The 53,195-nt window shown below is 60.5% G+C and carries 49 protein-coding genes, 2 tRNA genes and 2 pseudogenes; 23 read left to right on the top strand and 30 right to left on the bottom strand.

The features are described 5' to 3' along the window. Window positions 1-120: 120 nt before the first annotated feature. The 11 genes from NKJ91_RS25365 to NKJ91_RS25315 all read right to left on the bottom strand — a co-directional run bounded on the left by NKJ91_RS25365 (window position 121) and on the right by NKJ91_RS25315 (window position 11,968). Window positions 121-1,452 (bottom strand): ABC transporter substrate-binding protein, encoded by a 1,332-nt coding sequence (locus tag NKJ91_RS25365; RefSeq protein WP_352457723.1) that lies wholly within the window; start codon window positions 1,450-1,452, stop codon window positions 121-123. 49 nt (window positions 1,453-1,501) lie between these two features. Beyond that, window positions 1,502-2,539: a branched-chain amino acid ABC transporter permease gene (locus NKJ91_RS25360; protein ID WP_352457722.1), complete on the bottom strand. Its 1,038-nt coding sequence runs from the start codon at window positions 2,537-2,539 to the stop codon at window positions 1,502-1,504. Between the two features lie 3 nt (window positions 2,540-2,542). After that, on the bottom strand, window positions 2,543-3,439 hold the full coding sequence (locus tag NKJ91_RS25355; protein ID WP_023722895.1) for a branched-chain amino acid ABC transporter permease: 897 nt from the start codon (window positions 3,437-3,439) through the stop codon (window positions 2,543-2,545). Continuing rightward, window positions 3,439-4,341: an ABC transporter ATP-binding protein gene (locus tag NKJ91_RS25350; RefSeq protein ID WP_352457721.1), complete on the bottom strand. Its 903-nt coding sequence runs from the start codon at window positions 4,339-4,341 to the stop codon at window positions 3,439-3,441. Before NKJ91_RS25350 ends, NKJ91_RS25355 begins: the two co-directional genes overlap by 1 nt. Window positions 4,342-4,396: 55 nt before the next feature. Then, a complete protein-coding gene (gene sfnG, locus NKJ91_RS25345) occupies window positions 4,397-5,497 on the bottom strand; it encodes a dimethylsulfone monooxygenase SfnG (RefSeq protein WP_352457720.1) in 1,101 nt (366 codons plus the stop codon). 27 nt (window positions 5,498-5,524) lie between these two features. Continuing rightward, a complete protein-coding gene (gene msuE, locus NKJ91_RS25340; RefSeq protein WP_352457719.1) occupies window positions 5,525-6,094 on the bottom strand; it encodes an FMN reductase in 570 nt (189 codons plus the stop codon). A gap of 194 nt (window positions 6,095-6,288) precedes the next feature. Further along, a complete protein-coding gene (locus tag NKJ91_RS25335) occupies window positions 6,289-7,176 on the bottom strand; it encodes an ABC transporter permease (RefSeq protein ID WP_352457718.1) in 888 nt (295 codons plus the stop codon). Next, window positions 7,173-8,132, bottom strand: a complete 960-nt coding sequence (locus NKJ91_RS25330; protein ID WP_352457717.1) for an ABC transporter permease — start codon at window positions 8,130-8,132, stop codon at window positions 7,173-7,175. The genes NKJ91_RS25335 and NKJ91_RS25330 overlap by 4 nt, the downstream gene beginning before the upstream one ends. 7 nt (window positions 8,133-8,139) lie before the next feature. Next, window positions 8,140-9,777 (bottom strand): ABC transporter substrate-binding protein, encoded by a 1,638-nt coding sequence (locus NKJ91_RS25325; protein WP_352457716.1) that lies wholly within the window; start codon window positions 9,775-9,777, stop codon window positions 8,140-8,142. Between the two features lie 33 nt (window positions 9,778-9,810). Then, window positions 9,811-10,587 (bottom strand): DUF427 domain-containing protein, encoded by a 777-nt coding sequence (locus NKJ91_RS25320; RefSeq protein WP_352457715.1) that lies wholly within the window; start codon window positions 10,585-10,587, stop codon window positions 9,811-9,813. Between the two features lie 22 nt (window positions 10,588-10,609). Further along, window positions 10,610-11,968: an LLM class flavin-dependent oxidoreductase gene (locus NKJ91_RS25315; RefSeq protein ID WP_352457714.1), complete on the bottom strand. Its 1,359-nt coding sequence runs from the start codon at window positions 11,966-11,968 to the stop codon at window positions 10,610-10,612. Between the two features lie 208 nt (window positions 11,969-12,176). Between NKJ91_RS25315 and NKJ91_RS25310 the strand changes: the two genes are divergently transcribed. From NKJ91_RS25310 to NKJ91_RS25300, 3 genes are all read left to right on the top strand, one after another. Further along, complete coding sequence (locus tag NKJ91_RS25310; protein WP_352457713.1) at window positions 12,177-13,979, top strand: dipeptide ABC transporter ATP-binding protein; 1,803 nt, start codon at window positions 12,177-12,179, stop codon at window positions 13,977-13,979. A 295-nt stretch (window positions 13,980-14,274) separates the two neighbouring features. Beyond that, on the top strand, window positions 14,275-14,478 hold the full coding sequence (locus NKJ91_RS25305) for a hypothetical protein (RefSeq protein ID WP_352457712.1): 204 nt from the start codon (window positions 14,275-14,277) through the stop codon (window positions 14,476-14,478). 90 nt (window positions 14,479-14,568) lie between these two features. Next, entirely contained in the window at window positions 14,569-14,907 is a 339-nt protein-coding gene (locus tag NKJ91_RS25300; RefSeq protein WP_352457711.1) for a BRA0787 family protein, read from the top strand. Between the two features lie 163 nt (window positions 14,908-15,070). Here the strand turns inward: NKJ91_RS25300 and NKJ91_RS25295 are convergent. Beyond that, window positions 15,071-15,145 (bottom strand) — tRNA-Thr (locus NKJ91_RS25295). Window positions 15,146-15,305: 160 nt separating this feature from the next. Between NKJ91_RS25295 and NKJ91_RS25290 the strand changes: the two genes are divergently transcribed. From NKJ91_RS25290 to NKJ91_RS25245, 10 genes are all read left to right on the top strand, one after another. Further along, on the top strand, window positions 15,306-15,536 hold the full coding sequence (locus NKJ91_RS25290) for a hypothetical protein (protein WP_352457710.1): 231 nt from the start codon (window positions 15,306-15,308) through the stop codon (window positions 15,534-15,536). A 157-nt stretch (window positions 15,537-15,693) separates the two neighbouring features. Next, a complete protein-coding gene (gene murA / locus NKJ91_RS25285) occupies window positions 15,694-16,986 on the top strand; it encodes a UDP-N-acetylglucosamine 1-carboxyvinyltransferase (protein WP_352457709.1) in 1,293 nt (430 codons plus the stop codon). 300 nt (window positions 16,987-17,286) lie between these two features. After that, window positions 17,287-17,721 carry a DUF2948 family protein gene (locus NKJ91_RS25280; RefSeq protein ID WP_352457708.1) on the top strand — a complete coding sequence of 145 codons (435 nt, stop codon included), beginning with the start codon at window positions 17,287-17,289 and terminating at the stop codon, window positions 17,719-17,721. Window positions 17,722-17,725: 4 nt separating this feature from the next. Beyond that, window positions 17,726-19,018 (top strand): histidinol dehydrogenase, encoded by a 1,293-nt coding sequence (hisD, locus tag NKJ91_RS25275; RefSeq protein ID WP_352457707.1) that lies wholly within the window; start codon window positions 17,726-17,728, stop codon window positions 19,016-19,018. Between the two features lie 2 nt (window positions 19,019-19,020). After that, complete coding sequence (locus NKJ91_RS25270) at window positions 19,021-19,506, top strand: UPF0262 family protein (RefSeq protein WP_292663977.1); 486 nt, start codon at window positions 19,021-19,023, stop codon at window positions 19,504-19,506. Between the two features lies 1 nt (window position 19,507). Then, on the top strand, window positions 19,508-19,975 hold the full coding sequence (locus tag NKJ91_RS25265; protein ID WP_352457726.1) for an arsenate-mycothiol transferase ArsC: 468 nt from the start codon (window positions 19,508-19,510) through the stop codon (window positions 19,973-19,975). 89 nt (window positions 19,976-20,064) lie between these two features. Then, window positions 20,065-20,283, top strand: coding sequence for a translation initiation factor IF-1 (gene infA / locus NKJ91_RS25260; RefSeq protein WP_006200926.1), 219 nt, complete (start codon window positions 20,065-20,067; stop codon window positions 20,281-20,283). Window positions 20,284-20,308: 25 nt separating this feature from the next. Further along, window positions 20,309-20,938, top strand: a complete 630-nt coding sequence (locus NKJ91_RS25255) for a Maf-like protein (RefSeq protein WP_352457706.1) — start codon at window positions 20,309-20,311, stop codon at window positions 20,936-20,938. Beyond that, entirely contained in the window at window positions 20,935-21,126 is a 192-nt protein-coding gene (gene yacG, locus NKJ91_RS25250; RefSeq protein WP_023677402.1) for a DNA gyrase inhibitor YacG, read from the top strand. The genes NKJ91_RS25255 and yacG overlap by 4 nt, the downstream gene beginning before the upstream one ends. A 319-nt stretch (window positions 21,127-21,445) precedes the next feature. Further along, a tRNA-Phe gene (locus NKJ91_RS25245) sits at window positions 21,446-21,521 on the top strand. 18 nt (window positions 21,522-21,539) lie between these two features. Here the strand turns inward: NKJ91_RS25245 and NKJ91_RS25240 are convergent. Further along, window positions 21,540-21,782, bottom strand: coding sequence for a hypothetical protein (locus NKJ91_RS25240; protein WP_352457705.1), 243 nt, complete (start codon window positions 21,780-21,782; stop codon window positions 21,540-21,542). A gap of 144 nt (window positions 21,783-21,926) precedes the next feature. Between NKJ91_RS25240 and NKJ91_RS25235 the strand changes: the two genes are divergently transcribed. Continuing rightward, window positions 21,927-22,490 (top strand): very short patch repair endonuclease, encoded by a 564-nt coding sequence (locus NKJ91_RS25235; protein WP_352457704.1) that lies wholly within the window; start codon window positions 21,927-21,929, stop codon window positions 22,488-22,490. Here the strand turns inward: NKJ91_RS25235 and NKJ91_RS25230 are convergent. From NKJ91_RS25230 to NKJ91_RS25165, 14 genes are all read right to left on the bottom strand, one after another. Continuing rightward, on the bottom strand, window positions 22,379-23,164 hold the full coding sequence (locus NKJ91_RS25230; RefSeq protein ID WP_352457703.1) for a DUF6339 family protein: 786 nt from the start codon (window positions 23,162-23,164) through the stop codon (window positions 22,379-22,381). The two genes, NKJ91_RS25235 and NKJ91_RS25230, sit on opposite strands and share 112 nt — an antisense overlap. After that, window positions 23,157-23,990 (bottom strand): hypothetical protein, encoded by an 834-nt coding sequence (locus NKJ91_RS25225; protein ID WP_352457702.1) that lies wholly within the window; start codon window positions 23,988-23,990, stop codon window positions 23,157-23,159. The genes NKJ91_RS25230 and NKJ91_RS25225 overlap by 8 nt, the downstream gene beginning before the upstream one ends. Beyond that, on the bottom strand, window positions 23,980-25,962 hold the full coding sequence (locus NKJ91_RS25220) for a hypothetical protein (protein ID WP_352457701.1): 1,983 nt from the start codon (window positions 25,960-25,962) through the stop codon (window positions 23,980-23,982). The genes NKJ91_RS25225 and NKJ91_RS25220 overlap by 11 nt, the downstream gene beginning before the upstream one ends. Beyond that, a complete protein-coding gene (locus tag NKJ91_RS25215) occupies window positions 25,952-26,950 on the bottom strand; it encodes a DNA cytosine methyltransferase (protein ID WP_352457725.1) in 999 nt (332 codons plus the stop codon). The genes NKJ91_RS25220 and NKJ91_RS25215 overlap by 11 nt, the downstream gene beginning before the upstream one ends. Before the next feature lie 156 nt (window positions 26,951-27,106). After that, window positions 27,107-27,646: a hypothetical protein gene (locus NKJ91_RS25210; RefSeq protein ID WP_352457700.1), complete on the bottom strand. Its 540-nt coding sequence runs from the start codon at window positions 27,644-27,646 to the stop codon at window positions 27,107-27,109. A gap of 19 nt (window positions 27,647-27,665) precedes the next feature. Beyond that, complete coding sequence (locus tag NKJ91_RS25205; RefSeq protein WP_352457699.1) at window positions 27,666-29,723, bottom strand: AIPR family protein; 2,058 nt, start codon at window positions 29,721-29,723, stop codon at window positions 27,666-27,668. 3 nt (window positions 29,724-29,726) lie between these two features. Further along, window positions 29,727-30,710, bottom strand: coding sequence for a PD-(D/E)XK motif protein (locus NKJ91_RS25200; RefSeq protein ID WP_352457698.1), 984 nt, complete (start codon window positions 30,708-30,710; stop codon window positions 29,727-29,729). Continuing rightward, window positions 30,697-33,417: a Z1 domain-containing protein gene (locus NKJ91_RS25195; protein WP_352457697.1), complete on the bottom strand. Its 2,721-nt coding sequence runs from the start codon at window positions 33,415-33,417 to the stop codon at window positions 30,697-30,699. Before NKJ91_RS25195 ends, NKJ91_RS25200 begins: the two co-directional genes overlap by 14 nt. Continuing rightward, window positions 33,404-34,846 carry an ATP-binding protein gene (locus tag NKJ91_RS25190; RefSeq protein ID WP_352457696.1) on the bottom strand — a complete coding sequence of 481 codons (1,443 nt, stop codon included), beginning with the start codon at window positions 34,844-34,846 and terminating at the stop codon, window positions 33,404-33,406. The genes NKJ91_RS25195 and NKJ91_RS25190 overlap by 14 nt, the downstream gene beginning before the upstream one ends. Window positions 34,847-35,943: 1,097 nt before the next feature. Next, window positions 35,944-36,300, bottom strand: coding sequence for a hypothetical protein (locus tag NKJ91_RS25185; protein ID WP_352457695.1), 357 nt, complete (start codon window positions 36,298-36,300; stop codon window positions 35,944-35,946). A gap of 76 nt (window positions 36,301-36,376) precedes the next feature. Then, the gene (locus NKJ91_RS25180; protein ID WP_352457694.1) at window positions 36,377-36,979 is read right to left on the bottom strand and encodes a hypothetical protein; all 603 of its coding nucleotides are present in this window, start codon (window positions 36,977-36,979) and stop codon (window positions 36,377-36,379) included. Between the two features lie 786 nt (window positions 36,980-37,765). After that, a complete protein-coding gene (locus NKJ91_RS25175; protein ID WP_352457693.1) occupies window positions 37,766-38,656 on the bottom strand; it encodes a plasmid partitioning protein RepB C-terminal domain-containing protein in 891 nt (296 codons plus the stop codon). After that, window positions 38,653-39,546, bottom strand: coding sequence for a plasmid partitioning protein RepB C-terminal domain-containing protein (locus NKJ91_RS25170; protein WP_352457692.1), 894 nt, complete (start codon window positions 39,544-39,546; stop codon window positions 38,653-38,655). Before NKJ91_RS25170 ends, NKJ91_RS25175 begins: the two co-directional genes overlap by 4 nt. After that, on the bottom strand, window positions 39,546-41,120 hold the full coding sequence (locus NKJ91_RS25165; RefSeq protein WP_352457691.1) for a recombinase family protein: 1,575 nt from the start codon (window positions 41,118-41,120) through the stop codon (window positions 39,546-39,548). The genes NKJ91_RS25170 and NKJ91_RS25165 overlap by 1 nt, the downstream gene beginning before the upstream one ends. Before the next feature lie 63 nt (window positions 41,121-41,183). Between NKJ91_RS25165 and NKJ91_RS25160 the strand changes: the two genes are divergently transcribed. The 9 genes and pseudogenes from NKJ91_RS25160 (at window position 41,184) to NKJ91_RS25125 (ending at window position 49,491) form a co-directional block, all read left to right on the top strand. Next, window positions 41,184-41,555 carry a hypothetical protein gene (locus NKJ91_RS25160; protein WP_352457690.1) on the top strand — a complete coding sequence of 124 codons (372 nt, stop codon included), beginning with the start codon at window positions 41,184-41,186 and terminating at the stop codon, window positions 41,553-41,555. Between the two features lie 483 nt (window positions 41,556-42,038). After that, a pseudogene (locus tag NKJ91_RS33875) lies at window positions 42,039-42,219 on the top strand (response regulator); the annotation flags it as partial. 8 nt (window positions 42,220-42,227) lie between these two features. After that, entirely contained in the window at window positions 42,228-42,530 is a 303-nt protein-coding gene (locus NKJ91_RS33870) for a hypothetical protein (protein ID WP_502903633.1), read from the top strand. A gap of 148 nt (window positions 42,531-42,678) precedes the next feature. Next, a complete protein-coding gene (locus NKJ91_RS25150; RefSeq protein ID WP_352457688.1) occupies window positions 42,679-43,263 on the top strand; it encodes a hypothetical protein in 585 nt (194 codons plus the stop codon). Beyond that, entirely contained in the window at window positions 43,260-45,611 is a 2,352-nt protein-coding gene (locus NKJ91_RS25145; RefSeq protein ID WP_352457687.1) for a TnsB C-terminal domain-containing protein, read from the top strand. Before NKJ91_RS25150 ends, NKJ91_RS25145 begins: the two co-directional genes overlap by 4 nt. Then, on the top strand, window positions 45,611-46,696 hold the full coding sequence (locus tag NKJ91_RS25140; RefSeq protein ID WP_352457686.1) for an ATP-binding protein: 1,086 nt from the start codon (window positions 45,611-45,613) through the stop codon (window positions 46,694-46,696). Before NKJ91_RS25145 ends, NKJ91_RS25140 begins: the two co-directional genes overlap by 1 nt. Beyond that, window positions 46,693-47,106, top strand: a pseudogene (locus NKJ91_RS25135) (TniQ family protein); the annotation flags it as partial. The gene NKJ91_RS25140 and the pseudogene NKJ91_RS25135, both read left to right, overlap by 4 nt. A gap of 9 nt (window positions 47,107-47,115) precedes the next feature. Next, window positions 47,116-48,510, top strand: a complete 1,395-nt coding sequence (locus tag NKJ91_RS25130; protein ID WP_352457727.1) for a hypothetical protein — start codon at window positions 47,116-47,118, stop codon at window positions 48,508-48,510. An 87-nt stretch (window positions 48,511-48,597) separates the two neighbouring features. After that, entirely contained in the window at window positions 48,598-49,491 is an 894-nt protein-coding gene (locus tag NKJ91_RS25125; RefSeq protein WP_352457685.1) for a hypothetical protein, read from the top strand. A gap of 1,259 nt (window positions 49,492-50,750) precedes the next feature. On the opposite strand, the gene NKJ91_RS25120 is transcribed toward NKJ91_RS25125, so the two are convergent. From NKJ91_RS25120 to NKJ91_RS25110, 3 genes are read right to left on the bottom strand one after another with little or no spacing between them, the layout of a single operon-like run. Continuing rightward, complete coding sequence (locus NKJ91_RS25120; protein ID WP_352457684.1) at window positions 50,751-51,569, bottom strand: class I SAM-dependent DNA methyltransferase; 819 nt, start codon at window positions 51,567-51,569, stop codon at window positions 50,751-50,753. A gap of 13 nt (window positions 51,570-51,582) precedes the next feature. Continuing rightward, on the bottom strand, window positions 51,583-52,338 hold the full coding sequence (locus NKJ91_RS25115) for an AAA family ATPase (protein WP_352453411.1): 756 nt from the start codon (window positions 52,336-52,338) through the stop codon (window positions 51,583-51,585). Next, window positions 52,335-52,655: a hypothetical protein gene (locus NKJ91_RS25110; RefSeq protein ID WP_352457683.1), complete on the bottom strand. Its 321-nt coding sequence runs from the start codon at window positions 52,653-52,655 to the stop codon at window positions 52,335-52,337. The genes NKJ91_RS25115 and NKJ91_RS25110 overlap by 4 nt, the downstream gene beginning before the upstream one ends. Window positions 52,656-53,195 lie beyond the last annotated feature (540 nt).

The following is a 53,195-nucleotide window of genomic DNA, read 5'->3' as shown; positions in this document are numbered from 1 at the left end:
TTTTCTCGGGCCGCCCCGGGAGTGCCCCACTGTATGGTATTTCCGGGGCGTAAATTCGTTCAAGCCCATTTCGGACGAAATCGGCGGCGGCCCGGGGGGCGGGCCGCGAGTTGTTTGACTTCAGTTGCTGACCACTGCTTCGGCGTCTTCGGCCGTGCGGATCTTGATGCCCTTTTCCTTGGCATAGGCCTCGGACGACTTCTCGATGATCGGACGCAGCAGCTTCCAGTCGGGCGCAATCCAGTCGGAGACGACGTTCCACTTCTTGCCGTCCCACTGCTGGAAGGTCACGTAGCCGTCACCTTCGTGATTGTCCCAGGAGACGTTGATCGAGTGGAACAGGTCCTTGGCGCCCAGCGCCTCGACGCGTGCCGGATCGAGCTTGAGATGCTCGAAGCCCCAGCGGACTTCGTCGCCGGTGAGCGTGCGGTTGCCGAACTTGGCCTGCGCGATGCGGACCGCCTCGACATTGAGGATGCCGTTGACGATGCCGAGATTGTGGTAGACCGAGCCGATACGGCTCTTTTCCTCGAGATTGCCTTTGCCGGCGCAGTAGACCGTTTTGACGATCTCCTGGACCACCGGATACTGCTCGCCTGACGCCTGGGTGGTGATGGCCGTATAGCCCTTGGCGGCATCGCCCGCGGGGATCACATCCTCTTCCGAATTCGACCAGACATTGCCGACGATGTGATCGGCCGGGAAGCCGGTCTTCTGCGCGGTCTTGAGCGCAACCGGGTTCATCACGCCCCAGCCGCGCAGCACCACATAGTCGGGATGCTCGCGACGGATCGTCAGCCACTGCGCCTGCTGCTCGTTGCCTGGATGCGGAACCTCGATCTGCGACAGCTCGAAGCCGTATTTCTGCGACAGCAGCTCATAGATCGGAATCGTCTCCTTGCCATAGGGCGAGCCGTGATAGAGCACGACGATCTTCTTGCCCTTGAGCTTGTCGAGGCCACCTTCCTTGGAGGCGATATAGTTCACGATGCCCGAGGTCTCGCTGTACGGATTGAGCAGCAGCGGGAAGACGTAAGGGAACACGCGTCCGTCCGTGGTGTCGGTGCGGCCGTGGTTGATGGTGATCAGCGGCACCTTGTCATCGGTGATGCGGTCGATCATGGCATAGGCGATGCCGACCGAAAGCGGGTTCCAGGCGGCGATGCCGGGATTGCTCTTCAATCGTTCATAGACCTCGACGCCCTTCTCGACCTCATACTGCGTCTCGCCCTCGCTCCAGGTCAGCTTGACGCCGTTGACGCCGCCGTCGCGGATGTTGATCAGGTTGAGATAGTCGATGAAGCCGCCGAAGAAGCCGGTGCCGCCGGCGGCATAAGGGCCGACGCGGTAGCTCTGCAGGGGAAAATACTGCTCGTCGGCGTGGACCGCCGTCGCGCCGAGGACGAAGGCCGTGGCGATCGCCGCTTTCTTGAGGTGACTGAAGAAGGTCATGGATTGCGTCTCCTGAGGTTGTGGTCCGTGAGAGGATGTCGAGCGGCGCTCAGCTGGACCTTGAGCCGATCCGTCGTTTCAGGCGGTCGAAGAGGGCCGACAGCCCGTTCGGTTCCGCGATGAGGAAGATGATGATGAGCGCGCCAAGCACGATGCGCTGGCTCATGTCGAGAACACCCGAATCGAACAGTCCGCCAAACAGGAAGGCGCCAAGCCGCGACAGGATGAGCGGAAAGATGACGATGAACGCCGCTCCCAGAAAGGCGCCGCGTATCGAGGCCAGCCCACCGATGATGATGATGAACAGGATCTGGAACGAGCGGTCGAGATTGAAGCCGGCCGGCTCGACGGTGCGCAGATAGGTGAAGGCCCACAGCACCCCGGCGACGCCGATGATGAAGGACGAGATGGCGAACGCGAGCAGCTTGGTCTTCAGCACAGGGACGCCGATCACCCGCGCGGCGGTTTCGTTGTCGCGCACGGCGATGAAATTGCGGCCGGTCGCGCTGTTGACCAGGCGCCAGACGAGCGCCGTGAGCACGATGACCGTGGTCACCGAGAGCAGGTAGCGGCCCGTCGCCCTGTCGAGCGAGAAGCCCGCAACGGCAAGGTGCGGCGCCGATATCACCCCGGAAGGGTTGTCGTTGGAGAACCAGCCGAACTTGGTCAGCGCCCACTGCACGAAGAACTGGGCGGCGAGCGTCGAGACGGCGAGATAGAAGCCGCGCAGGCGCAGGCTCGGCAATCCGAACACGACGCCGATGCCGGCGGCCGAAATCCCGGCCAGGATCATGGTCGCAGCCAGCGGCAGTCCTTCGACCCGAAGGTTGAAATTGTAGGCGGCGAAAGCGCCGACCGCCATAAAGGCGGAGGAGCCCAGCGAAAGCTGGCCGCAATAGCCGGTCAAAAGGTTGAGGCCGACCGCCGCCAGGCTGAGCGCCAGGAACGGCAACAGGATCGCCTCGACGAAATAGCTCGACGCATAGGTGGGGATCAGGCCGTAGGCGACGGCAATCAGGGCGGCCGGCAGAGCTAACTTCTGCCAGTCGATTGGACGCCTTGCGGCATCGAGCGCTTGCACGGCCATCGGTCAGACCCTTTCGACAGTCTTCTGGCCAAACAGCCCGGAGGGGCGCACCAGCAGGACGACCAGCGCCAGCGCATAGGCGAACCAGCCTTCGATGCCGCCACCGACAAAGGGTCCGAGGTAGACCTCGGCGAGCTTCTCGCTGGCGCCGATGATGAGGCCGCCGACGATGGCGCCGAGGATGGAATCGAAGCCGCCAAGCACCAGTACCGGCAGCGCCTTCAGCACGATCAGCGACAGCGAGAACTGGACGCCGAGGCGCGCGCCCCACAAAAGTCCCGCGACCAGTGCCACGAACCCCGCGGCCGTCCACACCGTCCCCCAGATCCGGGGCAGCCGCAGCCCGACGGCGAGCGCCGCGAACTGGTCGTCTGCGACGGCGCGAAACGCCAGCCCGATCCGGGTCCAATAGAAGAATGCGCTCAAGCCGGCGACCATCGCCGCGGCAATGCCTGCAGCAAGAAGATCGAACGACGATATCAGGATACCGCCGACCTCGAACGGCGTGTCGTCGATGCCGAGATCGAGCCCGTGCACCTGCGTGCCCCACACCAACTGGGCAGCGCCTTCAATGATGTAAGACAGGCCAAGCGTGGCCATGAACAGCGTCATCGGCGAGCGATTGACCAGCGGCCTCAGCACAGTTCGCTCGATGGTGAAGCCCAGCGCAACCATGACCGCGAGGGTAATGAGCAGCGAAAGCGCAAACGGGATGCCGCGTTCGACAAGGCTGACAAAGGTGAGTGCGGCGAACAGCACCATCGACCCTTGCGCGAAGTTCAGTACGCCCGACGTCTTGTAGATCAGCACGAAACCAATGGCGACGAGCGAATACATGACGCCTGAGAGCAAGCCACCGACCAGCACCTCGATGACGAAGAGGAAATCATAGTAGCTCATCAGATGCCCTCGCCATCTTCGCCTTCGGCGGTGCCGATATAGGCCCGGATCACCGCCGGATTGGCCCTGACCTCGGCCGGTGTCCCGTCGGCGATCTTGCGGCCGTAGTCGAGCACGGCGACGCGGTCGGAGAGCCCCATGACCACGCCGATGTCGTGTTCGATGAGGATGATGGTGACGTCGTGCCGGTCGCGCGCTGCGCGCACGAAACCGGCCATCTCGGCCTTCTCGGTCGCCGTCATGCCGGCCATCGGCTCGTCAAGCAGCAGGATCTTCGGCTCGGCGACGAGGGCGCGCGCCAGTTCGACCCGCTTCTGCAGGCCGTAGGGCAGCGTTGCGACCAGGCGATCGGCGACGGCCTCGAGATGCAGGAAGGCGATTGTCTGGTCGACCTTTTCAGCGATCGCGGCATCTTCGCGCCGGGCGCGCGGTAGACCGGCGATATGTTCGACGAAGCTGGCGCGCCGGGTGTGGACGCGGCCCGACGCGATGTTGTCGCGCACTGAAAGCCCACCGAACAGTGCCAGGTTCTGGAAGGTGCGCGCGACGCCGAGCCGTGCCAGACGGCTTGCCGACACCCGGGAGAAGGACTGGCCATCGATCGCGATCTTGCCCTGATCGGCGTGATAGAGGCCGCTGATGATGTTGATCAGCGAGGATTTGCCGGCGCCATTGGGACCGATCACAGCGCGAATCTCGCGGCTTTTGACCTCGAGGTCGACATCCCGCAGTGCCGTGACGCCACCAAAGGAAATGCTGATCCCGCCCAGCGCCAGGATCGCATCAGCCTTTGGCGACAGGCGCGCCGGGCGCGTGTCCTCGACGGGACCAGCACCAGCAAGAATGCCGGAAATTTCGGGCGCGCGCTCGTATGCGGCGGCTCCCAGCGAAGCACCAATCATGAAACATTCCTGATTTTGAAGGCGTGCCGGCGGCGGCCTGAAGACCGCGCCTGTCCTATTCCGCGGCGACAAGCTCCCTGTCGCGCGCCGCTTCCAGTTCGCGCACCAGAGGGATGACGCGCTTGCCGAAGAACTCCACCTCTTCCTGGAAATGCAGGAAGCCGAGCAGGATCAGATCCGCGCCGGCATCCTTCAGCTTGAGGATGCGTTCGGCAATCTGTTCCGGCGTGCCGATGAGATTGCTGCGGAAGCCGTCATTGTATTGGACAAGATCCTCGAACGAGGATTTCGCCCAGTTACCCTCGCCTTCCGGCGACGCCTTGCCGGCATTCTTGACCTGATCGGCGAAACCCTGCACCGCCTCCGGATTGGCCTTGGCGATGATCTCGTCGAGCACGGTGCGCGCTTCTGCCTCGGTTTCGCGAGCGATGGCAAAGGCGTTGACGCCGATCTTGACCTTGTGGCCATTGGCCTTCGCCTTGGTCTTGATGTCGTCAACCTGCTTCTTGATCTCTTCCGGCGTGTTGCCGTTGGTGAAATACCAGTCGGAAACCCGCGCAGCCATGTCGCGCGCCGCGCGTGATGAGCCGCCCTGGAAGATCTCCGGCTGCGGATCGATCGGCTTCGGCTTCATCGAGTAGTTGGTAAAGCGATAGAAGTCGCCCTTCAGAGTGAAATTGTCCTCGGTCCAGATGCCGCGCAGCGCGCGGATGAATTCCTCCGAGCGGCGATAGCGCTCGTCGTGGTCGAGCCACAGCTCGCCGATGGCGGCGAACTCACCGCGGAACCAGCCGCTGACGACATTGACCGCGACACGGCCATTGGTCAGGTGGTTGATGGTGGCTATCTGCTTGGCCGCCAGCGCTGGATTCCATGGGCCGGGCAGGATCGCCGCGATGACTTTCAGCGTTGTGGTCGCCGCAAGCAGGGCATGGCTGAACGATACGGATTCGTGCTGGTTGTCGGCGCCATAGCCGGCCGTGAAGCGTATCTGGCTCAGCGCGTAGTCGAAGCCGTTGGCCTCGGCGATCTGAGCAAGCTTGCGGTTATAGTCGATGTCCCAGCCTGTCCGCTGCTCGACGTTGGAGATGACAAGGCCGCCCGAAACGTTCGGGACCCAGTAGGCGAATTTCACGTCGTCGGAATTCGAGGTCATTTCGTTCGTTTCCCCTTTTGATTGGCTTCAACCGACGCGCGTGGCGACGGCAGTGTTTGTATCACTGGAATTAAGCAACGAGACCGCTTCGGTAGCGGCCCGTGAGATGCGCTCGATAATCGCTGCGCCGACGATCTTGGCATCGACGAAATCGTCGGGCGCGCCGTAGACGCCGGTCGGGACGGTGACGGCCCCGAAAAAACCGAACAATGGCCGGAGCTGATGTTCGAGAACCAGGCCATGGTATGGACTTCCGCCGGTCGCCGCGAGAAGCACGGTCTTGCCCGTCAGTGCACGATAATCGACAAGGTCGAACAGGTGCTTGAGAGCGCCGGTGTAGGACGCCCTGTAGACCGGCGTTCCGACCACGAGCAGATCGGCCTTTTCGACACGCTGGATGATCGCTTCGCCAGACGCGCCAAGCGCGCCACGAGACAACCCGGCGAAAATCAAAGGCGCCGCCTCGGTGATTTCGATCAGGCCGGTGTCTGCCGGGACGCGCAAGGCGACTGCCTTGACCAGCGCGTTGACCACCGCAGTAGTGCGCGATGGTGTGCTTACGCCGCCGGATATTCCGAGAACCGATAGCCGTGCCAACTCGTCAATCTCCCAGACCCCGCATGCGCATCGGGTCATTTCCAAACCGGGGCAGACGATATTCGACAAAATCTATAGAGATAAGGAACTACGTTCCGATTTTTCGGCCTCGCGGAGAAAAATGCCGTTCTGCTAATGGACGTATTCCGTATAGCGAGCAGACCGAAGCTCAGGCCATCAATACGGCTTCGCATTCATCCATCACCATTTTCAAACGCGCCTAAGCCTTGGGCAATTAGGTTCGTTGCCATGACCAGTGAAACGATCGCGTCGGAATTGAAAACGACGACCCACCATTTACCGCCGGTCAGGAAACCGTAGCCGTCGGCGACAGCCAGTCCCCAATCGGCCGACGGCGGCTGGATGCCGAGGCCCAGAAAACTCAGCGTCGCAATCGAAAAGAACGCGTAGCCCAGCCGAGTGACGAACTCGATGAGGATCGTCTCCCTGATGTTGGGCAATATCTCCAGGAAAATGATGGCGAGCGCGCCTTCGCCGCCAAGCCGGGCGGCGCTGACATAGTCGCGCTTCTTCTGCTCGCGCACGGCGGCGCGGACGGTGCGCGCCACCAGCGGCGCATAGGCGATGCCGATCACCAGGACGACGGTCAGGTTCGACGGCCCGATCGCCACCAGCGTCATGGTTACGAGAACGATGAATGGAAACGCCATCAGTGTATCGAGCAGCCGCGCGCCAATGGCATCGGTGAGGCCATCGAAATAGCCGAGCACCAGGCCGATGATGCTGCCGGCGGCAACGCCGACCAGCGTCGCCAGCGGCGCAACCAGCAGGATATCGCGCGATCCGACGATAATGCGGGACAGCACGTCGCGGCCGAGCTGATCGGTCCCGAACCAATGCGAGGCATCGGGCGGCGTCAGCATCGCCAGAAAATCCTCGGCATAGGGATTATACGGAACGAAGAGATTGCCTGCTACCGCGCATACGACCCAGAACAGTAGCAGCAGCGTTCCGATCACGACCGATGGGGGCAGTCCGGAGAAGGCACTGCCGATCCTGCGCACCGCCGGAAAACCGGCCACGGCGCGCCGTGATGCGGGAAACTCCGTCAGATCCGTCATGGCGAGGTCCGACGGCGTTGCCGCGGATCGAGCAATGCCAGCACGAAGTCGCCCGCCGCCGCCGAAAGAACGAAGATTGCCGCCATCACCAGCACGCCCGCTTCAAGCATCGGGAAATCTCGCGCCTTGGCCGCGTTCAGAACCAGATTGCCAAGTCCCTGGATGCCGAACAGCGCTTCGATCACAACCAGCCCGCCAAGCATGTATCCGGTCTGCGTCGCCAGCACCGCGATGGTCGGGGTTAGCGCATTGCGCAGCACGTGCCGAAGAATGATCTCGCGCCGCTCAAGCCCTTTCAGGACGGCGGTGCGTGTGTAGTCGGCGGCCATCGCCTCGATCACGCCGGCCCGCGTCATCCGGGCGATGTAGCCGGCAAGATTGAGCACCAGCGGCAGCGCCGGCAGGATCAGATAATAGCCTTGCGTCCAGAAGCCCGCGCCATCCGGCGCAACGCCTGAGATCGGGAACCAGTTCAGCCACAGGCCGAAAACGATGAGCAGCATCAGGCCGGACACAAAATCCGGCACGATGCCTAAGGAGACGCCCGCCATCACGATCAGCCGGTCGATGAGGCGCCCGGCGTTGAGACCGGCGATGACACCGCCGCCAACCCCGAGCGGAATGAGAAAGACCAAAATAATGCCGGCAAGGGATGCGGAGCGCTTCAGGCTCTCCAGAACGAACGGGGCCACCGGCGCGCGCATCGAAAGCGAGGTGCCGAAATCGCCTGACACCGCCTTGCTGAACCAGAGCCAATACTGGACGAGAACTGGCTGGTCGGCGCCCAGCCGCTTGTTCAGCTCCGCCACCGCCTGCGCGTCGGCAAACGGCCCGAGCATCACGCGGCCGACATCGCCGGGCAAAACCTGCCCGGCGAAGAAAACCAGGACACTGACAAGCCAGAGCGTGAGGACAAGTGTGCCCACACGCGCTGACAGAATGCGGCCGGTCAGCATGTCGCGATCATGCCTGGACGAAGGAAACGCGATCGAGCAGCAGATGCGAGATTGCGGTGAAGCGCACGCCTTCGACCTTCGAGCTGACAATCCGGCTGTATTGCGAGAAGTAGCTGATGATCGCCGGCGTCTCGTCAAGCAAAAGCGTCTGGATCTTGCCGGCAGCAAGGCGCTGGGCATTGAGGTCACGCGCCTTCGAGTAGTCGAGCAGCAGCGCATCATAGCCGGGGTTGTTGAAATGCGCCGCGTTCCAGGCTCCCGTACTCTTCAGCGTGGCGTTGAGGAAGATGTCGGGCGTGCCGCGATGGCCGTAGTCGGTGATGCCGAGAACCGAATCCAGCCAGGGCGAGCTGCCGAAGGTCGCCGAGCCGTAATAGGCGTCCTGCGGCAGGACATTGAGCTTGACATCGATGCCGACCTTTTTGGCGAAGTTCTGGATGATCACCGCATAGTCGGGAATGTCATAGGCGCGTTCGGTGGTCAGCGTCACCTCGAAGCCGTTCGGCACGCCGGCCTCGCCAAGCAGCCGCTTGGCCTCCGTGATATCCTGCTTGCGCTGCGGCACCGACGGATCGGCCGAAGGGAAGATCGGCGCGAACGGGGTGTCGTTGCCGATGATGGCGCGGCCCTTCAGCAGGCCCTTGACCACCGCCTCGCGGTCGATGGTGAGTGCCAGCGCGCGGCGGATGCGCTTGTCGGTGAACGGCGCCTGGTCGGTTCTGAAGTGCACCTGGTCATGCGAGCTTGCCTGCACGCTGAGCAGCTTGAAGTTGGGGTTGCCCTCGATCGCCAGTTCCAACCGCGTCGTGCTGGGGATGACGTCGAGCTGGCCGGCCTGCAGCGCCAGCACCTGCGCCTGCTCGTCGTCGAAGAACTTGATCTCGACGCGGTCGGGCAGCGCCTTGTCGCCCCAGTAATCGTCATTGCGCACGAAGCTCGCGCCTTGCTTGGGACGGAAGGATTCGAGCTTGAACGGGCCGGTGCCGTTGAAAGTCTTCTCGAAATCGCCGGCATAGTCGGCCGGCAGGATGACGGCATTGTAGACGTCGGAGGAGACATAGAAGGGAAAGTTGCTGTTGGGACCGTCGAGATCGAAGGCGACTGTCTGCTCGTCGACCAGTTTGGCGCCACCCTTGGACAAGATGCCCTTGTAGGCTGAGAGCGCCGACGAGCCGCTGGCGGGATCGACCAGCCGCTCGAAGCTCGCCACCACGTCCTTGGCGGTGACGGCGCGGCCATCGTGGAATTTCACTCCTTGCCGCAATTTGAAGGTCCAGCGGCTGGCTGTCTCGTCGGCCTCCCAGGACAAAGCGAGCTTCGGCTGGAGACCGTCCTTCGGATCGTCGAGGATCAGATATTCGCCGACCTGGCTGATCACCCCGATGCTGGCCGGATCGGTCACCGAAACCGGATCGATCGCCTTGGTCGGCTGACCGAGCCCGACACGGACCGTACCGCCGGCGGCGGCCGCGGCGCGCGCGGCTCCGAACCCCTGCGAGGTGGCAAAGCCTGTCAGGCCGAGCAGTGCGGCGTATTTCAGGAGATCGCGGCGCTTGAGAAAGCCGCCCTGATATTCGTCGACGGCGACATTCCAGATGTCCCCCGACAGGCTGCGAAGTGCGTCGATATCCCTGCGTTTGGTCATGTTAAACCCTGCTTTGAAATGAAAATTAAAAACCTATGCGACGGGTTCGCCGTCGAGATGGATGCGGTCAACGGCCTGCGGATAGAAGGCGATGAGGCCTTTGATCTTCGGCATTTTGACGATTGGATCCCGGTAGCTCCAGGCGATGTCCGGGCGCACCGTTCCGTCGCTCAGCAGCCCCGACCAGTAGGAGGCAATGCCCTTGTAGGGACATCGCGTCGTTGTAACGGACGCCGTCAGCCGCTCCAGCCGGATGTCTTCCGCCGGTAGATAGAAACGCGTCGGCAGATGGGTCTCGAACAAAAGCACCGGGCGGTGACTGTCGGCGATCGGCTCGCCGTCGAACCAGACCTGCACATGGCTCGTGCTTTGCAGCACATCAATGCGCGCATAAGGGTCTCGCGCATGGACGAAGACCTCTTCGTCCTCCTCGAACCATTGGTCGACGGCCTTCCAGGTGAAGGCGATCCGGCCAGCCAGGGACGCCAGCGATTCGTCCGGCGGCGAGATGAACGCCCACGCCGCGTTGGCACTGCGCCTGTCGCCGCTGTCGATATCCCAATAGGCCGTCTCGCCACCGACTGGATGCGGTTCGCGATGCAGCGAGGGCTTCAGCACCGACGGGTCTACCGCTGACGGCGGGAAGAAATAGATCGGCAGGAAATGGTTGGAGCGCAGCACGAGCACGTTGCGGCTGTCGGCGATCGTGCGGCCGCCGAATTTGACGCGGACGCGCTTGGGACTGTGCAGGACATTGACGAGATGCGGGGCCGTGGCTTCGCGCGGCTGAAGTCTGGGTGCTGCTGTCATGATCGTTGCTCCGAAGCGGATGTCAGGACACGGCGCGTGCGTTGTCGCGCTGCTCGGCGAAGCGGTTTGCCGGCCGCGCCAGACCGAAGCGGTCGCGCAGCGTTCCTGGCGCGTATTCGGTCGGGAACACGCCGCGGCGCTGCAGCTCCGGCACCACCTGCTCGGCGAAATTCACCCAGTCCTCGGGCAGCAGCGGGAACATCAGGTTGAAGCCGTCGGCGGCGCCTGAAACGAACCAGTCCTGCAACTGGTCGGCGATCTGTTTGGGCGTGCCCACGACAGTCGGGACCGAACCGCTGTTGGCGAGCTTGCGGGCGATGTCGCGTAGGCTGAGATTCTGCTTCGACCATTCCTTGACCCGGTTGAGCGATGTCCGTCCGCCATTGAACGTGCTCTCGTCCGGTAGCGGCGGCAGCGGCCCGTCTGGCGGATAGACTGAGAGATCCAACCCGCTCCAGCTTGACAGAAGGTCGATGCCGACCTGATCGGGAAGCAGCGTCTGCAGGTATTCCTGCCGTTCCCGGCCCTCCGCCTCGGAGGCGGCGACGATCGGCAGGATCCCCGGCAGGATCTTAAAGCTCTCCGGCCGCCTGCCGTGGCGGGCAAGCCGCTCGTTGATATCCTGGCGATATTTGATTCCATCCTCCTTGGTGCTGTAGATGGCGAAGTGCGCATCGGCCTGGGCGGCGGCGAAGTTCTTGCCGTCCTCGGACGAGCCTGCCTGGACGATCAGCGGGTGGCCCTGCGGCGGCCGCGAGACGTTGAGGGGTCCGCGCACCTTGAAGTGCTTGCCCTTGTGATCGATGGGGTGGACCTTGTCGGGATCGGCGAAATAGCCCGTCTTCTTGTCGATCAGCAGCGCCTCGTCTTCCCAGCTGTCCCAAAGCGCCTTGACGATATCGAGGAATTCGGCCCCGCGCTCATAGCGGAACGCATGTTCGATGTTGCCGTCGCGGCCGAAATTGCGCGCCTCCTCGTCCATGGCCGATGTGACGACGTTCCACGACGCCCTGCCCTTGCTGATATGGTCGAGCGAGGCGAACATGCGCGCAACATTGTAGGGCTCGCTGTACGAGCTCGACGCCGTGGTGATCAGGCCGATGTGTTTGGTCACGCCGGCCAGTGCCGACAGCAGCGTCAATGGCTCAAGGCGGGCATTGGCGTAGTGGGCGACACCGCTCTTGACCGAATCCCAGATCGAAACGTGGTCGGCGACGAAGATGGTGTCGATCCTGGCCCGCTCGGCCGCCTGCACGAGATCACGGTAGAACTCGAAGTCCAGCACCTCCCGGCCCGGCGCCCGCGGATGGCGCCACGACATCCGATGATCGCCCTGCGGGTTGAAGAAAAATGCGCTGAGGATCATGTGGTCTCGAGCCATGCCGGTCTCCTTCCAGATCTGCTCTGGAGCCAAATCTGCTCCGGAGATTGTCGCACTGCTTCGGAAAGCGGTGACAATCGCTCTTGAGCCATGAAAGTTAGATTGCGCTCCGTCCTAATTCGAGTAACTTTATAGATATAATGCATTGCGAAAGTGGAAGCGATTGCCCTCGATCGCGACGCTGGAAGAAAGTGGTTTCAAGCTCCCAATGTCCTCCTCGGTTCTGAACGTCGACCAGCTTTCCATCGCCTATGACGGGCGCAATGGATCGCATCCCGCCGTCAGTGGCGTCTCGCTGCGCATAGGCGAAGGCGAAGCACTCGGCCTTGTCGGCGAGTCCGGATCGGGGAAAAGCTCGGTGGCGCTCGCCATCCTGCGCTATCTGCCGAAGAATGCCCGCATCGCGGCGTCAGCGCTGGAGTTCCAGGGCCGCGAAATCCGCGACCTCTCCGCCGAGCAGTTGCGCCAACTCAGGGGAAATCACATCGCCGCCGTCTACCAGCACCCGGGCGCGGCCCTCAACCCAAGCATGACGATCGGCCGCCAGATCACCGAGACGATCATGCGGCATCGCCCGGTGCGCCATGACGAGGCGCGCGAGCGGGCTTGCGAACTGCTCGGGCGCGTTCGGGTGAGCCATCCGGAGCGGGTGCTGGGGCTCTATCCACACGAACTCTCCGGCGGCATGCAGCAGCGCGCCAACATCGCCATCGCGATTGCGCTCGACCCGTCGCTGCTGGTGCTGGACGAGCCGACGACGGCGCTCGACGCCAGCGTTCAGTCCGAGATCATCGCCATCCTCTCCGGCCTGCGCAAGGACCACAAGACCAGCATTCTGCTGATCAGCCACGACATCAACATGATCCGCCGCTCCTGCGACCGGGTGGCGGTGATGCAGTCGGGAACCGTGGTCGAAAGCGGCGCCGCCGGCGATGTCTTCGACAACCCCTCTCACGCCTATACGAAGGCGCTGATCGCCTCGATCCCGGCGCTCAACTACACGAAGCGGAATGGAAGACTGGCGGAGACGGACGGCCTGCCATCGCACTCGGCCGTCCAGAATGAAGATGCCGGCGAGCGCAAAGAACGCCGAATCGCGATCGCCTGTAAAGGTATCAGCCATGCCTTCGGCAGCCAACCGGTGCTCAGCAATGTCGATCTCGATATCGGCCACGGCGAGACCTTCGGGCTGATCGGCGAGTCCGGTTCCGGCAAGTCGACCCTGGCAAGGATCGTCACCGGCCTACAGATGCCAGACGCCGGATCGGTCGAACTGTTCGGCAGGACGGTCGCACCGCGCGTCGAGAAGAGAAGTCTTGGCGAACGCCGCGATGTGCAGATGGTTTTCCAGTCGCCGGATCGCACGCTCAACCCGCGTCAGCGGATCGGCAGGATCCTCGGCCGCCCGCTACGCCGGCTCGCCGGCCTGCGCAGCAGTGAGATAAATGCCCGCATCAGCGATTTGCTGCAATCGGTTCGCCTTGCCGGCGCCACAGCCGAGCAGAAGTCGCGATCACTATCCGGCGGCCAGCGGCAACGGGCGGCCATCGCACGGGCCTTCGCCGGCGTGCCGAAGGTCGTGGTGCTCGACGAACCCACTTCGGCGCTCGACGTTTCCGTCCAGGCAACCGTTCTCAACCTGCTCAACGACCTGCAGCGCGACAAGGACACGACCTATCTGTTCATCAGCCACGATCTCAGGGTCGTGCGCTACATGGCCGACAGGATCGGCGTGCTGTACCGCGGCCGCCTGGTCGAAACCGGCTCATCCGACCAGATTTTTCACGGGCCCAATCATCCCTATACGAAACTGCTGCTGGCGGCGTCTTCAGACGATGCAGCGCCGAAGATCATCTCTCAGGCCGACATCGCGGCGGGCCCGAACCAGGGATGCGCCTTCGCCGGCCGTTGCTCGATCGCTGTTGCCGATTGCAGGAAAGCCGAACCGCCCCTCAGCCAAGCTGGCGACGAGCACCTGATCGCATGTTGGCGGCTCGACCAAGGTTCATGAAGGACGGATCATCATTCTGAAGATCCGTCGCGCTCGCGAGGAAGGCACGATGGAGCTGATCCCCGTCGCAAAGTGCCAAGAGACCGGGAGCTGCGGCCGTTCGAGGCGTGGATAGCAGGAAGCTTGGCGATCAGGCATCCACCGTAGTCACAGGCAAGCTCGCATGGCATTTCGTCTGAGGCTCGCTCCTTACAAGGCAATGTCTACAAGTTTGATAGACATTTGCTAAGAAGCCGGTCATACTGCGCTCTTCAAGTGCCTGACTTTTCGCCGTCCATGTTCGCAGGATCAGGAGATGACGATGACGCAGACATTTCTGGAAGCCGTTCCGGGCTGTATCAGGATCGTGATCGGCGCCCTTTTCCCGCCCATGGAGCTTTCACGTTATGCGCCGGACCAGGCGCAGGCGGACGACGCTTCTGACTCCGAGGCGAAATTTCGCCGCTCAGGACGGGATGAAGCTTTCTATTGGGGCATCGGCACTTGCGGCTATTGGTAGGCACCGTCGCATCCGGCCATAGACCTATCATCGAAATGCGGGGGGTTACCTGGCAGCATTGGCTGGCTGTCGCGATCCAGGAGGAGACCGATGATCACACGCCTTTTACCCGCACTGCATGAGGGCCATGCTCCGATTCATTTGCACGGAGCCTTCGACGATGCCTTGGAAGCCTACCAGACCTGGACTCCGGGAACGGACGAGCCGCACGTGGAGTTTGAGAACCATACGGTGCCGATCAGTTCGGTCTTCGGCCGCATGCGGACCTGCACCGATATTCTTCCTTGGCGCATCGAGGGCGATGTCCTAGAGGTTGTCGGCAATACACTGGTGTTCGGCGGCGAAAAGGCGATCACTTACGCCGATGCCGCTCTGGTCCTTCGCGCTTTGTGCGTGAAGCGGCTCCGGAGCGGCGACGTCGGCAACTAACAGGCGACGCTGCATAGGTTCCCGTCAAAGCCGGAGCCGGGCACAAGGGCAGCTCGGCTCCGTATCATTCAGCCAGTATGCGTCGCGATCTGCCCTGATAGCCTCTATTTGCTCAGTCGGTCATGCGCGGCGATGGCCATAGCTCTGCATGGTGCGGATAGACTGGTGCTGCGAGAGAGGATTGAACTCTCGACCTCTCCCTTACCAAGGGAGTGCTCTACCACTGAGCTACCGCAGCCGCCGATGGCGGGGCTTCTGCCATATCGAACCGGCAAGCGCAAGGCCAAGACAAAGACGGGTTGAAAGGCCGCACCGGGCGATCGTTGCGGACATGGCCGTGCCACAATGTTGGCTATCCCTTGATACGCACCGGCGGGTCGCCGGCCGGGGACAGAACGATGAACGGCAAGACAGTTTCTCCGAACAAGGATGGATCACCGAAGAAGGATGGTTCAGCGAAAAAGGCCGGAACGGGCCGCAAGGACCGGCTGGCCGAGCAGTTGCGCGCCAACCTGCAGAAGCGCAAGGCGCAATCGCGCTCACGAAGGACCGGCGACGCCGACAAGCGGCGCGCTGGCGAGGCCGACGAGCGGCCGGAGGGGCTGCAGGCGGCGATGAAAAAAGATTAACGCGAATCGGCTATGTTGGTCGCCGGTACTTTGGCCAAGTCGGCGTGGGCCAAAGTGGGGAGTAGCCTGTTTCTTGAACCTAGCCGGCCAATGGTCTAGATGGCCGCAACAGACTCAACCGATTTAAACCGGCCTTGGCGCCGAGGGGACGCTCTTCATGGATCGCATCAGAATTGTCGGCGGCAACAAGCTTGCCGGAAGCATTCCGATCTCGGGCGCGAAAAACGCTGCGCTGCCGCTGATGATCGCCGCGCTTTTGACCGATGACACGCTGACGCTGGAAAACGTGCCGCATCTGGCCGATGTCGAGCAGCTGATCCGCATCCTCGGCAATCACGGCGTCGACTATTCGGTCAATGGCCGCCGCGAAAAGCAGCAGGAAGGCTATTCGCGCACCATCACTTTCTCCGCCCGCAACATCGTCGACACGACGGCGCCTTACGAGCTGGTGTCGAAGATGCGGGCCTCGTTCTGGGTGATCGGGCCGCTGCTGGCCCGCATGGGCGAGGCCAAGGTGTCGCTGCCCGGCGGCTGCGCCATCGGCACACGGCCGGTTGACCTCTTCCTCGATGGCCTGCAGGCGCTGGGCGCCGATATCGACGTCGACACCGGCTACGTCATCGCCAAAACCAGGAACGGCCGGCTTGTCGGCAACCGTTATGCGTTCCCGAAAGTTTCGGTCGGCGCCACCCATGTGCTGATGATGGCGGCCTCGCTGGCCAAGGGCGAGACGGTGCTCGAAAACGCCGCGCGCGAGCCGGAGATCGTCAACCTCGCCGAATGCCTCAACGCCATGGGCGCGAAGATCTCCGGCGCCGGCACGGCGACCATCACAATCGACGGCGTCGAGGCGCTGTCGGGTGCCCGCGTCAGGGTGATCCCCGACCGCATCGAGACCGGCACCTATGCGATGGCAGTGGCGATGACCGGCGGCGACGTCGTGCTGGAAGGCGCCCGGCCCGACCTGTTGCAGACGGCGCTCGACATCATTTCGCAGACCGGCGCCGAGATCACGCAGACTAATTCAGGCATCCGCGTCAGGCGCAACGGCGCCGGCATTTCGCCGGTCGACGTGACAACGGCGCCCTTCCCGGCTTTCCCGACCGATCTGCAGGCGCAGTTCATGGGCCTGATGACGATGGCCAAGGGCAAGTCGCGCATCACCGAGACGATCTTCGAAAACCGCTTCATGCACGTCCAGGAACTCGCCCGGCTAGGCGCCCACATCACGCTGTCCGGCCAGACGGCGATCGTCGACGGCGTAGCGAAGCTGAAGGGCGCGCCGGTCATGGCGACCGATCTTCGCGCCTCGGTGTCGCTAGTCATCGCCGGCCTTGCGGCCGAAGGCGAAACCACGGTCAACCGCGTCTACCATCTCGACCGCGGCTTCGAGCGGCTGGAGGAAAAGCTGTCCGGCTGCGGCGCGGAGATCGAGCGCATTTCGGGGTAACGATAGCAGGCTCCGGTCGCCGCCGCCCCTCATCCTCCTGCCGGCATCTTCTCGCGGTATAGTGACGGGGAGAAGGACCGCCTCGCGAAGGATTTCGCCAATCTCCGGCGTTGCGGAGAGGGTGCCGAGGTTGCGGCCAGCCACTACACCCGTCCCTATACGGGAGAAGGTCCCGGCAGGAGGATGAGGGGCGGCGGCGACCGGAGCGATTGCCTGGCCAAGACCTCCGGCGCGGTTGCACGAGCCGGAAAGACCGCCTAACAGAAGGTCGAATAATCAACTCGCAGGTGCGAATTCCGCATGAATGGCCTCAAGCTTGTCGCGCTCGACGATCAGGATCTGAGCATCATCTCGGCGCATGTCCAGGATGCCGTCATGAAGGTCAGCGATCTCGAATACCTGCCTTCTGTAAAGCGCTTCGTGCTGACCATGAACCGCTTCGTGTGGGAGGCGAAATCCGGCTTCTTGCGCCAGCACAATGAGCGGCGGCAGGCCGTGCTGCATTTCGACCGGGTGCTCGGCGCCAAGACCAGCGGCATTGCCCGCGACAAGCCCGACGAAGTGCTGTCGCTGCTGGCGATCAGCTTTCTCGCGCTCGACAAGCCGGCCGGCATCGTCGAGCTGATCTTTTCGGGCGGCGGCGCGATCATGCTCGATGTCGAATGCATCGAGGCACGGCTTGCCGATGTCGGCGGCGCCTGGGAAGCGACGTCGCGCCCGGTCCACAGGGTCTGATGTGATGGCCATCACGCTTCGCCAGTCCGACGCCGATTTCGAGCAGCGCTTTGCCGCGTTCCTGCTGACCAAGCGGGAAGTCTCGGCCGATGTCGACGCCGTGGTGCGCGAGATCATCGCCAAGGTGCGTGCCGAGGGCGACGCGGCGCTGGTCGGGTACACGCAGAAATTCGGCGGCGGTGACCTGGCCAGGCTCGGCATCGCCGTCTCCAGGGACGACATTGCCAAGGCTTACGAGGCCGCCGATCCGCAGACGGTCGAGGCGCTGAAATTCGCGCGCGAGCGCATCCGCTCCCACCACCAGCGGCAGATGCCGCAGGACGACCGCTACACCGATGCCGCCGGCGTCGAGCTCGGCTCGCGCTGGACGGCAATCGAGGCCGTCGGGCTCTACGTGCCGGGCGGCACGGCAAGCTATCCTAGTTCGGTGCTGATGAACGCGGTGCCGGCCAAGGTCGCCGGCGTCGAGCGCATCGCCATGGTGGTGCCGGCCTCCGGCGGCGAGGTGCCGCCGCTGGTGCTGGTGGCAGCCGATCTTGCCGGTGTCTCCGAAATCTACCGCGTCGGTGGCGCCCAGGCGATCGCGGCCCTTGCCTATGGCACCGAGACAATAAAGCCCGTCGCCAAGATCGTCGGCCCCGGCAATGCCTATGTCGCTGCAGCCAAGCGCCAGGTGTTCGGCACGGTCGGCATCGACATGATCGCCGGGCCGTCGGAAGTGCTGGTCGTCGCCGACGGCAGCAACGATCCGGACTGGATCGCCGCCGACCTCCTCGCCCAGGCCGAACACGATGTGTCGGCGCAGTCGATCCTGATCACCGACGACCGTGCCTTTGGCGTAGCGGTCGAACAGGCGGTGGAGCGGCAGTTGCAGAACCTGCCGCGCGGAGAAACGGCGGCGGCGAGCTGGCGCGATTTCGGCGCCGTGATCCTGGTGCCGACGATCGAGGCAGCACTGCCGCTGGTCGACCGCATCGCGGCCGAACATGTCGAGCTTGCAATCGACGACCCAGAGGCCTTCCTGGCGCGAATGCGCAATGCCGGTGCCGTGTTTCTCGGCCGCCACACGCCGGAAGCCATCGGCGACTATGTCGCCGGCTCCAACCACGTGCTGCCGACGGCGCGCTCGGCGCGCTTTTCGTCCGGGCTTTCGGTGCTCGATTTCGTCAAGCGCACCTCGGTCCTGAAGCTCGGGCCGGAGCAATTACGGGCACTGGCGCCGGCGGCGATCACGCTCGCCAAGGCGGAAGGCCTCGATGCGCATGGACGCTCCGTCGCCATCCGGCTGAACATGTAGAAATGTCCGACTACGACCAAACCCGCGCCAGGCTGATCGATGTCGAGCTCGACGAGACGATCGGCCGCTCGACGCCCGATGTCGAGCATGAGCGGGCGGTGGCGATCTTCGACCTGATAGAGGAGAACCGCTTCCAGCCGGTCAATGACGACGGCGCCGGCCCGTACCGGCTGAAACTGTCGCTGGCCGAATCCCGGCTGGTGTTTGCGGTGGCGCGCGAGGACGGCGCAGCCGTGGTCACCCACATCCTGTCGCTGACGCCGCTTCGGCGCATCGTCAAGGATTACTACATGATCTGCGAAAGCTATTACGATGCCATCCGCACCGCGACACCCAGCCACATCGAGGCGATCGACATGGGCCGGCGCGGCCTGCACAATGAAGGCTCGCAGACGCTGATGGACAGGCTTGCCGGCAAGATCGAGATTGACTTCGACACGGCGCGCCGGCTGTTCACGCTGGTTTGCGTGCTGCACTGGCGAGGCTGAACTGGCCGCCGCGCTGCCCCGCCCGATCCTGCCCCGCTCGATCCTGTTTGTCTGCGGCATGAACGCCGTGCGCTCGCCGATGGCCGAATTGCTGGCGCGCAAGGTGCTTCCGCCCACAACCTTCGTCGCCTCGGCGGGAGTGCGCGGCGGCGAACGCGATCCGTTCGTCGATGCCGTGCTGGCCGAAGAAGGGCTGTCGCTCGGCGAACGGCACCCGAGAACGATGGACGACCTCGAGGACGATTATTTCGACCTGATCGTGACGCTGGCGCCGGAAGCCCACCACACCGCGCTCGAGCTCACCCGCTCGCTGGCCGTCGAGGTCGAGTATTGGCCGATGCCCGACCCGACCGGCGTCAGCGGCACGCGCGAGCAGATCATGGCCGCCTACCGCGACGTGCGCGAGCGGCTGAAGGCGCGGATCGGCCGCCGTTTTCTCGGCAACGGGGCTAAAAACGCCGCGGATTAAGCATGTTCACAAGCGGACGTTTATCATATAGGTTCCGCGCAACTTTCCGGCCGGGGCGCTGGAAGTACCCATCCAAGCAAAGGTATCGAATGCCGAAGGAAGAAGTCCTCGAGTTTCCGGGTGTCGTGACGGAACTGCTGCCCAACGCGATGTTCAGGGTCAAGCTCGAAAACGAACATGAAATCATCGCCCATACGGCCGGCCGCATGCGCAAGAACCGCATCCGCGTTTTGACCGGCGACAAGGTCCTGGTCGAGATGACGCCCTACGACCTGACCAAGGGCCGCATCACCTACCGCTTCAAGTAAGTTCAAGGACCCGGCCGGGATCGCGATGGGCATTTTGCAGAAGCTCGTGCTTGCCTCGGGTTCGCCACGCCGGATCGAGCTGCTGCAGCAGGCCGGCATCGAGCCGGACCGTGTGCTGCCGGCTGATGTCGACGAGACGCCGCTGCGCGCCGAACACCCGCGCTCGCTGGCCAAACGCCTGGCAACACAAAAGGCCGAGAAGGCGCTGGCTTCGCTGAAGACCGAAGCCGACTACCTGCCGAGCTTCGTGCTGGCCGCCGACACGGTGGTTGCCGTCGGGCGGCGCATCCTGCCCAAGGCCGAGACGCTCGACGACGCCGCCAACTGCCTCGGGCTTTTGTCCGGCCGTTCGCACCGGGTCTATTCCGGCATCTGCCTGATCACGCCGGGCGGCAAGCAGCGCTTGCGGCTGGTGGAGACCAGGGTGCGTTTCAAGCGGCTGCCGCGCGAGGAAATCGAGGCCTACATCGCATCCGGAGAATGGCGCGGCAAGGCCGGCGGCTATGGCGTCCAGGGGCTTGCCGGCGCCTTCGTCGTCAAGCTTGTCGGCTCCTACACCAACGTCGTCGGCCTGCCACTCTACGAGACGGTAGCGCTTTTGAGCGGCGAAGGGTTTAAGGTGCACGCCAACTGGCTGTCGGGTGCGCGGATATGAGCCCGGACGACAAGGTCACGCCGTTGCGGCCCAAGCGGCCCTGCCCCGAATGCGGCAAGCCATCGGCGCGCGAAACCTACCCGTTCTGCTCGACGCGCTGCAAGGACATCGACCTCAACCGCTGGCTGAAGGGGGTCTACGTCATCCCGGGCCGCGACGACGAGGACGAGAACGACGACCAGAAATAGCGCCGTCCACCTGCGGTTTTCCACAGGCTTGGGACGGTTTCGCAGCCGCGATCGTGACCGATGATCGGCCTTGCGGACTGCCTGTCGTTTCCCGCCTGAAATCAATGTCCAGAACTTGTTCCATCCGGGCACTGTCGGACGGAACAGGTTCTGGCGTTTTGTTTGAGCATGAACTTTTCCGAAAACCGGATTCCACTTTTCGGGATCATGCTCTAAGCGCTGGACAGGCCGAATTCCCGTGCTATAACCCACGCGCTTTCAAGGGGTGCCGACGGCGCTTTCATGAACCCGGTGTGCAGATTGCCGCCCGCCGGAGCAGGCCCAGATAGCTCAGTTGGTAGAGCAGCGGACTGAAAATCCGCGTGTCGGTGGTTCGAATCCGCCTCTGGGCACCACTAGTTCTTCATATAAAATCAATGTAGCTGGAACTTGAGTTCTGCATTTTTGCCGGGATGTTTGCATCTTTGGCATGCAAAGATTTGCATCACCGCAGGAGAGCGTCGCTCTCCCGCAAAGACAGTCAAACGACGGTTCCGAACCATTGTGTATGTAGAAGCTGAGTTTGGCAGCAAACCAGCAATGTTGATCAGCGCCGCCGGAAATTGGTCTGCAATCCGCGCTCTGCAAAGGCGCACGAAAGCCTCGATGACCGGCATTTCGCGGATCGTCTCCACGGCCTCGCACAAGAGGATCAGTTAAGGACCTCAGAGACTGAACTGCATGCTCTGAGATGGGGACCTCAGTGACAGTGCGGTCGGTCGCCCCCTTGAACAGGTGGGTAGCCGCGATAATATTGAAACATGGATTTTTTGCCTCCGTTGCAACGCTCACACATTATGAGTCGGATCCGCTCTCGTGACACTGTGCCCGAGATGGCGATCCGGCGCGCGCTGTATGCTCGAGGTCTGCGCTTTCGCCTGCACAGGCGCGACTTGCCGGGCCGGCCAGATCTTTACTTCCCAGCATCACGCACGGCCGTTTTCGTCCATGGCTGCTTCTGGCATGCGCATGCCTGCCGACTCTTCCGCCAGCCGGCGTCGCGCACCGCCTACTGGACGCCGAAGCTTGCCTCAAACCAAGAGCGCGACCGCCGTAGCCGTGCCGCGCTAGAGGCGGCCGGAATCAGAGTGATTACAGTCTGGGAGTGCGCGCTCCGCGGCCGCGGTCGCCGACCTATCGATTCGGTAGCCGACGAGCTCGCTGGACTCATTCTCGACCCTTCGCGCCAATCGACCGAAATCGGCGGCTCCGATCAAGCAGCCACATCTGCCCGAATGCCGACGCGGGCATTGGGAGGTGCTTCCGCGAGTACCTTGGCGGCCGCGGCTGCAACCACACTGCCGGCCTCTTCAGCCCCCAGGTGATCGAGAAGGCGGTAGCCACCGACCGAATTGATCTCCGCCATCAGGCGCCGGTATCTCGCGCGCTCGAGAAGCCGCCCGTCACCTTCCTGGGAGGCTGCGAGCTCGCGCAGAATGGCGCTGAACAACTGAACCGATTGCGAGACCGTCGGGCGCTCGATGATGTTCGCGCGGATATCTGTCTTCTCAAGAAGAATGCGGAGCGCCACCGTGCTATCGAGGCCAACGACCCGACTGCACAAGTGTGCCATCCACCAAAGTCGGGAGACTGCGTTGTTGCGCTCGATACCGCGCTTGTCGCGCGCAAAGAAGTGGTGGCGGATGTGGGCGGCCGCGCGCCCGTCATCCTCCGGAATCGGCCAGCGAAGTCTCGAGTAGTCGAAGAGCTGGACATGGCTGAGATAGGTCCATAGTCGCTCGTCACGTGCCTCATAGGGCGTGAGCAAGGAAAGCGCGGCATAAACTGCCCGGCAGTTTTCAAGTTCGAACTCGGGACCTGTGCCCGGCCTGATGCCTATGAGCGCGTCTTCATCAATCGTACCGGCTGCCTCGCGCCAGTTGAGGGGGTCGGCCTGCAAGAAAACGAAGTCCCCCTGTCGGTAACGGGAGAGATTGCGCTCGACATCGGCGCGTAGCGTCTCAAGCGCGGTCTGCCGCAGGAGCCTGATCTTAGTCATGCGCCGCTCCGTCGAACACAAGCCGGTCAAGTGCCGCAAGTGGCTGCCTCATAATGCGTTGCGCAACGACATATTCGTCATGAGCATCGAGATCGATGCCGATGTTGTGGCATTTGTGGCGGATAATCCACGCCCATTTGAGGTCATCGTGTTGGTCGGAGGCCTTGAGTACTGAAAGGCACTGCATTACGGCCGAGAAATAGAGCGAGTTGAGGAGGATGGCGCGGTTGCTGCTCGAATTGCGCGCCCTCTCGATCTTCGTCTTAATCGAGGTGCTGACCTGGAGCTGCACATAGTCATTCGTGAGGTCGACTCGCCACTCGTGCACTGCGAGATTCTCGTTGCGGACTAGCGTGAACACCGAGCTGATCGGCCGGTAGATCTCGCGGTCCACATAAATGGCGTGTGGCCGGTCCATGGCGAGGATCGACCCTTCGTCATAGCTGAACGGACCAGAGCCGAACTCGCTGTTTACGAGCTTCGAGCGGTAGCCGGTAATCGGTTTGACTGCAATGACATACGGGTTGACTATCACTTCGCCGCGCAGGTCACCGCCGTGGAACGTGACCACAAAGGACGGCTGAGCGCTAACTTCAGCGTGCCGGAAGTAGGTGTCGCGGCAGGCAAAAACGACGACATAGCGCGCGCGTCCCTCATCGATTAGCTGATGAATGTCGGCGACGCTCAGCGCGCATGTGACATCGACGGTAATCTCGGAGTCCTTCACTTGGAAGTCGGCCGTTACCTGGAGCTCGCCGTCGATATAGTCGTCAACGTCCGGGCGGAGGACGGGATAGGGGAATGCCCTTAGCGAATCAAATTGCATCGGCTGCCACCTTAAGGGTACCGCTGAAGGCAGCCTCAAGCTCGACCTCGAGCATGATGCGCGAGCCGGCCTTGGCCTCTATCCCGGCAATCTCGCCATCCTCCACGCGCCCGGCCGATGACGCCAGAACGCGGAGCCGGCGGTTGGTGTCGGCTCCTGAATCCTGGAGCTGAAGACGGAGCGTGCCGCTCTGGGCCGGGGTAAACGCGACGCGTCTGACGCTCGGGGACAGCAGAATTGCGCGCACGTTGGCGAGTGGCAGGCCCGTGCGTCCCGCGATGTCCGCATTCGCGCGGGCAGAACCTGACGGGTTGCCGCTGTCATCCTGACGGAGCTCGCGGTTCCACCCGCCCTCTGATCCCTCAGCCTCGCCTTCGGCATCGCCGGGGTCAGCGCCGTCGCTGTCATTCCGACTGGGCTCGCCGTTCCACCCGCCCTCTGATCCCTCAGCCTCGCCTTCGCCGGGTTTCGCGCCGCCTTCGCGCTGGCTCCAGCCTATGCGCTTGCCCCTGTTGGGCAGATGCCGAGCTCGGATGACGATCGCGCCAGCTGGATCTTCCTCACGGATACCGGGTTGTCCTTCGTTTGCCTCATCAGCGAAATAATCGGCTAGTTCATCAATGGTAGTGACGTCGCTCACCGGGTCGGTCGCGTGCCGTTGCAGCATCGAGCGCACCCATTTGGTAAGCTCAAAGAGCGCCACGCGGCCTTTGCGTGCCAGCTCGCCGGTTAGGCGGTCCGGCTCGAAATCGTCGTGGCGCGGCGGCTCCATTGCACGCAAGAGTTCGTTGCCCCTTTCGCTGCAGCATTCGACGACCGCAGCAAACTCCTTGAAGTTCGGAAATGAGCGCAGGCGCGAGAGTTCATCAGTGATGAACATGCCATTGCGCAGAACGGCAACCCCTTTGGGCAGACCTTCGCCCACCAAGATGCGGAGCTCACACGAGCCCAGATGTAGCTGCTGCGACTCCTCAAGCGTGACCTCATTGCTCTCGCCGAGCGCCCGCAGATAGTCGCGCGCGCGTCGGAACTTGTCAGGCTCGCCCTTCTGGTCCGAGATCGCCCCCTCGGTGGAGGCGTCGCTGAGCACCTGTCCAAGCGTATCGCGCGTGATCGCGATCTTGCCGTCGATGTCGACCTCGAGCTGGCCGCGGCGAATGGCGCCGAAGAAGTTCTCGGCAATACTTGCCGCCAGGATCTCGCGCCATTTATTCTGGGCGGTAAACCCCAAGATGTGGAGCGTTGTTCCCCGGCAGTCCGGGTTGAGCCCGTGTGTGTCCTGCCGGCGGAGCCAGTCCGGCACCGCCTCGAGGGCCGCCACCGGCTGGCAGCCTCGCCGCACGCCCCAAAAGCCCGCGCCGCGGCGCACTTCGCCCTGTGCGTCATGGTGCGACATCAGGATCGACTTGCCCTGAACATAGTGCTGAAGGCGGCCCGAAGGGTCTGCCCATACTGTCGTCACGAACACGGTGCGCAGGCCCGACACCGTATAGGGCGCGAACTTGCCGATGCCGAACGAGCCGGCCGCATCCGCGGATGCTTTCCGGCTCTGCCCCGTTGCTTTCATCAGTGCATAGTAGGGCCGACCATTGGTACACGGACCGGTGACGCCGGTCGTCCGGCTGTCCGACACCTGGAGTACGCGGATCTTGCGGCGCGCCAGTTGCGCCTTCGCCATCTCAAAGAATTGTGCTGCCTTGGGGCTTTCATTAGCGGCGGCCCTGCCGCACTGGGCGATTGCGTCTCGGAGTTCTGCAAGACCGGGCATCTCGGTAGTGGGCACCTCAATCAAAGAGAAGGTGACGCGCGCCGGGTGCTCTGGGCTGATACGTGCATCAAGGCTATTCTGGACAGCCTCGCGGCCCAGATGCTCCAGCGGATTTCCCGCAAAATGCTCCATGCCCGGTTCGTTGAAGCCGTCCCACTGCCCTGAGCTGTCGAGCGGAAACTCAAAGCCGACGCTATCGGACACTAGCCCCTCCTGATGCAAGCTTTTCCCTAACGCCAGCGGCCAACAGGCGCGCGACCGGCACGGCGACCGCATTGCCTGCCTGGGTGTAGCGCCTGTGCCGCGGTACATCATCTGGAAACGTGAAAGCCGATGGAAAGCCCTGGAGCCGCAGGCACTCATGCTCGGTAAGCTTGCGAAGGCCATGCCCATTCATCAGGAAGGGCACGTTGTGTCCGCCTCCTCCCATATTGGCGGTTAGCGTCGGACAGACGCCTTCCTCTTTTGCCCGCACCTCATATTTGCGGAGCTGGTAGAGGCAGTTCCGGCTATTCACGGCAGAGCTGATCATCTTGAAGTAGCGGTTGTCCTGCGGGAGGTAGTATTCTGAGCCCACCGACCCGTCGAAATCGATGTAGTCCGCCAATCGCTTGGGCGCCGTGTGCTCGGCTGTCGGGAAGTTGAAGCGGCCGCTCAAGAAGTGGTCCATCGAGAGCGCCACCATAAACAGGCGCACCCTCTGTTGTGGAAGGGCGGTGACGCGTGAGGCGTCAAGCTCCTGGGCTGACTCCGGACGGAACCAGTAGCCTGCCTTTTGGATCTCGTGCTGGAGCCGCAGGAACCAAGCGCCGCCTTCGCCATACTTCAGGAATGGCGAATTTTCGAGGACGATGACCGCGGGTTTTCGGTCGCCGAACTCGCGGATGATGCGAATGATCTCGAAGAAGAGCATGCCCCGCTCATCCTCAAAGCCTCGCCGCCCGCCGGCCTGCGAGAAGCTCTGACAGGGAAAGCCCGCGTGGAGGACATCGACGGGCTCAAGCCGGTGCTCATCGACTTTGACCGTACACACGTCTTTCTCGATAAGCCGCACACCGGGAAAGTTGTGAGCGTAGGTGGCCACCGCGTGCGAATCATTCTCAACCGCCCAGACGGTCTTGAGGCCTCCCTCTCCGAACCCCTGGCAGAAGCCGCCAATCCCGGCAAAAAGCGCGCCACACTTGTATTCCACTGCCAAGGAAACCCCTTTTCATGAAAGTCCGCACGGGACCTCTGTCGCCAACCATAGCACCCCAAGAGGGTGCTGTGCAGCAGGTTTGTCACCACCGCCAGCGGGTATTGCTCAACCGGTCTCGCAAGTCCAGTCGGGAGCATTCGCGCCCTCTGCTCAATCCGGTGCGGTTCTGGTGCCACCACCATTCAACGCGGCGTTAATGAGGCTGCGTCCGCCCGGCACCGCCTCTCGGAGATCGCCGGCGATCGCCTGGACATCGATCTCCTCGATTGCAAATTGACCGTTCGGGCGGAACGCCGCGGCGCGGATGCGCTCCTTGGGCACCGAGCTCATGGCGCCCGCAAAGCTTGATCTGAAATGTGCCGCATAGCGCGTCACCACGACGTCTTCGGCCAGCGGCGTATCGAACTCGTGCCCGCTGTCGCAGCGGTATTCCGGGAGTTTCACTGCCCGGCGCTTCAGCCCGGAATCCCGACACACGGGGCAACGGTGGAGGCGCTTTTCGCCTTTTTCGGCGTCGATAGCCTCGACGCGCGCGATGCCAAGCAGGCGCTCAGCGTCGCGAATAAGCACGACGTCGCCCACAGCCACCTGCCGCGAGTTGGGCACGTTGCTGTCGTAGCGGTAGGCCAAGGCGGGTTCGTCGTCATAGCCGAGATTGCCGGCATACTGCGGGTTCGTGACGATCAGCATCGACCACATGCGAGGACGCTCAGCCACGCGTATATCCTTTCGCCTCGAGCGCTGTGAGCGCTTCGACGAGAAGCACACTCTGCTTGTCCGATGGAATGCGTCCAGGAGTGGCTGCAATCGCCATGATGCTGTGCTGCTTCGGCGTCAGGAGCCGGCGGACGCGTGCAAAGGTCAGCGCCTGTTCCCAGCCTGTGGGGCTCACCTGTACTGCAAGCGCCTGGGCGCTGATCGCGTCATCTACCCTCTGGCCCTTCTTTGCATCGCGCTGGCTTGCCTTGGCCTCTGCGGGCTCGATGAGAAGGTCGCGCGCCTCATCAGATAGCATGATCTCGAGCGCCTCCACCTGGCCCCAGCAGGCTTGGCGCTTGGCCCACTGCGTGACGTTCGCCATACCGGCCACCGGCCGCTTGAGGACACCCTGAGCCGCCTCTGCGAGCCTCACGAACTCGGCACGCAGGGGCTCTGGCACGGCCTGCCGCTTCCAGATGTCTTCGAAATCGACCGACTTCTTCGCGTCAGCGGTCAGCTTTGCGAGCTTGGCGATCGCGTAGGCTACGATGTTTGCGCGGTAGGCGCCGTCGTACCACGGCTGACGGATCACGTCCTTCTCGAGCGTGCGGAAGATGATCGCGCGCGCCACTGCTGTCCGAAAGGAGAGCTCGTTGAAAGCGTCGCTGTCCTTCGACCAGCGCTGGCCGATGAGCTTGGCATAGGCGGCGAAGTTCTCCTGGGCGCCCCGGCTCACTATGTGCGGCATGAGCTCCCAAACCATCGCGAACTTTGCAAGATCGGTCTTGGTGAACGTCTGCGGCTTCGGGAACTCCTGCTCAAAGCGCTTCCTCTCGGAAACTTTTAGGACTGACTTTGCGTCTAGATACTGGCCGCGGGCGCGCTCATAGAACCACTTCGTCTGGCGGAACGTCCCGTCTGCTGAGGGCGACCAGAGCCTCCTTGAAAACTCCTCCATCCGCACATGGAAGGGGTGGTTGGCGAAGAAGTCGGCGGCGTTCACCCGGTTCTGGCTATTCGCGTATTCCGAAATCTTCGGGACAATCTCGATGCTCTTTGCCGGGTCGACCACCGAGAGCTTCATCTGTACGAAGATCGGCTCAAGATTTGCTTTGTCCCGCTTCAGCGCCGTGAAGATCGACGCTGTGGTCTGCCCGCCGTTCACGATCTGTAGGTTCTTGAGCCCCGTAATCCGGCTTCCGCCGCGGTCGGAGGCGACGGTGACATGCTCGGCTGTCGCTGTGATCCCATTGTTATAGGCAAAGAACATGCCGGGTGCCGTGAGGATAGTGTGTCGGATGCCCTTGTTTACATTCCCCCGCGCCTGAAGAAAGCAGCGCACATTCTGCTCAAGGAGCCGCGCGCCGTAACGCTCGTAAATCTTCGCCAAGAGCCCACCCGGCACAGCAGCGAGGTAAGCCTCGTAGTCCAAGCCGCCCACGGAGGCAGGGAGGCAAGGAATCTCCTCGCCGAAATCGGTCACGAGGTTGATCTCTATGTCCTCGCGCTGTTTGCCCGACGCGACAAGGCGGTGGAGACGAGTGATGTCCCAAACATTATAGCTTACGGGTAATCCGGCCACCTGCCCGTCCTCGAGGCTCTCGACGCGGGCGCTCAGGCTGCGGTTGCTCACCAGAAACAAGCGCGTGCGGACGATCTGCTGTCGACGCGCCCAGATGAGCTCGGCCAGACCGTAGCCTTCCGACTCCTCCTCCAGCGTCTCCTTGAAACCTTCGCTGAGCGACGACTTCAGAAAGTTTGAAAGGCGGCGGAAAAGGGTCTCAACGTCGGTGCGCGTCAGCGACTCAATGGCGTGGTCAGGACTGAAATCCGAAATGATGAGCGTCAGCACTCCCTCGCTCTCGAGGGGATCCCCGGCGTAGCCGTCCACCCGCACGCCCTTGGCGGCCCGATAGTGGGCGGAGTCGAAGGTGTCGAACTCGCCGCTGTCGGTCAGATAGTCGCAGAACAGCTCAAGGAACGCGGCTTCAAGGAACGCGCCGTCGGCATCGGCGGCTGCCCGCACCTGATTGAAAAAGTCCTCGTGAAACTCCTCGAGCGAAATCATGGGTCAGGCCTTCTCAATCGGGGCGAGAGCAGACGCCTTGTCGACCAGAAACGGTGTGCAGACGTCGAGATGGAGGTGATAGCGGACCGTGGTAACGCCGGGCGGAAGCCCCGTGGCTGAGATCCGCGGGAACTCACCTGAGGCGTCGAACCAGTCGGGAACGCCGGTGAGCCACAGCGGCTCGGCGTAACCCGCGTCTGCACTCCAGCCGGCAGCGAGCAACAGCGCTTCAAACTGCTCGAGGGTAGCTGGATCGCTGGCGAGCGTTCCCTGAATCTCGGCAACCATGCCATCAAGTGTCAACGCGCCAGCGGTGCCGGCGGGCGCCGGCGTGACCGGCACAACCGCAAGGAACAGGTGCTGAAGCCCTCTGGGATCGAGCTGATGCTCTGACGTGATCTCAACGACGGGACGGCCGCCCTGGCAGGTCTTCACCTCAATGGCGTTGTGGCCCAGCACGAAGTCCTTGGGTTCATCGAGCGGCCCGCGCCAGAAAGACAGCGCCACGGAAGGTCCGTGAAGGCCGATGAGCCCGCCGAGCACATTAAGCTCGCCGAACAGGCCTTGCTGCTCTGCTTCGCTCAGCCGCCCGATGCCACCGGTGCGGAGCAGGCTGTGCCAGGCCCAGGCGCGCCGGATGGCGGCTGACAGCGCGGACTTCTCGCTGGAGCAGGACCGCGCGGCGCCAACGATGTCCAGGCAGAGCTGGTGGAAGATTTCGGCAGCCTCGGGCTGCTTCAGCGCGAAAATTATCGATGCCTTGTCGCCTTCGTCATGGTCAGGCTCTATAATTTCTATGCCGTTGAGCTTTGGCCGCGTGTCTCGGACGGCGGCCTCTGGCGCATAGCGCAAGGCAAGGAGGCGGCGGCCATTGATATCGCGACCCCAGAAGAAGTCATAAGGGTGGCCGGCGTCGACGCGGCGCGCGCTAACGCTGCCACCGGCCGTGGCCAGGCCGATGTCCGCCCAGGGGTCAGGCGTCTTCAAGCTCAAGCTCTTCGTCCGCTTCTTCGCCGTAGTTCTCACGCCACCAGGTGGTGTTCACTACATACTCAACCGTACGGTGCCTTTTGTTGGTCTCAGGGGTCGGAGGGAAGCTGATGCCCCAGGCGATAATCGGCTTGTCTAGGAGGGGCTTTTCTCCAAGCTTCTTCGGTTGGTTCATCCGAAGCAGGTGAATCATGAGAAGCGGCCGCGGGCGGAATTGCCTGTACGCGCTGTCAGGATAGCTGATCGCCTTGCCGGCCTCTATTGCATGCAAGGCGCGATAGGCCGCCTCTGCTGCCAAACGCTGCTCATTGGACAGGCCGATGCGCTCGATTCCCTGCGAGCTCACACGCCGGCGGCTCGAGACCATGATGTCGTCTCCAGCCGTTGCATCGCCTGCACTGCGGGTCTGGCAGAATATATCAAGGCCGAGGCTACCGTCAGGCTCCTGCCCCGCATCTGCGCCGATGCCGATCAGCGCGACATCCCACGCGCCGAGCTCCTCCGACGCGCCGGCTCGGATGAAGTCAGTGACAGGGCCGGTCTCTGTCTGCATCGACGTGCGACAGTTCTTGTAACCAGAAATGTAGCCGGCTACCATTTCAGCAGGGACGCCGGTCCAGAGATATGCCGCCAGCATCTGCCGCTCTTCGCATGGTTCAAAGGCGCGCAAGTTGTGAACGAACTGCTTCGTGTGCCTGAGGTTGGCTTCCGCAGCCATGCGGGAAAGCCAGGTGGTCTCAATGAGTCTATCGGACAGCCCAATGCTGACTCGCAACTCCTTTGAGCTACCCATCTTGTTGCGCGCAGTGACAATGAGCGTGTCTGGATGGCTGCGGACCTTGAGCCCGAAGTCCTTGGGCGTGAGCTTCACCTGCTCCATCCGACTGAGCTCCTCCCTCAGCTCCTCGATCGACTCCGTGATGTGCTCGTACCACCCGATTGCATCGGGTTGCATCCAGATTCGGCACAGGTCCTCATAACCGGGTCGATATCCGAACCAGCGCCCCATCTGGAGGAGCGTGTCGTACATAACCGAGTTGCGCAGGAAGTAGCTGACGGTCAGCCCTTCGAGCGTCAGCCCGCGCGACAGGCTGAAGCCGCCGACTGCGATGACGTTGAGCCCGTGTTCCTCATGGTCTGAATAGGCGAGACTCCCAGCCGAGCGGCTGTTGATCTCCTCAACGCGAATCGGGGCGGCGGCATCGAGAAGGCGCGCCTGGACACCGTCCCATGTGAAGCCTGCTTGGACGAACTCCGTCCCCCAGAGGGCATGGAGGGCTTGCATCTCTTCGTCGCGGAGCGCCTCGCTTGGTGTCAGGCCAGCGAGGAAGCGGATGCGCGTGACTGTGCGGGTGAGGAACTCATGCACTGCATCGCGGATCTGATTCTGGACGGCGGTGAGTCGGGAGGCGTTAATGAGCATGCTGTTGTGCTCGCGCTCCTGTCCGCGGAGGAGCCGGATCGCACGTACGAGGATGAACGTGCGGACGGCCTTCTCGAGGCTTGGCGGCAGCTTTTCGAAGCGGAAGGCAGTCGTGTGCCTGATCGGGAGGTGAGGATCGTTGTCGGTGATCTCGCAGAGGATGTTCTTTTCCCGCTCCGGCCCGAAGATGCGGAGCGCTCCGAAGTAATTGGACGGAGGATCAAGCGCGACGATGAAGTCCCGCGGGAAGAGGTCGCCTTTGAGCATCTCGTCCTCGGTGTCGGGGTCGATGAAGATGTTGGCGAACGGTGTGGCCGTGTAGCCGACATAGCATTTGCGCTGGAATAGGTTGAGGAGCTCGCGGATCTGCCGGTTGATGCGGCTCGCCTCTTCGGGATTGCGGCTAACGTTGATCGAGGCGTTGTCTGCCTCGTCGTCAATCAGGAGCATTGGCGCATCGACGAGCGCCGACCCACCCTTGGAGTTATGCTCTTTGATCCAGGCAATAACGTTCTTGAGCGTGCTGGAGTTCTTCTTGATCACAAGCACGGCTGGCACGGTGAGCGACTTCAGCTGCACGCCAAAGGCTTCTGCCGCCGCCTTGTTGAAATCCCGAATGGCCGTCGTAACAGTAAGTGGTAGCCGCGTGGCATCGAAACGGCCGACGCCGATCACGCGTGACTGCTTGTTGTTCGCAAGACGGGCGCTGTCGCGGCCGACGAAGCCTTCATCGATCCGTTGCTGGGTCTGATTCCGCAGACTGTTGTGGATGCCAGCGACGACGATGATGAGCTTGTAGCCGGCATCCGCTGCCTTACAGACGAGTCCGGTATAGTTCGCGGTCTTGCCGCTCTGCACGTGACCGACAACCATACCGCGCCGGTCCCAGGCACCGGCCTCCATTGGATTGCCAAGCAGGCCCGCGACGCGGTCCGTCACCTGGTCGAGCTTGGCGATGATCTGCGGCGCAAAGCGCTTCTGCTCGAGGAGCTGCCGGTAGCGGCCCCAGTAGTAAGGATCGATCGACGGCTTGGCGGCATCGTACCACTCGGCGAACTCTTCCTGAACCACGGCGCCGAGCGCCATGGTGACGTCGAGCTGCTCCTCGATCTGACGTGCGAGTTGTTCGGCGGCTTCGTCTGAGACACTAAAAGGCGGCAGCTGGCGGCATTGAACAATCGCGTCGCGGATGCTTTGCGGCGTCGGCTGCGGCTGGGCGGCGATGAGCTGCATGGCAACCATCCGCAGTGCGTTAAGGTTGGACTCGTCAGGCAGCTTCATCGAACTCTCCAGAAAACACGCGATCGATAACGGCTTCGGCCTTCGCCCAGTGGGACCGCCAGGGCTCGGCATCTTTCAGGGCCGCCTTTAGCGCCTCGGCCGTACCGCCCTGGTTACGGATTGAGCGGGCGGTGAGGACGACGAGCGATATGAGTTCCTCCTCGGCAAGCGCCGGACGCGCGAGGTCCCAGGGCGAGCTCGCCATGTCGGAGAAAATCGCGTCCGCCGGAATGGCACGCTCGATGGCCTGGAGAACCGACACGAACTCGCGCTGGCCGGTCTCGTCGAGTTGCTCAACAAAGCTCTCGAGGAGCGGGTGCGCCCGGTTGATCTCGTAGTGGATCCGGCCTTGACTCATGCGCCGCCCCCAGAGGGTGGCGCTCGGGCCGGATGTCGCGCGCCTGCCGCGACCGCGGAAGACCTTGCCCGACTCCCCTGTGATGCCGCCGATGATTGATTTGAGACGCTCACGCACGGCAATCGGCGGCTGGGCAGAGGCCTTCTTAACGTCTACCTTCCAGTCGTGGTCCATTCCATTCGGCATGTCTATCTGGACGCGGGCAAGCTTGGTCAGCTCGCTCTGCTTCGCCAGCCGAAACCAGGTGCTGTGGATGATGAGGCGTCCGGCCCTGTAAAGGTAAAAACCCTGGCTGCGCGCGTAGCCGAGTTCACCGCCATACTTCTCCCATTCGCGCACCGGCAGTTTGCTGTTGTGCGGGAGGATGTAAGGCTGGATGCGGATGCGGCCATTCGCCAGCCGAATGGTTTCCTCTCGGAGGCGCTGGGTGGCCGGATGCTGGACGTTGAACGGATCGAATGGCTTCAAGGGCGTCCGGTTGATCTCCATCGCCACCTTAGGGAAAGCGCGGTTTCCCTCGAGGAAACGGTGGAACGTGAGTTCGAGATGGAGCCGCACCTCATCCATCCGTCGGTAGACATGGTCCTTCCGAAGGTTAGCGTCGGCCTCCTCGGCCAAGCGATCGAGCTTTTGCCAAAGCACCATCGTGCCCTCTTCCCCCAGCCGGCCGATGAAGGGGAGCTCCTCGATGGCAGACGCCGGCGGCACCTGGACCAGCCAGTCGTTCGCATCCGCTACAAAGTCGAGGTCCCAGCGGGCAGCATGGGTCACCCCATCCCGGCGGCAGATGACGGTGAGGCAGCGGCACTGCGAGAAGGACGCAGTTTTCATGCCAAGGCCGAAGCGACCGAGGTCATCAGTCGGGCGCTCATCGCGCGGGCTACGGCTCCCGGAGCGCATCGCCGCGATGAGCTCATCGGGGGTCATCGAGCCTCCGTCGTCGATGATGGCGAGCGCAGGGTCGTCGGACAAGGCATCCAAGCGGATGTCGATGTTCCGAGCGCCCGCGCTGATTGAGTTATCAATGATGTCAGCAATTGCGGTCTCGAGCGAATAGCCGATATCGCGCATGCTCTCGAATAGAGCGCCCGCATTCGGCGCTACGCGGACAGTGCTTGCCTCGCAAGCCACCGCAGGCAAGCACGCCGGCCTCTCCACCGCCGGTTCGGTGTGCTTGCTCGCTATCCCTTCACTTCCCCGCCGCGTATTCACGTCTTTGCAACCCCATCCTCACCGCCGTCAACATCCCCGTCAATTGCCGGAGCGCCCCAATCTGGGCAATCGGCACAATCTCTCCGCTCGCGCGGTGGCGGATCAAACGGTCCGGAGCCAAACGCTCCTCAAGTGGGGCCGCCGGTGACGCGTACAGAAACCGCTCCGTCCGCCGATACGCATGATTACCATGGTCGCAGGACGCTGGGCGTCGACCGCCGTCTGTTGTTGGATGTTCAGTCGTCTTGCCGTCGCAATCAAGCAACAGCCCTGCCAGTCCCTAGAATCACTACGCGTAGCGCATGTAGGAGCGAACGTTAGGTGACGCGACGTAGGCAACTTGCTCCGAGCCGACAATTGTTTGTTCTTAGTCGCCAGCATTGCGCCGCATGCTACGTTAATTTGCCAGAGATGATCCTCGTCGACTTCAAGCTAGATCAACAAGGTCGTCATTGCCCGAGCCGTCGCACCCGGTGAAGGAGCGCGCTCGATCGCAATAGACGACCCGGCAGTCTGTGTCGAGAGGGCGAAATAGTTATTCGGGATTTCTGAGCCGATTTGACGAGTTAAAGAGCATCCCGAAACAATCAGGCCCGCTGTCGCTCAGCGGGGCGTTTGGGACCTGACTGGCTTGGCTACCTTCTTGATCTTTACTTAGCTCACGGCTTTCTTGAAACACGCTGTTACAGGGAGCTCGCGACACGGCCGCAGAGGCCGGTGAGCGCGCGCTTCATGGGTTGGGCCTACGTTGTGATGGGCGGTGGAGTGGTGGCTCTGTGAAATTGCTGAGGTTATCCGCAGACCAGCCGCTAAGTTATACCGTTATGGAGTATCACATCCACTACGAAGAGCGCCCGAACGACTATTGCGTTCGTCACGAAATAGGCTGGCGCAAGATCGCTGCTGAGGTTGGTTTTTCAAAAGCGACAGTGCAGAAAGTACTATCTCATTAATGGTCATTTTACGATGACTGAAAAGCACGTCTCTATGTCAGATAGCATAGCTTCGCACTGAAGAGCGCCGGCAGGATAGTAGTTTGCCTGGTGCATCAACTTGTTTCGATACTCGCGAACACCGCGGTGGAACCGTACCCGTTCAACACCGCTCAGGTGCGACGGATTGTTCGGCGGCAAGTTATTCAATTGCCTCAACAACTCTCCGATGGAATGCGCGGGTTGGAGTCCGTTAGCGGCCAGGACGACCTTCATTGCACTTTCCAGTGCCCTGAGAGCGTGCACACTCTGCAGGAGGTGACGGCGATTGCGCGGTTCAAGCCCGACGATACGGCCCATCTCCTGAAGTTCGATGTTCACGTGGTCGTATGCATCCGGTGTAGCGCGTGCCCGCGCTCCCTGAACGAGCGCCCTCATGGTCTCGTGCCGCAATCTTCTACCCAATGTTCTCGCTCCTCTTGCGCTTGGAGCTTAGATGGCGGGCAACTTGCGTAAGGAGGTCCCCACTCTCCGGCTTCAGAATTACCCATCCCGCGAAAGCAGCCGCTCTGACAAGTTTCTCAGGATCGCCAAAGTAGCTCGGGACCACTTCGGCGAAGCCCAGTTCATACGGTTCATCAAGTGACATAGACGGAACGCTTCGGTCCAAAGTGTAGTCCTGATTGATGTTGTGGCTGATCAGATGCTGAACGGAAGCCGCGTCCAAGACCTCATGGCTGAGAAACACGTGCCTAACACCTTCGGCTACATCCTTCTGATCGATGATCCGGACTGTCCTCTTGGACGTGTCCCCACGCATCGCGCGATCGGATCGCACTTCGGCCCGAGTCTTTTCCACCGCGCGAACGGTCGACATGATGTTGCTGAAACGCGCTTTGGTCGCTTGGATCACCGAAGGCGGAAGAGCAAGCTGCCTCCCTACAAAATCGCGATCTTTCGCAATGGTGCTAAGGTCCCGATTGTGTAACCAGCCGACGGTTTCAGCGAACTGAGCCGAGAGTTTCGCATCGGCATCCTTCCAGCCCTCGTCCCAGGACAAGACGTGCCTCGTGTGCGCTGGTAGCGCTAGTCGGCCGAGGATAAATCTTGCGCGCAGTGTAGAATTGGACGTTCGCTCTCTAGCTGAGGGTATGTAGATCGCGGTCAGATTACCTTCGCCACCGATCAGCAAGTCCGGTCCCTTCATGATCAGCGGATGGTCCGGCAAAGCGACTACGACATAACTGCCAGGAAGTTCAGCTCTCATCGAGCCTGATAGGACGTGCCGCCTCTCGTAAACAGTCGTCAAAGATTATTCTCCCCAAGACGAGGAGCCACGCCTTGGCATATCCGTCATCCGTGCCCACTACCTCAACCTCCACATTGAGATGGCTCATACAGTCCCCGTCAATAGCTGCCGAAGAGTTTTGCGATACAATTCAAGGCTGGTTCTGCCAAGGGTGTTCTCGACTGTCATAGCGCGGTCGAATTGACGACCCTTTGCCGTCTGAAATGTCAGAATTTTTGAAGTACTACGAATAGAGTCAACTGCTTGAACCAATGGAATCGGTGTCCGGTATCCGTCCAAGATGCCGTGCGGCTTGGACCATCAGCAGCAAAGTATCCCGCCGCGACAGATCGGCTGGCCGTTTTAAGGTGCCCTCTGCAAACAAGATACTCTGACAGCGTTCCTCTCGCTCCGTGATCGATAATGGCGCAAGATGTAATGCTGGCGAACGCGCCAAAAATTGTTTTGGTGACCATTCGAGCCCATCGCCGTTCCCACGCCCCGATCGATCTGCCCCAGAGCGCAGGGTCTCCCGCGCCTGTCGGGTTCGGTCCCCCGTCATGCGGCCTTCTGGAGTTCGGCGATCTTCTGGAACTCCGCGAGAATGTCAGGGTGACGGTGCGCCATGTGCCGCACCACCCTCGCGTTTTCGAGCAGGCGGGCCACATAGCCGGTCGCCAAGACGACATCCAGGTGATCGCTTCCGTAGTCCTGCTCAATGGCCTTGAATTCACGGTCGAGCGTGGAGGATTCGCCCTCCATCAATGCGATCTGCTGCTGGCTTAGACCCTTCACGATTTTGACGCCGCGAACGAGCTGGCTGTCGGGAGTCGCAGCCACCAGGGATTTCGCGTAGCTAATCGAGTACTTGTTCATCGCGATCATCAGCTCGGCCGCTTCGATCTGCCTGATCGATTTCAGTCTCTTCAACTCTCCGAACGTGTTGATCGGCACATGCTTGTCCTTGAGCAATTCAACGACTTCGGGGCAGATACCCTCCAGCAAGCTGCGTTTGTGGCGGATGCTGCCTATGTTAACGTTCAAAGCCCGCGCGAGCCGCTCTTCCGACACCCCTTTCTCGATCGCCTTCAGGATCATCTTGTGTTCCTGGATGATCGCGATCCGGCTGATACGCTTGTTGTAGGTGAACGCCTCGTCTTCGGTTGCCACCAGGCACACGACTTGCGTCTCGCCACGCGCTCGCAGGATGTTGATGCGGATATGGCCATCAAGCAGGTGGAAGTGAGTTCTGTCGGTGCTATCCCTGACCACGACGGGAGGTTCGATGATGCCTACCTCGGCGATGGAAGCCGCGATCTGAGCATACTTCACCGATTTTATTACCGAAGGCGTGAGTTGCCGGAGCGGCAATATCTCGTCGATCGAAATACGGAGACTCTCTGTCTCAAACGCTATTTTGACGAGAGCTGTTTTGCTGACGGTGCTCATGGATTGGATGCCTCCAGGCGATCCAGCCGCTGCGCTAGGTTCTTGGGCAAAGTAGTCAGCCCTTCCTTGGAGAGCAGGTCCCGGAATTCATCGTCGTGCAGCAGCCTGCGCATGGCTTCAGCGATAAAGATGAGGCGGTTCCTGGCAGCCTGTGCGCGCCTGATCAGCATCCGCTTCCGATCCGTGTCTTGTTGATAAGCGCGGACAAGGGCCTCCGTCGACATTTGCTTTGGTTTCAAATGCGGCTGATTCTTCAGCCGCTTGCCCTGAACTCGTCTCTGTTCCACGAGCCGTTTCGCGGCATGGAGTTTTCTTCCACGAAGCAGGTTTTTCTCGTAAGCGTTCTGAAGTGCAGCCTGGACATCCTTGTCGTCCGCCTCCGCTATATCGAGCGCGACGCTGAAGGGAATGTGACCGGATTCCACCGCACGCAGAAGGCGTTGCTCGCCGGTTTCAAGAAGCCTGACCACCGCATGAACGTATTCCGCCGTGAGTCCCGTCTTCCTGGCGATGTCGGCAATGCTGTGCCCACGCTGTTTCATGCGACCGATGTCGTTGAGAAGATCGATCGCGTGGTGCTTTCGTCGCGCGCAGTTCTCGACCAGACTGGCCACGAGACAGTCTTCTGGATCGGCTGAAACGAGAAGAGCGGGGACCTCGTGTTGGCCAAGCGCCTTGTAAGCCTCCAGCCTGCCCTGTCCGCAAACCAGATCGTAATATGGTCCTCCCGCCTCGGCGCGACGGGCAACTGTAATCGGACGTTTCAGACCAATTTCGGAGATGTTGTCTACGATGTCGCTGAAGTTTCGCTTGTTGCGTATCCTGGGATTGACGATCGTGATCTTTTCTACGGGGATCATTTCAACCCGCTGAGCCGGCGTCGCGGTCATTATGCAGCCTCCTCTATCAGGGTTCGTGTAGCCATCGCATAAAAAGTATCCAGTGTGTCGAAGCGGTATGCATCGAGGGATAGCCCGTTGTGCTCGCAAAGACGCAGGACCGCCGCATGCATGTCCATACGGGGTAGCAGATAGTAGTCTCGCGCCTGTGCGTTTTGCGGATCCATGCGTATGGCGACAGTCAGGTCGGGTTTGAGCGCCGTGTCGAGTCGTAGCTTCCAGCGAAGCGACCCCGCCCCAGTATGGAAGCATCGGACGATAACGATACACGCCGTAAACTCGTGATTCACCGTCAGCAGGTCGGTCGCCGAATCCTGCTCGACCTCTCCCCCGGCTGTGCCGATTCCTGCGAGCACTTCCGCTATCATTCCAGGGTGCATCCTTCGCAGGGCGCGGTTTGTCTCCAGATATCGATAGTCGTGGTCTGGAACGAACCCTATGAGAGCGTAGGCACGCAAGAGGCTGCCGAAGCGTGACAGGTATGAACTGCTCGACGGGCAGTCCTCTGCCTCGTCGATGATGATACCGGAGAGATAACCGTTCTTCGCCAGAATTCCGCTCAGGAGGTCGAGCATCCTCTCGTCCGACAGACGTTCTGACCTTGCTGAGATGATCGCTTGCGCCCGGCTGAAGGAATCCTTGTCAACGATCGCTTTGAACACCTGGTCAGCTCGTATCCAGCCGTCCTCAGGATTTCGGACATGCGACTGCTTTAGCTTGAACGACGTACGCGCCCACACATTGTTGCCGATGTATTTTTCGTTGATCAGGAGTTGGTGCACCGTACCCTTCGTCCACGGCCGGCCGAGGTCCGACAAGACGCTCCGCGCGTTCAGAATTTCCGCAATTTCTCGCTCGGTGCAGCTCTCGGTTATGAACTTGCGATAGACCTCTCGTACGGTGTCAACCTCGTGTTTCGGCCCAGGGACGAGAATGACCCGATCGGTCGCAATGCTTTTTTGTTCACCTTGTTCGAGTTCTCCTTTCGGATTGTGGTTCTGATCGACGAGAACCCGACGTAACCCGTATCCGGCGGCCCCGCCCTGCCGAAATCCAAGGCGGATCAGATGAGCCTGGCCTGCGAAAACTTTCACGGAGAGTTCGCGGCTGTATTCGCCGGCCATCGCCCGCTTGACCGTTTTCACAATCGAAGAGCCGATGCTGCCGTCGTTCTCGAACTGCTCGGCGCAGTAGTGAACCCGAATCCCTGCGTGCTTGCATCTGAGCTCGATCGCGGCCGCTTCGTCGGGGTCCTGAAAGCGTCCCCATCGGCTGACATCGTAGACGAGAATTGCTGCATAGTCGGCGCGGCCGCTTTCGATGTCGCCCAGGAGGGACTGCAAGGCATCCCTTCCGACTAAACGTAGGCCGCTTTTTCCCTCGTCCGCGTAAGTCCGGACGATTTCGAAGCCGCGTGCGTCAGCATACCGTTGTATCGCCGACGCCTGGTTGTCGGTCGAGTACTTCTGGTGTTCGGTCGACATGCGAACGTATTGGGCGGCTCGAATCCTGGAACGCGTGTGCCGGGCTTCGCTCCCGCCCGTCTGGTTCCAATTGATTACCATCTCGGGCCACGTGCGGAACAAGCAGGAAGCTGCGAAACGATTTTAGCGCAAGGAGCCGGAAATATGTTTCCGAAAAGCGGCAATAGATTTCCAGAAGGACCCATTCGCGCAACCGAAGCGGCATATGCCGCAGCGATCGCCGAAGCATTGGCATCCGAGGTTGGCACGAGCCGACTGGCGACGAAAACCGTGATGTTTTGGACGGGTGCCAGTGACCGTAGCGCGAGGCATTGGCTGAACGGAGATCATGGCCCAGGTGGTTTGCACCTCATTCTGTTGGCCAGGAATTCGACGGCGGTAATGAAGACAATCATGCAGCTCGCGGACCAAGAAGGATTCGAACTGACAATTGAACTCTCGGCCGCGCGCACAGCTCTCATTCGAGCCACCGCGATCGTCGAGGCCTTGTCATCAAAGGGCGGGTATGGGCTCTAGACTGGTGATTTTCGGAGATTGTGGACGAGCCGAAAGCTGGCTCTATCTTCGCAAAATCTTGATAATATTCTGCTGATCATAAGAATTTGATACGATTTTTTCGACGTTACTTTGTGCCGATGGCAATTATCGACGTCATTTATACATGCAAAATTTTTTTTTAGCCACTTATCTCTACGAGAGGTGCGCTTAACTTAGCTAAATCGAAATATGTTCCCCAATAGTTCTTGTGGCTCCTCTTTTGTTTCTTGTATAGAAATACTTGACAATAATAGCTATATTGCATCTCCCCATTCTATCGCCTATCTGCGGCAGTGTGAGCCCAGGACAGCCGGCAAGTGGAGGTCTTTGAGTTCGTCAACTGGCGCATAAGTGCCGATATTGCGGGAGTGATAACCTTTGGAAATACATCAGATATCGACAACCCAGCTCAACAAGCTTTGGCATTTCGCCACAGACGTTGCTGGATCCGATGAGAGTATCATGAATTTGAAAACTTCTATCGCGCCGCATCTGCCCTGTCTGCGGCGCTTCGCATCAATCCTCTCGGGCTCGCAGGAAAGCGGTGACGCACAGATTTACGCACTGCTTGAGGCGATCATTGCCGACGTTAATATCATCCCGTCAGCATCGAGCGCTCGCGTTGCGCTTTATAATGTATTCATAAAATTCATGTCCTCAGCGACAGTAAAGATGCGTGATTGGGACCCGAACCCGGTTGATGAGCCCCACTTCGAGATCACGCGTACGCCGCTCGTTCACCGCCAAGCGCTCCTTCTCGTTGAATTCGAAGGCTTCAGCGTGGTGGAGGCGGCCGAGGTGCTCGCCGTCTCGGGACGGCAACTCGCTGAGTTGTTGACCCAAGCCAGAGAGGACATCTTTGGCTATGTCGCTGAAACCACGCCCATTCATCACTACGGCACTGATGACCCTCGCGCGGTCCGCGTTGCGCTCGAAACCACGGCCATGGCTTAACCGGAGCCGCAACGTGGAACCAGTTGTTCGATCATTTCGAAACAGGCAGCCGTCTTGCCGAGCCGGTGATGACGCTTGGCGTCCTCCATCGGATAGCATTGCCACGCGCAATATTTCCTTCCGAAGCAAAGGCTCTGCGCGTGGTTCGATGGTCGGACCGGATCGGCGCGTACTCAATTTCGAGAGCCATCTTGAGCGCAAGGCGGCTTCCGTCCTTGTCGCTCGCCCAGACATTGTACACCTCTGGGATCAACCGCCGGCGGTCAACTACAAAGACTACGACGGTTCGTGGCGGCGGCACACTTTCGACTTTCTTGCTACACGGCGGTGTGGAACTAAGTTTGCAATCGCGGTCAAGCCAACTGAACTCGTCAAGCTGAGGAATTTCGACGCACGGCTACGACTTATTGCTCAACAAGTTCCACGATCCTACGCGGCCGGCGTCATACTCGTGACAGAGAAGATGATCTCGGATGACGACTTCTCGAATTCGCTCTTGCTTCGCAGCGTGCTCCTGGACACCGACTTCGAGGCTTACGAGTTGCTGACATCGATCGTCGGTTCTCTGAACGGCGCCACGACAGTAGCGCATCTCGGAAAAACCTTGAGGCGCAACAACGGCGGATTCCGCGCTGTGGTGAGACTGATATCCGAAGGCGTTTTGGTCAAAGTAGGCCCGGGTCTGCTCTCGCCGAAGACCTTGGTGCGCGCGGCAGAGCGGGCTGCAGCATGACGACGCCTGATCAAATTCCTCGTTGGTCCTTCGAGGCTACCGATCGGATTACGATCGGCGGCACTGCCTACAGATCGTCCGAGATAACTACTAATGGCCATGTCCTGCAACGGGTGGACCAGCCTGATCTATACGAGGAGTTCTCGCATGCCGAAGTTTTGGCGCTCCACTCTTCTGGCAGATTGAATACCGACCGAAACCATTTTTCGAAGGGTAGAACTCATGCGCGCCTGTCGACCAAACTGGAATTCTTGTCGGGCCTGAGTCCCAAGCGTAAGGCCAAGTTCCTTTTCAAGCAGAATCTCGTAATGCGATTCCTGCGCGGATACGCGGACGGTCGTTTCCGTCGGTCGCCGCAAGGTTACGCTGACGCCATAGAAGTGATGGAAACGGAGCTCTACAACGAACACGCAGAGAGTGAAGTCACCATCCGCCGACGCGAGAGCGCGCTCCGTAAACAAGATCGCAGGGTGACAGCCGAAATTAGAAAGCATCATTCCCGGGCATCATTCCCTCGATGGGACAATCCCGATCGCTCGGTCAATCCCAGCGGGCGCTTGGATCCTACGCCAAGGTTCCCAACCCTAGGAAATGGGCTGGCTATGCCAAGCCCCCGCGCTCTTGCCGGTTGGGTCACCAAATTTGAGGCAGCTGGATGTGATCCCGCCTCGCTTTGGGATTCATACGGGAATTGCGGCAGTGGGCCGAAACTGTCGCCGCAGATTCTGCGATTGGTCGATGAAGCAGCCTTGGCGTTCCCTGATGAGCGGCGTCCCTCCATGACCGCCGTTTACAAACAATTCAAAGGGCTCCTCGCAAAGGCCAACGCCGAAATCTTAAAGCGCGGCGAAGAGCCGTTGCGCTGCCCGTCGCCCAAGACGTTCGCCAAGAAGGTTAAACAGACTCCCGCCTTTGCTCGCGCGCTGGCCCGAAACGGACGCGTCGCCGCAAGCAGACAATTTGCCATGGCCTCGAAAGGGGTTCGGGTGCTCAAGCCCATGGAGCGCATTGAGATCGACGAATGGGAGATCCATCTCCAAGCGCTGGAATGGAATTCTGACCTGCTGGCCCACCTCTCCGACGAAGATATCCGCGAAATCAAGCGCGTGAGAATCCATGTCGCTGTGGCAATGGATGTGGCGACGCGTTTTGTCCTCGGCGTCAGCTTTGCGGAAACGGCCAGCGTACCAAATGTGATGGCGGCGTTGAAGATGGCCGCGTCGGATAGGAGCAAAATTGCATCAGCTGTTGGCGCGGTGACGCCCTGGGGTCCATTTGGTGGACTGCTCGGCGGGGTTCACACCGACATGGGTTCCTCATTCGGAGAAATCTTCAGAGTGGCCGTCACCGACCTGCAGGGGGACCATGTTGCAGGACCCGCCGCAAGAAGCGAAATTCGCGGCCATATCGAGCGACTTTTTCGAACCCTTCACGAGACCTTCCTGGTGAACTTCACCGGAAGGACATTCAGCAACCCGGTAGCGAAAGGCGACTACGCCTCAGGGAAGCGAGCATCCCTGACAGTAAACGAACTTTGCGTATTGTTGGTTCGCCATATCTTGGATGTATATCACAACACGCCCCATCGAGGATTGCACGGTCAGACTCCATACAATGCCTGGATCGGCGCAGTGGAACAGTTCGAACTGCCGCCGCCGCCCGATCAGCGTGCCTTGAGGGCCATCTTCGGGCTGGAGTTCGACCGTGTCACAACTCCAGAAGGCATTCATTTTCAGGACCTGAAGTACAATTCGGAGAAATTTCAAAAGCACAGGCAGCTCCAGGGCGACGGTCATGTCAGGATTCGTGTCGACTGTGACAATATCCATGAAATCTCCGTTCTCCTGGGCAGGGAGTGGCATCCGCTCAGAACCCATCAATCACTTGAGGGCATCTCCATCGCAGCCTGGGCTGCGGTGCGAAACGAGCTTGCTCGCCGCTTTGGTGACGAGGCGAGGATAGCTGAGCCGACCGTGCTTCAAGCTATCAGCGACATCAAGGCTGCTGGCGATGCCGCAGCCGTTCGCGCTAGGCTCGGAGCGACCCATCCATCCGCCCAGGACATTGAGCGAGACCAGCGCAAGCTGTTCATCGGCTTCGACATGGGTGCCCCGCAAGTGGAAGCGCCCAGTCTTGCCCAAGATAGCTTCGACATCTTGATCCCGTTCACTGGGGAAGTGGCGGAGGCGCTGTCCGCAACGCAGTCCGAGCAGGCTGGTAGAACCGCCGATCAGCAGCCGGTCGTAGATCCTAACAGAAACTCCCCCGCTGCGGAGAGCGGTCATATGACGCCTACTCCGGCGATCGCGGACGACTTGGCAGTTTGGCAGATCGAGGAAGAACCGTGATGGAAGAAGTGGAAATCGATGCGGAAAAGGACTCCCTGTTTTCGCTTGAAGCGAGCTTGGGGCCGGTTGCTTGGGACCGCATCAAACACGCCGAAGCGAACGCGAAATTTTACGTGCCCACAGAGCGGGATGAGCAGCTCAAGAACGCAATTGGGCGGCTTCTCGATGGAGTGGTCACACGAGCCGACAGGAATGTGCCTCTCACTCGTTCCAACAGGAAGGAAGGCCGAGCCCTGCTCGTCGCTGGTCAATCGGGCGCCGGTAAGTCCAGGGCGCTTTCAAGATTGTTGACGGCCCATGAAGCTTTGCGGCCCACCGACGATCCGATCGTCCCGCGGCGGCCACTCATATCGATCAAAGCCCCCGAGACATTTACCCCGCGAGCCTTTTACATCCGCCTGCTGCACGCCATGGGCTACCCTCTGGTGAATTCTCCGGTCACCGAGTTGCTGATCGAACGCGTGCGGAAACACGCCCAGCGTCTTCAGGTTCTCGTCTTGCACATTGACGATTCGAGCAACTCGCTTGTCGGTCACAGCCCCAAGACACGGGATAGAGCTGTGGAGCGGGTAGCCACCACTTTGCGAGGTCTGATGGTCGATGCCGAAAATCCACTTTCGGTGATCGTCTCGGGATTACCGTCCATATTGGATTTGGTGCGGGTGGAAGAGCAGTTCGGCCGCCGGGCCGAGATCGTCCATTTCAATCCGCTCCAGGGCAACGATGCCGACCGACTTCGACAGATTGTGGCGAAAAGAGCAGGGACGTTTGGCCTCGCAGATAAGGAGAGGTCTGGCGACTTCGCGCTGCGCTTGCTTCATGCAGGCAACTACCAGCTTGGCACCGTTATGGAGATCACTTCACAGGCAATCGGATCCGCGCTGGAGAAGGGGCAGAACGAAGATCGTTCTGGTGGACTAAGCGCCGCGGATTTCGCTGACGTCTATTTCCGTAGGACTGCGTGCTCCTCCCAGCTGAATGTCTTTACGGCGGCTGACTGGAGCAGAATTGATACATCGCAGATCGTGCCCCGCTGGATCGAAGAAAGGCCGATTGGCAACAAGCACAAAGGGGGTGCCAAGTGAGTCTGTTCGCTCGGGTATCTCTGCAGCCTGACGAACTTTCACAGGCAAGTTTCGTCTCGCGCCTCGCCGCCGTGAGTGGGTGCCAGACCGCCATTCAATTCTGTAAGGAATTGGGGCTGAGTGCGACCAGCATCAGGCATGGTGACGCTGACGCCTTGTCTGCCTTAGCAGCGTATTCAGGGGCAGATGTGGCGACCCTTACTCGAAACGCTTTAACGCTCATTGGTCCCCGGGCATATTCGCTCCGCGGATGCGACGTCCACGCGCGGATGCTGAGGACGGATAAATTCGGCGTTTGTCCGGCCTGCGTAAGAAGCGACGTGTTTTCGGGTCCAAACAGCGACCGCTTCAGTGCTGTTTACCTCCGCGTCCCATGGCACTTTCGTGCTATCCGATGTTGTCATGTTCATCACCTTCGTTTGATCGAGCTTTCGACAAGGAGCATTCGAAGTGAAAAGAGAGAATTTGCGGCGATTGCGTGGGATGCGGCCATCGACCTTCTCGACAATGACACAGAAGACAAACATCAGGCGCCGGACCTTTTTGAGCAGTACGTCGCCAACAGATTAGATGGAATCCCAACGGGGTCCTGGCTGGACGGGATGCGGCTCTCGGCTGTCGTTCGATTGTGCCAGGTTCTCGGTGCCACGGAGGTGTTGGGGACGAATAGGAAACGACGCGGGCTAACCGACGAACAGTTGGCCAAATCTGCACAAGCCGGGTTCTACATACTCGGCGAGGGACCAGTGGGCCTGACACAGCTACTCGAAAGGCGGTTGGCCGCGAGTTCTCGCCCAAAAGCGACGATTGGCATCATGACGCTGTTGGGAGATTCCGTCGCAGAGCTCTTGAGTCATCGAGGTAATCGAACGGCCGATTTTACAGTCTTTCGGGAAGAACTGAAAAAATTCGCCAGCTCCCATCTCGATCGCACCGCGGTGAATTACAATCTGCAACCGAGTCCACAGCGGAGGCTATCCATCGCAGAAGCTGTTGCCCATTCTGGAGCATCCTCGAATGCGATACGGAGGTCCTTGGTTCAACTGAATATCTTGGACGAGGTCGCGGCACACAAGAACGATACGGAAATTTGCGTGGAAGTCGGATCGATGCGAGCTGCCATCAAGAACGCAACTCGGCCGTTAACCGTAGCAAAGGTGATGGCCCTGCTGGGCCTCACTCGCAATGAATTAGACGTGGTTGCCGCCAAAGGTCTCTTAGGGCACGCTCTGAGAGCCGGGAAATTGGATCGCAATTTCTCTGCCCAGGCCGTTCACCACGTGCTGGACGTCCTAGACGTGATACCGGTCAGCACCGTTCCGGAAATGGGTAGCCTGCAGATCAAGCCTGCTGCAAAGGAAATTGGCAGCAGCTTTGCGGAGATCGTCCGACTTCTGATGGATCGATCCGTCGCCAGCGCCAGACGTGCCGGTACTGCTAACGGCTTTTCTTCGATCTTTGTTTCACCTCCAGAGATAAGATCGCTTCTGTTCGGATCCAGTTCACCCGGCGTTTCGGTTAGGCAAACAAGAAAAGTGTTGGAAACGACCACGGAAGTGGTGAAGGCCCTTATTGCCACTGGCTATCTGAAGGCCCCGCCCAATGAGGGCTCGAGAAGTGGCGTTAAAATACAGATACCGCAAGACAACTTGAACGAATTCAAAGAAGAGATGATTTCGCTGCATGCGCTCTCAATAATTCGCGATCGACCCATGAAGAGAGTGGCTAGGGAACTTCACGGGCAAAGGATAATGCCCACAATCACGAATCAGGAGTGCGGCGCCACATTCTATAGAAGATCCGAAGTCTGCTAGGCGGCGCCTTTCAGTATCCTAGTTGTCGCCGCACCTTTGAGCCAGGTAGGATTGGTTGAAGTCATTGTATGATGGGCGGCATTGAAGATGGCGAAGACAACAACGAATGCGACGGCGTCGGCTGGGAGGCAGAAGCCAAGAAGGCTAACGCCAAAGCCCGAAGTGCTCCGTGAACTCTACCTCCTTTCCGGCAACCAATGCGCTATGATCGGATGCAAGAATGTCATCGTCGATGACAAGGGCACGGTCATTGGCCAAGTCTGCCACATTGAAGCAGCCATGCCCGATGGCCCGCGTTTCAACGAAAATCAAACCAACGAACAGCGCCGGGCGCTATCGAACCTAGTGCTGATATGTGCGAACCATCATCTTCAGATCGACAGCAAAAAGCACGAGGCGGACTGGCCCCTGGCGAAGGTCAAGAGGCTGAAGGCTGAGCACGAGGCGAAATTCAAGGCTATTCCCGGTTCCCTTGAACAAAGGTTCAATAGCCAGTTTGCTGACAGTACCGATGCGCTAGACCCCACTGATCCCGGCGAGTTTAGGGAGCTGGAGAAGGTGCTTCCCGACTGTAAGTTGGATGAACAGCAAAAGCCGAAGCGCAAAAAGGAAGTGAAGGAATTCCTGGAAAGGGCGGCCAAGGTCCCTCCCACGGAAAGAGATTTTATGCTCGGTGTCATTAAGCGCGCCATCAAACTTAACGGGAGTAACGAAGAGGAGGTATCGGTGCACGTAGACGACGTCAGGAGCGCACTTTCGGTTGGCCATCACAAGCTGACGCAACTGGGGGCTTCGCTAGAGCGCCTCGGCGTCGGTGACGTTACAGATGTGGGGACCTCGCGCGGGGACGAATGGCATGCCCGGGTGTGGAACCCTTCCGACTACCTCACCTGGTTCGATATTAGCAATTTCTGTAGTAACACGGGCCACTCGCTGGATGAGTTCGTCGTCCATTTGAAGTTTGGTCTGCTGGATACCTGATGCGAAAAGCCGCTTCGGAGGGATACGGCTGTCCTCCACAGGTCTATGCCACCATTTTGCAATCCTAGTATCTTGCAGCTTGAAAAGGGTCGAAATCTGCCTTCGATCCCTAGACCGTGCAATGACTGCTTCTGGCGCGCTGTGCTCGTTTCCGCCGACCGATTCAAACGGGAAGGTTCCACCCATCTCGGCCATTGGCGGCAGCCAGCTGATTGAGTTTTGACCCTAGTGTTGCCTAACCTCGCTAAAGCACGCCATCTCTTCTTCAGAAGCGACGACGACTATAACGTGAGCCGCCGTCCGAAAAAATTTGACAGCGGCCCTGTTGTACGAGACAATTCCAGCAAGTCTTCCGACGGGGTCGGCGAACTTCCCATCAATTCTAAAATTAAAGGTGTACTATGTCGTACTCGTACGTGCCGTCGACTCCGAACACTGCCGATCCACTGGCGAAATTTCGTTGCTCGATTGATTCTGACAAACTTAACGTTCTCTCCCCCAGTGAAAGAGACGCCGTTAAGCAATATGACGTGATGATTGCACAGTGGCGTGCCGAGCTCAGCACCATTGAGCACAATATCTCAACTTCTGCTGAGGGTCCGGTTAGATTCGCGCTGCTCCGACGCAAAAATGAACTTTGCGACATGATTGGAGCGCTCTTCGCGTATGTTCGCCCGTTTCAACATTGATTGGCGACTCCCACAGCGGCGAGATCCAAGCTTGCGAGACCGCCACTTGCGGAACTTATGTTCGCACTGATGCAGAAAGGTCGTTCCACCCGAGAAAATTTCGCAATGTTTTCGGGAGCAACGATGCAGAACTCAAGTTCCGCCTACAATCATCAACGGCTTGCGGTGTCGCCAACTTGGCGACTTACGGCATTTCATGTCGCGCCGTGTTGCGAACTGTTACCGTTGATTTTCAAGGGTTTCCTGCGACTGTCGACAACTCCACGCGACATGAGCACGCGTAAAGCGCGCCGATGTTGCTGTCCGATCAATCGGCTGCTCGATTAGCGAGCACGGACTGTAGGAAGCGAAGCGAATGAGGTCTGGTATGACTTTTGTAAGCGGGGCAAAGGCCATACCAGAGGATTCGGTCAGGCCGCCTCAACAGGGCGAACGATAGGCAAGTGCATCGTTGGTCACCGGCGAGCGCCGTCGCCAAACGCACTGATGAGCAGAGGCGAGCAGCGCTTTGTCTGATTGAGCCAGCCTCATGGCAAATGCTCGGTTTCAAATTTCATGTGCCCGCCGGCTTTACCGCTTTCTGGCAACCACCAGGAAATTCTGCGCAAGCTCCGCCGGAATCCTGGCACTTGCGCAGATCCTTTCAAACGGCACGATCAATATTTCGCAGAGTCTTGGCAGCAATTTCCCGGGTCGCGGCAAAAAACCGTACCCAACTATCTGCTCGACAATAAAGCCATTTGCAATGAGCGTCTGCTCGTATCCTTTAATGCTCAAAGTATGGCGGACTGTCCCTCCTGCATAACGGTTCAGAATGCGGCAGACCAGCCCTATTGGCGAGGTCGCATTCATGTGGATATTCGAGATAAGCAATCCACCTTCGTTCAAATGCGCGCTGATGGCCGACAGTGCATCCTTCCTGAGCTCATCTTCAGCATTGAGGAAGAATCTGAATGCCGTGACCACGTCGAACCTTTCGGCAAGCGGAGAGAACGTAATATCAGCGCGGACCAATTTCACGTTCTTCGGAACCCGTGCGCTAGCCAGCATAGATTGGGAGATGTCAACGCCGACGACTTCACCAAAAAGTTGAGCTGCGATATTTGCTATGCGGCCTGTGCCGCATGCGAAGTCCAGGCATTTCCGGTTCGGCCCGCCGACAGGCAGGAGAATACGTTCGACCAAAGGCTTTTCGATACCCGTCCACAGAGCTGCATAGTAGCCGGACCGGAACGTGTCGGAGTAATGGGCACCGTACCCATCCGTCTGGTGGCTTGCTCGGTAATCCCGACGAGCGGGTGCACGGTTCTCATGGACGCTGCCTAACGGTCGCCACTGCGCCCGCAGAAATCTGCGAATGCCAACGAACGATCTCACCGTGAGCACCATGCAACTCGCCCCTCTAGTCTGGCCCGACGCATGCCGTCGCGGGCAATCCGTGCCCCACGATGCGCGCGACGACCTGTTCGAAATTGCGTGGGTCGAGGCCGTCGACACGCATCAGCGGCCATTTGTCTTGCAGGCATTGGCCGATCTCCCTCGCGATATCCGCTTGCTTCAGGCCCCTGACCACTCCGACTTCGAGAAGGCGCTCGAGGTACGGCTGCCGCGCATACCGCTCAATGAGGCGGTGGCGCAGCGTTTCCCCGGGCGCGTCGACTTGAATGAGGAGATCCGGTCGCGGCAGGAACGTCAGGCAATTACGAACCATGTCGATACTTGGATTTCGTGCCAACAGGACGAGCGCGCACAACGCCTGAACGATGCCCTCTTCGAAAATGAAGTACCCTTCTGAGGCCTGCGCCGTATTCCAGGCTTCGAAGAGCAAAACGACATCGATCTTCAGACGCAACGCCCATATTCGACTTTTTGGAGGGATCGATGCCAAAAGCCGCGCAGCGGCCCCCTCGCTCGGCGGGGTCGAGAACAAGACCGGACTCGCGGTGGCGAGCTTGTGCACCAGACGCTGGATGCCATGGCGTGTCTCCGGGCCTTCATCCTCGACCGAATCGACTTCGCTGCCGAAAGACACAAAATCAATCCGGCGATAGCCATTGACTGTCTTCACACGGATGTCGCGTTTCGCCAGCTCACGGCAAAGGGCGCGGAGAAGGGTCGTCTTGCCTGCACCAGGCGGACCGAACAACTCGATGATCATCTAGGGACCTCCCGAACAGGACGCAGAAAGATCGGATGAAGCGAGTTCGCCCGCTCCGGCGGTGTGGCGAGCGTAAACACTCTGGCATCCGCCTGGCCGAGTTGACCCCGCTCGCTGGCATCCTGCTGACGCCGCAAAAAGCTTTGGAGGAGATGCGATGCGGCGGGAGACTGCCTTTCCATGGCGCGCAGTCCCGCCTGTTGAGCCGCGACAGCGTTGCCGGTTGACTTGAGAACTTGCAATTGCTTCTCGATCGCCTGCGCTTGCGGCTGGTTGACACGCCCGTCGCTGTCGAACTGGCTCGTCGCCCGTGCCATCTCCTGATCGATCGAGCGCCCCACGGTTGCCCGTTGGCCGACGTCGGTCGTCGTGGCTTCCAGGCGTGCGAGCCTCGACGACCCGACCCCGCCGCCTGCGCCAACACCTCCGTCGTCGCGCCGCTTGCGCCCATAGGAAAATGGACCTCAGAAAGTCTCTAAATTCCCTGTGGATCGGAGCTTACTAGGAGTGCCGAACCATACCATCATCCATCTGAATGACTGTCGGCACCACGGCACGCGTGTTTGGGCGCTGAACAGGGCAACGAGTTCAGGCCGAGCGGGCCTGACGCGACACAAACGCGACATTCGGCCTAAAATCTGAACAATATCAATCACCGAAGCGGACTGAAAATCCGCGTGTCGGTGGTTCGAACCGCCTCTGGGCACCATTTTTTCCCTGTACGGCCCGGAGACATGGGTGATAGTTGTACCTAAGTGTCCGTTCCAAAAAGAGTTGAGTGATTTCAGCAGGTTGTGATTCTGTCGGATTTGCGAGATTCGATGGAGATCACGATGGCCTGGACTGAAATCACCCGT

Origin of the sequence: Mesorhizobium sp. M0040, from assembly GCF_040323505.1 — a bacterium.
Classification (GTDB): Bacteria; Pseudomonadota; Alphaproteobacteria; order Rhizobiales; family Rhizobiaceae; genus Mesorhizobium.
Note: the sequence above shows the minus strand (reverse complement) of the source record. Positions and strands in the feature narration are given on the sequence as shown.

What these genes read in the sequence shown, in the direction of transcription:
- NKJ91_RS25365 (WP_352457723.1), bottom strand. Translation starts at nt 1,452, where the DNA reads ATGACCTTCTTCAGTCACCTCAAGAAAGCGGCGATCGCCACGGCCTTC.
- NKJ91_RS25360 (WP_352457722.1), bottom strand. Translation starts at nt 2,539, where the DNA reads ATGGCCGTGCAAGCGCTCGATGCCGCAAGGCGTCCAATCGACTGGCAG.
- NKJ91_RS25355 (WP_023722895.1), bottom strand. Translation starts at nt 3,439, where the DNA reads ATGAGCTACTATGATTTCCTCTTCGTCATCGAGGTGCTGGTCGGTGGC.
- NKJ91_RS25350 (WP_352457721.1), bottom strand. Translation starts at nt 4,341, where the DNA reads ATGATTGGTGCTTCGCTGGGAGCCGCCGCATACGAGCGCGCGCCCGAA.
- sfnG (WP_352457720.1), bottom strand. Translation starts at nt 5,497, where the DNA reads ATGACCTCGAATTCCGACGACGTGAAATTCGCCTACTGGGTCCCGAAC.
- NKJ91_RS25335 (WP_352457718.1), bottom strand. Translation starts at nt 7,176, where the DNA reads ATGACGGATCTGACGGAGTTTCCCGCATCACGGCGCGCCGTGGCCGGT.
- NKJ91_RS25330 (WP_352457717.1), bottom strand. Translation starts at nt 8,132, where the DNA reads ATGCTGACCGGCCGCATTCTGTCAGCGCGTGTGGGCACACTTGTCCTC.
- NKJ91_RS25325 (WP_352457716.1), bottom strand. Translation starts at nt 9,777, where the DNA reads ATGACCAAACGCAGGGATATCGACGCACTTCGCAGCCTGTCGGGGGAC.
- NKJ91_RS25320 (WP_352457715.1), bottom strand. Translation starts at nt 10,587, where the DNA reads ATGACAGCAGCACCCAGACTTCAGCCGCGCGAAGCCACGGCCCCGCAT.
- NKJ91_RS25315 (WP_352457714.1), bottom strand. Translation starts at nt 11,968, where the DNA reads ATGGCTCGAGACCACATGATCCTCAGCGCATTTTTCTTCAACCCGCAG.
- NKJ91_RS25310 (WP_352457713.1), top strand. Translation starts at nt 12,177, where the DNA reads ATGTCCTCCTCGGTTCTGAACGTCGACCAGCTTTCCATCGCCTATGAC.
- NKJ91_RS25305 (WP_352457712.1), top strand. Translation starts at nt 14,275, where the DNA reads ATGACGATGACGCAGACATTTCTGGAAGCCGTTCCGGGCTGTATCAGG.
- NKJ91_RS25300 (WP_352457711.1), top strand. Translation starts at nt 14,569, where the DNA reads ATGATCACACGCCTTTTACCCGCACTGCATGAGGGCCATGCTCCGATT.
- NKJ91_RS25290 (WP_352457710.1), top strand. Translation starts at nt 15,306, where the DNA reads ATGAACGGCAAGACAGTTTCTCCGAACAAGGATGGATCACCGAAGAAG.
- murA (WP_352457709.1), top strand. Translation starts at nt 15,694, where the DNA reads ATGGATCGCATCAGAATTGTCGGCGGCAACAAGCTTGCCGGAAGCATT.
- NKJ91_RS25280 (WP_352457708.1), top strand. Translation starts at nt 17,287, where the DNA reads ATGAATGGCCTCAAGCTTGTCGCGCTCGACGATCAGGATCTGAGCATC.
- hisD (WP_352457707.1), top strand. Translation starts at nt 17,726, where the DNA reads ATGGCCATCACGCTTCGCCAGTCCGACGCCGATTTCGAGCAGCGCTTT.
- NKJ91_RS25270 (WP_292663977.1), top strand. Translation starts at nt 19,021, where the DNA reads ATGTCCGACTACGACCAAACCCGCGCCAGGCTGATCGATGTCGAGCTC.
- infA (WP_006200926.1), top strand. Translation starts at nt 20,065, where the DNA reads ATGCCGAAGGAAGAAGTCCTCGAGTTTCCGGGTGTCGTGACGGAACTG.
- NKJ91_RS25255 (WP_352457706.1), top strand. Translation starts at nt 20,309, where the DNA reads ATGGGCATTTTGCAGAAGCTCGTGCTTGCCTCGGGTTCGCCACGCCGG.
- yacG (WP_023677402.1), top strand. Translation starts at nt 20,935, where the DNA reads ATGAGCCCGGACGACAAGGTCACGCCGTTGCGGCCCAAGCGGCCCTGC.
- NKJ91_RS25240 (WP_352457705.1), bottom strand. Translation starts at nt 21,782, where the DNA reads ATGCCGGTCATCGAGGCTTTCGTGCGCCTTTGCAGAGCGCGGATTGCA.
- NKJ91_RS25235 (WP_352457704.1), top strand. Translation starts at nt 21,927, where the DNA reads ATGGATTTTTTGCCTCCGTTGCAACGCTCACACATTATGAGTCGGATC.
- NKJ91_RS25230 (WP_352457703.1), bottom strand. Translation starts at nt 23,164, where the DNA reads ATGACTAAGATCAGGCTCCTGCGGCAGACCGCGCTTGAGACGCTACGC.
- NKJ91_RS25225 (WP_352457702.1), bottom strand. Translation starts at nt 23,990, where the DNA reads ATGCAATTTGATTCGCTAAGGGCATTCCCCTATCCCGTCCTCCGCCCG.
- NKJ91_RS25210 (WP_352457700.1), bottom strand. Translation starts at nt 27,646, where the DNA reads ATGCTGATCGTCACGAACCCGCAGTATGCCGGCAATCTCGGCTATGAC.
- NKJ91_RS25205 (WP_352457699.1), bottom strand. Translation starts at nt 29,723, where the DNA reads ATGATTTCGCTCGAGGAGTTTCACGAGGACTTTTTCAATCAGGTGCGG.
- NKJ91_RS25195 (WP_352457697.1), bottom strand. Translation starts at nt 33,417, where the DNA reads ATGAAGCTGCCTGACGAGTCCAACCTTAACGCACTGCGGATGGTTGCC.
- NKJ91_RS25190 (WP_352457696.1), bottom strand. Translation starts at nt 34,846, where the DNA reads ATGCGCGATATCGGCTATTCGCTCGAGACCGCAATTGCTGACATCATT.
- NKJ91_RS25175 (WP_352457693.1), bottom strand. Translation starts at nt 38,656, where the DNA reads ATGAGCACCGTCAGCAAAACAGCTCTCGTCAAAATAGCGTTTGAGACA.
- NKJ91_RS25170 (WP_352457692.1), bottom strand. Translation starts at nt 39,546, where the DNA reads ATGACCGCGACGCCGGCTCAGCGGGTTGAAATGATCCCCGTAGAAAAG.
- NKJ91_RS25165 (WP_352457691.1), bottom strand. Translation starts at nt 41,120, where the DNA reads ATGGTAATCAATTGGAACCAGACGGGCGGGAGCGAAGCCCGGCACACG.
- NKJ91_RS25160 (WP_352457690.1), top strand. Translation starts at nt 41,184, where the DNA reads ATGTTTCCGAAAAGCGGCAATAGATTTCCAGAAGGACCCATTCGCGCA.
- NKJ91_RS33870 (WP_502903633.1), top strand. Translation starts at nt 42,228, where the DNA reads ATGTCCTCAGCGACAGTAAAGATGCGTGATTGGGACCCGAACCCGGTT.
- NKJ91_RS25150 (WP_352457688.1), top strand. Translation starts at nt 42,679, where the DNA reads ATGGTCGGACCGGATCGGCGCGTACTCAATTTCGAGAGCCATCTTGAG.
- NKJ91_RS25145 (WP_352457687.1), top strand. Translation starts at nt 43,260, where the DNA reads ATGACGACGCCTGATCAAATTCCTCGTTGGTCCTTCGAGGCTACCGAT.
- NKJ91_RS25140 (WP_352457686.1), top strand. Translation starts at nt 45,611, where the DNA reads ATGGAAGAAGTGGAAATCGATGCGGAAAAGGACTCCCTGTTTTCGCTT.
- NKJ91_RS25125 (WP_352457685.1), top strand. Translation starts at nt 48,598, where the DNA reads ATGGCGAAGACAACAACGAATGCGACGGCGTCGGCTGGGAGGCAGAAG.
- NKJ91_RS25120 (WP_352457684.1), bottom strand. Translation starts at nt 51,569, where the DNA reads ATGGTGCTCACGGTGAGATCGTTCGTTGGCATTCGCAGATTTCTGCGG.
- NKJ91_RS25115 (WP_352453411.1), bottom strand. Translation starts at nt 52,338, where the DNA reads ATGATCATCGAGTTGTTCGGTCCGCCTGGTGCAGGCAAGACGACCCTT.
- NKJ91_RS25110 (WP_352457683.1), bottom strand. Translation starts at nt 52,655, where the DNA reads ATGGCACGGGCGACGAGCCAGTTCGACAGCGACGGGCGTGTCAACCAG.